We start from the raw sequence: 57,671 nt of genomic DNA, 5'->3' as shown, positions 1-57,671 counted from the left end.
GGCGGCGGCTCCCAGTGCAGTGACGCCAAGGGCGGCCACGAATCCGGCAGCGGCCCACAGTAGCTGCTCGGCCCGGAAGTCGATGGAGGTCTTGCTGATTCCTGCCTGCGCCAGCCGTCGTGCAGTCGCTCCCGGCGACGGATTCAGCCTCCCCAATGCCGCCATGCCGTCACGGAAGACCGGACGCAAAATCCTTTCAAGCGGGCCGAAAGGCGTCAGGTTGGCCTCCCCCAGGCTCAACAGCCGGGATTCAAGGTTTTGGGACTTCAACTGCGGCTCAATGCGTTCTGTCAGGGTAGTGGCGCGCATCAGCGGCGATCTGAAGATGATGAGCCACAGACCCGTCCCCAGGACAATCCCGCAGACGACGGCGGCAGGAGATATGTCGATCACCTGAGCACCCGCTCATCCTGGGGCAGGGCCCCAATCCTCAGCATGATGGAGTAGCAGACCAGCGAAACTACCAGGCCACCAAGCAGGACTGCTGCGCCCATGGCGGTGTTGTATGCCTGCACCGCCTCCGGTCTTGTTGCCAGCAGGAGCATAACGATCCACGGGGCAGCGACCGCAAGGCGTGCGGCGTTGACAGTCCAGGACTGCCTCGCCTCAAGCTCGCTCCGGGTGCGGGCGCTCTCGCGGAGGAACTCAGCCAACGTTCCGAGCAACTTTCCGAGGTCTGAACCGCCAACTTCGCGGGTCAGGCGGAGGGCTTCGACGATGCGGTCGGCAACCGGGTCCGCGAGCCGGCGTTTGAGCTTGTTGAGGGACGCATCGAACTGGCCCCCGGCGCGGTAGTCGGCACCGAACTCCCGGAATACGTGCCGGAGCTCTTCAGGACCCTTTTCCCCGAGCTGGATGAGGGCTTCCGGTAGCGGCAGGCCGGCCCGGATCGCAGAGCGGAGGTGGTCAACGACGTCGGGCCACAGTTGGCGCAACAATGCGCTTCTCTTTCTCGCCCTCCAGCGCAGGATGCTGATGGGAAGCCACGCTGCGAACAGTGCGAAACAGCCGGCGATAGGCCAGGATCGGCTGACGGCGTAAAACACCAATGCCACGAAAAGACCGAGCCCCGCGCACGTGCCGATGAGGCTGCCTGGGGATACCTTGTCGACGCCGGCGGAGGCGAGAAGGTCACCCAGGCGGCTCACCTTCCGCTCCTTGGGACCTTGTACAGGTGTCTCCCAAAAGGACCACCAGATGAGGAAGAGCCCCGTCCCCGTGGTAATCCCCAGCAAAGCCGCCGTCATCGCTGATCCAGCAGCGCCGCGACGTCGTACCCTGCCCGGCTGAATTTTTCTGCGGCCGGCATCGAGTTGGCCCGGGGCTGCAGGGCGCCGTCCGCCATCACGAAGACCGGGGACGACTCGATGATGCCATTCTCTACACGTCGGCCCAGTGAGAGGATTTCGGTTACCTCCCTGCGGCCGTTGGCGTGCCGGCTGCAATGAACCACTAAATCAATGCAGGATGCGACTGTGGGGACGACGAAGGCACTTGAGATGTTCTCGCCTGCGAGCAAGGGCAGGGTACAGATCTTGGTGACGGCGTCGTGGGCAGAATTTGCGTGCACGGTGCACATGCCGGGAAGCCCGCTGTTTAAGGCAATGAGCATATCCAGGCTCTCCGCTTCACGGACCTCCCCCACGACCAGGCGGTCCGGACGCATCCGGAGCGCTTCCTTAACGAGGCGGCGCAGCGGTATTTCGCCTTCGCCTTCAAGGTTTGGCTGGCGGCACTGAAGGCCGACGACGTCGCGCAGGGGAAACTGAAGTTCGAAAATCTCCTCCACGGTGATCACACGCTCCCGGCTGCCGATGCTGGCCGCCAGGCAGTTGAGCATGGTGGTCTTGCCGGCCTGGGTGGCGCCCGAGACCAGGATGTTGAGCCCGCTGGATACGGCTGCGCCAAGGAAGCGGGCTGACTGGGGCGTCAGCGTGCCCAGGCCGACGAGATGCTCGAGGCGGCTGGCCTTGACCACGAACTTCCGGATATTGACGGCCCAATGCCTGCGCGTCACGTCCGGGATGACCACGTGGAGCCTGGACCCGTCGGGAAGGGCAGCGTCCACGAACGGAGAGGACATGTCCAGCCGTCGGCCGGAGCTTTTCAGCATCCGCTCAACCAGATCGCGGACCTGCTGCTCACTGAGGCTCAGCGAAGTCAGCTCGGACTCACCGTTCCGGGCCACAAAAATTTCGTTGGGAGCGTTCAGCCAAATCTCTTCAATGGCTGGATCGTCCAGGAGGGGCTGCAGGACGCCGAACCCGGCGACGGCGTCGAAGAGGAATTTGCGGGCCGCATCCAAAGGACCAATCGGAGGAAGCGGACCCATCAGCGCCCGCTCGTCGTAATCCGTTACCGCCGCCTCCACCAGCCGGCGCACCTCACCGGCCTGATGGAGCGGATCAAGCCCTCGGCGACGGATCAGCTCGCGGACTTCATCTTCGACTATTCCCAGCGCGTCCATGTGTTCCCCAATACAACTGCCGCCCCCGGCGGAGGCAGTGCAACTGGGATAAAGACTAGGTACCAGACAGTAGCCTGCCAAGTCACAAGGATCGTCTGTGGATAACGCAGGATTGCCACAGGATCATCACATGCACCAGGAGCACCTCTGTTTTCACCAGCAACACGGTGCTATGGTGAGCGCGTTAAGTGTCAAATCCCTGTTCGGCTGATTCCTGGGGGAACCATCCGAAGCAGCAACCCAGATGAGGACTCGCAGGAGCTCCTCATTGTTTCCGGAGCCAAAATGAAGCGGAACCTGTCTCAGTCCCGTCGCCCCGTCATGAAGTCCCTCGGGATAGCCCTTCTGACTGCCTCCCTTGTGGCCGGCCCAGGTTTGGCGGGTATCGCGTCCGCCGCTGAGCCCGCTCCAACGCCGACAACGTCGTCACTGACGAGTGCTTCCTCGCCTGCTGTCGCCCCCTCTCCGACGACTCCCTCGGCACCGCCGTCCCCCGAAGAAACAGCCCCCGCGGATGCACCGTCTGTTGAGCCCAGTGCCGAGGCTACGCAGTCAATGGCGGAAGCGGTTGGCGTCGGCGGGGCCGAGATGGGGCAACGGTCCGCTCGCGTCACCGCGTCGGCTCCTTCCAATTCCTTCAAGCGGCTAAGTACGGAGTCGCTGTCTACCGAAGGCACTTGGATGCCAACTTTTGGCATCCAGGGACTGGACGTCAGCGGCCACCAACCGACCGTGGATTGGCAGCAGCAGTGGAACATGGGGTCACGGTTCGCTTACGTGAAGGCCACTGAAGGTAATTACTACAAGAACCCCTCTTACAGCTCCCAATATCAGGGGTCCCGCAACGTTGGGATGATCCGCGGCGCGTACCACTTCGCCATTCCCAATTGGTCTTCAGGCGCAGACCAGGCGCGCTACTTCGTGCAGAACGGCGGAGGTTGGTCCTCAGACGGATACACCATGCCGCCAGTGCTCGACTTCGAGTTCAACCCATACGAGGGCCGGACGATCAACGGCTTCTATTTCGGCAACACCTGCTACAACATGTCCCCCTCCCAGCTCACGTCGTGGGTGCGGGATTTCGGCAACACAATGCAAACGATGACGGGCCGGTTGCCTGTCATCTACACCAACACGAGCTGGTGGAACCAGTGCCTGGGCAACCCTTCTGGTTTTGGTGACTACCCACTCTGGGTTGCGGCCTACCCCAACTCCCCCACTAACAATGCAGGACCGGTTCCGACAGCCAGCTGGAGCACCTACAGCATGTGGCAATACAGCAGCACTGGACCATTCGCTGGTGACTCCAATGTCTGGAACGGGGATTATGCCTCCCTCCAACGGTTCGCCGGCGTCCGGATGCCCGTCGGCAACTTCGACGATCTTGCGGTCAGCCGGGATGGAAGCACTGTCTCGCTTCGGGTACGCGGCTGGTCTGTCGATCTGGCTAACTCGCCGGCGGCGAACGAAGCACATATTTATGTCACCGGGCCCGATGGGCGAACGACAGGTTACCCCTGGAAGGCGAATGCATACCGGCCGGACGTTGACAAGTCGTTCGGCTACGGGTCCTCCCACGGTTTCGACGGCAGCATCGGCATCGCTACTTCGGGGACTTACAAGGTGTGTGCCCACTCCATCGGCGCGTTCGGCAATACTGCGCTCGGCTGCAAGAGCATCACGGCATCCGGGGTGGAAGCTCCCATCGGTTCTTTCGACAACATAGGCCAGGTTAGAACGGCCCAGAACGTCTCGCTTCACCTGAAAGGCTGGGCGATTGATCTAGCCAAACCCGCAGCAAGCACCTATGCAGATACATACGTCACGGGCCCTGACGGAGCCACCACGGGATTCCGCATGACCGCCAATAGTTCCAGGCCTGACGTAAATGAAGTTACCGGTCTGGGCTCGTCACACGGTTTCGACTACCAAGTACCCCTAAAAATGGCTGGAACATACAAAGCCTGCGTTTATGCAATCGGGCAAAACTCAAATGTCCTTCTGTCGTGCAAGACACTTACGGTGGCTCCAAGTCCGCCGCCCATTGGCAGCTACGACGCCCTTGCCCTGAAACAAACTCCTAATGCCGCGTCTCTACAGCTGACGGGCTGGGCGCTTGATCCCACTCTGCCTGCCAGCAGCTCGTCCGTAAGTGTCTACTTGGTGTCCAAAGACGGCTCAGGCGGTGCCAATCCAGGCACCGTTTTCAGCGCAAACCTAAAGAGGCCGGACGTGAACGCTGCGCTGGCAACAGTCGGCGATCATGGTTTCCAGGCCTCGATTGCCATCAGCGCCGCCGGTAGCTACACGGCATGTGCTCAGGCCCTTGGGGCTGCGCCACTTTCCACTGGGCCGACACTATTGGGCTGCAGGGACATCACCGTCAACTCCACACCACCCACAATGGGGCATTTGGACACCGCCGCCGTGCAGGTTTCCAACGGTCAAGCTTCTCTCGTGTCACAGGGCTGGACGTTGGATCCGTCGTTTCCGGGCTCATCCATTCCAGTTCACATTTATGTCAAGTATCCAGACGGAAGCACACGAGGTTACCCGTTTACTGCTAGCGGCAGTCGCCCAGATGTAAACAACGCGCTGCAGACCATTGGAAACCATGGCTTCGTCACTGCTGTGCCTATATCGGCGCGAGGCCAATATAGCGTTTGCGCCTACGGGGTCGCGGTTTCTGTCTTCAGTACCAACAACTCGCAGTTGGGTTGCCGGTCACTGACGTACTAGTCATAGCTGCCAAGGCTGTCGTCAATAATTCCCTCCCATGCGTGCCTTTGTGGCGGCGCCCCTTTGACTTCGTGGTGTCGAAGCCAAAGGGGCTCACCGCACTGTTCGCCGACCACGCCCACGTCGAGATCGAGGCGACCTGGGGCATCTATCAACGGATGATCGCCGCCTACCTGCACGACGACCGACGCAAAGGTCGCGAGCTAATGGTCAAGCTGATCCACTCGATCAGTGGCCGCGTCCCCAAGGCATTGGCCGAGATCACCAAACTAGGCCGGACCCTGGAGAAGCGCGCCGCCGACGTGCTGGCCTACTTCGACTGGCCCGGCACCAGCAACGGACCGACCGAGGCGATCAACGGCCTCCTGGAGCATCTGCGTGGCTCCGCACTCGGGTTCCGCAACCTGACCAACTACATCACCAGATCGCTGCTATACGCCGGCGGATTCAGGCCGCGACTACACCCTCGGCTGCGAAGAGCCACCCACCCTTTGAAACCCTCAGAAGCGCAGAGCCGATCGACGCACGCCAAAATTGCGGAGAACGTCGGCGAGGGCTGCAACGGTGATGAGGAACTCCTCTTCTGGGCGACCCGTACGATCCCGGAATCCGGACCCCTGGAAACCAGGATATGCAGACCACAAACGCACTGGAAATGCGGGAAGGTCAAAGTCGGCGCGGGACCTTCATGGACATGACGAGTTACCCTGAAATCACGGATGGCCGGGAACCAGTACGTGGAATACGCGAAAGGTGTTTGAGGGACGGGGGCAAGATAACCAGCACCAACAGCAGTTCGCTTAGCATGAATCCGGCAGCTACTCCCGTGGCTCCGAACATCTGACCGAGCAGATACATGGCTACAACACCCGACAATGCTCCAACGGCTGTCCCGGCAAGAACGAAACGGGTCTTTAGGGACGGGACCAGTATGTTTCTGATCAGGGGCGTTGACACAGACACGGCAAAGAAGGCACCACCGTAAAACCACATGGTGAGTGAATCAGCTTTGACGGCCTCACCGAACAAAATTTCGGTACCGAATTCACCTAAGAGTCCCAGTCCAAGCATTCCAAATAATCCTAGAACCGAGTGAGCGCCAATTGCTCCCATATGTCGCCGCCTGGGGCTCTCCGCGGCAGGGTCTAGAGTCCATGCTTGCAGAGTATTTCCGAGTGTTGTCACCGTGATAAGCGCGAAGCGGTAAAGCTTGTCAGAAGAGGCGACGCTACCGGCGACTGACGCACTCCCTGTTGCTCCTGCCACTGGAACGGGAGCAGATACGTATACTCCACCAAGGGCGTCGATACCTGCTACACCCAGCCTGGCCCGCAGGCCACGGAGGATTTCGGTAAAACTCCGCCCCACATAAAGCGAGGGCCATTGGAACTTCCGCTGTACCGCAATCGGGCCCACAATGGACGACAATATCCACAGGACAGGGTACGACCAAAGTGATTGGGTGATGAAGATGAGCACAGCCGCCAACAGCGTGGCTACCAAGCGGGGAAACATCTCATAAAGAGCGAGTCCCTTGGGGTCTCCAGCACCAATAAAAAACCAGTTGGGCGTCAAGCCATTGAGGCAGAAAGCAAGCGCCATGGCGACCGTAAAGGGTTTGTAACCCTCCGCACCTAAGGCCCACGAGATAACACCAGCTACCGGGAGAACAACTGTAGAAAGAAGTAACCGCTCGCCCAGCGACTCGGCCCACAGCTTGTGCCTAAAAGCCTCGTCACTTGATTTTGCAACTAGGGCGGGGCCGAGGACATTCCAGCCGTAGGTGATAACAATGCTTCCAAAAGTGCCAACCGCCTGCCCAACAGACAAGCTGTACCATCCGTCTACTCCACCGACGCGCGCAGCAATGGGCAATAGGAGCAAGGGGGCAAGAGTTCCCACCAACGGCACGAATGTGAAGCCTGCGAAACGCTTTAGCAGTAAAGTCCTGCTCATTGGGAGGACCAACCCCTAGGCCCCACGGGTTACCGCTGCCTCAAAATTAGCTGCCGCCTTCGTTGGGCTGTTTTCTCTCATGTCAGACAGACCTCGTGCGGCTAACTTCTCAGCCAGCTGGTGGTCATTGAGAAGGAGCTCAATGTTTTGTTCAAGGCCGGAAGCATCACCCACGGGAGAAAACAGAGCACCGTTTTCCGCATAGGCCCTCACGCCACCAATATCAGTGGAGACCACTGCGCATCCGCTGGACATCGCTTCTGCAGGCGGCAGGTGCCAACCTTCTCCGTCGCTGGCGCAGAGATAAAGTTTGGATGATTGATACGCAGATCGAATCTCCGCTTTAGTCGGATTCTTGATGTACTTCACGGCCGAGTGAAGAGAAATGGGCCTTTCGCCCGTACCGAAAGTTATAGCGCGGACTCCTGATTTGTTGCTGACTTGCGAGTTCAGAACCTGGACCACAAGGTCCGCCCTCTTCCAGGGAACATCGGAAATCATGGCACAGATGTCGTAGGCACGTTCGCTGAGCGGAGGCCCCGCCGGGAATTCCTCGGGGTCGATACCGTTCGGAACGAGATCGCATTCCTCCCCCAATGACCTCATGTGAGCTTGCAGCCAAGGAGCGATAACGATTTTTCTTATGGGGAGCTTCCAGGTCGCATCAATAAATTCAGGTTCAGCCGACCAGTCCTCATAGTGTTGGATGAAGTAGGACGCAGGAATTCCCTGCCGCCGCGCTGCTTTTTCAACAAGCTTCGCCGTCTGAACTTCCGTGGCCACGAGGTAGTCAGTCCTGGGCAGCATTGCGGGCATCAAATAGGGCAGCGTATAGGATCGGATCCTCGTGTCCAAGTCCATCCATTTCGGCTTGCGAAACGGGCGCAGCCCAGAAATGACGGATGAGATAGGTCGCCGGAAGTCTTTGTCCCTGCGCTTGGCGCCCCACAGAAGTAATGCGTGAATCAACGTCACCTCATATCCCCGCCCGGCCAGGAAATTCGCGTAGCCGTAAACCACTTTGTAGCCGCCGATAGGGTACTTACTGAACCCGGGGAGAACAATCGCTATCTTTCCCCGATAGGACGACGTGGCACCCAAATTTGAACCTTGGGACTGCTTCTTATCGTTCGGCACTTCTCTCCGTCGTAGCTTGGTCAACAACACATTCGTCTCAGCTTTCCCAGTTTGGCCTGGGCGGGTCTCCAAGCGTTTGCCACGGTTGATCAACTCCAGTGGCATGCCCGCCAGGAACTCTACGAAACAGGGCACGGCGATATCCCCTCGCTGCAGCCCTGTGACCAGGGTCCTCAACGTCGTTGTCCACCGATGTCCGCTTCGGAAAGGAGCAATGCCTGCTTCAAATCCGTGGACAGGTCGCGTGACCCGCGCAGAGAGGGTGTCCGCCATCACCTTGCGCCACCCGAAGCTCAACCCATGCGCTGTTTTCAGGATCGAAATTGGGCTTGCGCTGCCTTCATATTTTCTGGAAAGAGCAACCAGGTGTTGGAAGGAGGCAAAAATGCTTTTCTGTGCGCCTACCTCGCCTAACACGTTTCCTCCGTGTTGTACGTAGTCTTGGACAACGTCACCCAGCACCGCGACTCCCCCCGAGGATTTCGCACAGACCGCCAGCCAGTGGTCATGAACCTGGGAGACAGTGTTCAGCCGCGGAAAAGGCAGCGCCAAGTCCAGCAAATCAGACCGAAAAAGCGCCAAGCTGCCTGTCACCTGGTTCTGGGCCAGCAGCGCGTCGAGGTCAACATTCTTCCTTTGGGTGGAGGAGGTGATCACTTCATTACCGGGAAGTCTGATCACCCGTGCTTGCCCGGACACGAGGCTTGCGTTCTGCAGGTGCGGAAGCATCACCTCAAGCTTGGATGGATACCAATAGTCGTCCTGGTCAGAAAGCGCCACCCATTCGGCTTTGGAAGGGACATTCCGAAGTGCCCGCTCGAAGTTTCCGAAAAAGCCCAGCCTGTCCTCGAAGCCAATGACCTGGAAGCGCTCGTCGCCAGGCAACTCGTGGTCAACGAAGTCGCGGATTTGCTCTGATCCGCCATCTGCCGAGATGACGCACAGAAAGTTCGAATGAGTCTGTTGCTGAATTGACCGCAACTGGGCAGCGAAGAGCTTCAGGTCAGGCTGATAAGCCGCGAGTGCGACCACGCCGAAAGAATTGGCATCAAAGGGCATGAGGTCTTACCGCTATTCCGCCAGTGCCTGGCCGAGGTACGCTTTCAGGGCATCCCGGGCAGGTCGCGGCTGGAAACCAGTCACCTTAATCTTGCCGAGATCCAGAGCGCTGTTGAGCGGCCGGGGCGCCGCGTCCTTGCCCCGGAAGTATTCCTCCGTACTGACACCTGTAACGGCGTCACGCCCACGCCCCGACAGCTCGAAAACATCACGGGCTACCTGAGCCCACGACTGCGGTTCCCCGTCATTGCTGAGGTTGTACGTTCCGTACTCTGCCTCTGACTCCAGCAGATGTCGGATGCCTGCTGCGATGTCTTCGGTGAAGCTGAGCCGGCCAACCTGGTCGTTGACCACGGACGGCTCTATGCCTCGGCCAGCGAGGGATGCCATGGTCCGCACGAAGTTGTTGCCCTCACCGATAACCCAGCTGGTCCGCACGATGTAGTGGCGGGGAACCACGCTGACCACGGCGTCCCCTGCGGCCTTGGTCTGGCCATACACACCCAGAGGGGTGAAGGGTTCGGTTTCGCCATGGCTCTCCCGGGCACCATCAAAGACGTAGTCGGATGAGACGTGCACAAGGGTGAGGTCATGTTCGACGGCGGCGCGGGCCAGCCGTGCGACGGCGGCAACGTTGACGGACCAGGCGGCAGCCCTGCCCTCCGCCGTTTCCGCAGTGTCGACCGCGGTGTAAGCGGCGGCATTGATGATGGTGGAGTAGTTCTTCCAGTTCCGCTCCAAGAAGGACGCTTCCCTGTCCAGATCGAAGCCGGCGCGCCCGGCAAACTCAACGGTTGCGTCTGCGTCGTACAGTTTGCGCAGCGCCTTACCCAACTGACCGTCTGCACCTACAACGAGGATCTTCTTGGGCGGCATCGGTACAACATCCGAGAGGCGGGGGTGCGCCTTGTCCTTCTCGGACAGTTCTGCTTCCTCCAGCGGCACTGGCCAGCTGATCGCCGCCGTCTCGTCCGCGAGGTTCAGGAAGGTGTATTGGCCCTGGGCATCCGCTGACCAATGGTCGTTGACCAGGTAGGTGTAGGCCGTGTTGTCTTCCAAGGTCTGGAAAGCGTTGCCCACGCCGCGCGGAATGAAGATCGCCTGGCTGGGGTCCAGTTCAGCGGTGAAGACTGCCCCGAACGACGGGCCTTCGCGGAGGTCCACCCATGCGCCGAAGATCCGCCCGGTGGCCACCGAGATGAACTTGTCCCACGGTTCGGCGTGGATGCCGCGCGTGGTACCGGCCTTCTCGTTGAAGGAGACGTTGTTTTGGACGGGGCGGAAGTCCGGCAGGCCAAGGGCCACCATCTTTTCCCGTTGCCAGTTTTCCTTGAACCAACCACGGTTGTCGCCATGCACCGGCAGATCGTAAAGGACGACGCCGGGAATCGGCGTTTCGTGCGCGGTCAGCTTTTTCGAGAAAGCGATCTGCATCGTCTACTGGCCCTGTTCCTTGTACTTGGCTTCGGTCTGGGCCTTCTGCGGGCGCCACCAGTTTTCGTTCTCGCGGTACCAGGCGATGGTGTCCTCGATGCCGGCGTCGAAATTGGAGAACTTCGGTTCCCAGCCGAGCTCGTCGCGGAGCTTGGTGGAGTCGATGGCGTAGCGCAGGTCGTGGCCCGGGCGGTCCACCACATGGTCATACGCGTCCGGGGCCTGGCCCATGTGTTTCAGGATCAGTTCAACAACGTCCTTGTTGTTCTTCTCCCCGTCGGCTCCGATCAGGTAGGTCTCGCCGATTTTTCCCTTAGCGATGATGGCCAGTACGGCCGAGGAGTGGTCGTTGGCGTGGATCCAGTCGCGAACGTTCTCGCCCTTGCCGTAGAGCTTGGGCCGGATTCCGTCGATCACGTTGGTGATCTGGCGCGGGATGAACTTCTCCACATGCTGGTATGGGCCGTAATTGTTGGAGCAGTTGCTGATGGTCGCCTGCAGCCCGAAGGAACGGACCCAGGCGCGGACCAGCAGGTCAGAGCCGGCCTTCGTGGAGGAATACGGGCTGGACGGGTTGTACGGGGTCTGCTCGGTGAACCGCTCCGGGTCATCCAGTTCCAGGTCGCCGTACACCTCATCGGTGGAGATGTGGTGGAAACGCTTGTTGTGCTTCCGCGCGGCCTCGATCAGCGTGTACGTGCCAATGATGTTGGTATCCAGGAACGGGCGGGGATCATGCAGGGAGTTGTCGTTGTGTGACTCCGCCGCGTAGTGGACCACAACGTCTGCCTGCGCAACCAGTCCCTCCACCAGGCCGGCGTCAACGATGTCGCCCTGCACGAACGTGAACCGCTTCTCTGGCAGCCCCCGCAGCGACTCCAGGTTCCCCGCATACGTCAACTTGTCCAATACCGTGACATGGTCGTCGGTATTTTCCAGAACATAGTGGACGAAATTGGAACCAATGAAGCCGGCACCGCCGGTGACAAGGAGATTCTGCATTGTGCCAGCTTACCGGTTGCCGAGTGGGCGTTTGGCGGGATCCCGTCATGCGGTCCAGGGGTGGATTACCGTTTTAGCCGCCGCCTAGCCTCCAGGATCAGCCGCGCGAGCATAACTCGCGCGGCAATGATCCGGCCAAGCGAACGGAATCCGGCGGGGGTTTCATTGCTGTCGTGCAGCCGCCTTAACAAGGTGGATTTTTCCAAGTGCGTAATTGATCTCGAGAGATTGCCGCAGATAGCCAGCCAGAGATCGTGCGACTCGTGCACGTAGGAAGGAATCGGAGTGAAGACGGGCACCATGTCCCGCCGGAATGCCATCCCGCATCCATAGTAGGCGCGGTAACCGATCATCACGCCAAGCAGATTTGCAATGGGTTTCCTGTCCCATGCGGAGAGCAGCCGGGGAATCCATGGCCGCGGACCGCCACCAAGCATTTCAAAGTTCGAGGCAACAACTCGGGCTGACTCCAGGGCTTCGACCATGGCTGCGACCCTTCCCGGGATCCAGACATCGTCCTGGTCTGAAAGGAAGATGTACTCGCCCCGGCTTGCTGCGACCGCCGCTTCGAACGAGCGGACGTACCCACGGTTCTGCGGACTCTCGATGAGCCGGACCCTCGGGTCAGTGATCGAGCGGATGACTTCGATGGTGTTGTCCGGGGATGCATCGTCGACGATGACAACTTCATCGTTCGCGCCAAGCTCCTTGAGTATGGACTGCAGTTGCTCCGCGATGTATGGCGCGCCGCGGTAGCTTGCCATGCAGACGCTGACTCGGATGGCATAAGGCGGTAGAGGCTGATCGCTCGTCATGAACCCGACACTAACGGATTCGGGGATTGAAGCATTACTGGAGGAATTGGGCCGGCACCTTCCGGGCGCTCGGCAGCAAAGCTGCGGACGGGACCGACTCGCTCGTACCGCCATGCTCGCGCTAGGATGCGAGACGCTGGGACGCTGGATCCGTTTAGATGACAGCCCAAGATGCCCGCACTGTCCGCGCGGGGCCCCGGTTCGGGCCCCAATCGCAGCGTTGATATAGTTGGGATAATATGCGCAATTTGGAAAACAACCGTGTGCTTGTCATCATGCCGGCGTGGAACGAGGCTGATTGCGTAGGGGCAACTGTGGCCGAAGTGCTGACCCTCGACGAACCCTACGATGTGCTGGTGGTGAATGACGGCTCCACCGACGAGACCCCTCGTATAGCGGCGTCCGCGGGCGCTACAGTCCTCAATCTCCCCTTTAACCTTGGAGTTGGCGGCGCCATGCGGGCCGGGTTCCGGTACGCCCAGCGCCTTGGATACAGTCAGGTTATTCAAGTTGACGCGGACGGGCAGCACGATCCCAGAAACATCCGAGAAGTACTCAACGGCCTGGAATCAGCGGACATCTCGATTGGTGCCCGTTTCGCCAATCGCGGAGATTACACGGTGAAGGGTCCCCGAAAATGGGCCATGAAACTTCTGGCCTCTGTCCTCTCCAAACTGGCCAAAACGACTCTCACGGACGTCACCTCGGGCTTCCGCGCAGGCAACAGCAGGGCGATTGTCCAGTACCTTGACCACTACCCGGCGGAGTACCTTGGCGACACGATCGACTCCTTGGTGGTAGCCATTCGTTCCGGACTCTCAGTCACGCAAGTGCCGGTAGAAATGCGCCCACGGCAAGGCGGAACTCCCAGTCACCATCCCATTAAGGCGGCGGTGTACCTGGGGCGCTCGTTCTTTGCGCTGGCGTTTGCGCTGACTCGCCGGCGGTCCCACGTGGCATTGCCACTTCAGACAATGGCAGGACAGAAATGATGCCGAACATCGCCGCTTTTCTTCTGGCTCTGGCAATTGTCGGGCTGGTAGCTGAGATGCTCCGCCGGAAGAAACTGCGCGAAAAATACGCAATATGGTGGCTCGTCGTTGGAGTCGCCACGCTTGTTCTGGCTGCGTTTCCCCAGCTTCTGGTGTATATAGCAAGGGTCGTTGGCGTCCAGCTGCCTTCCAACCTTTTGTTTATTCTCAGCATCCTCATGCTTCTCGGTGTTTGCCTGCACCTTTCGTGGGAAATATCCGTGGTGGAGGAGGAAACCCGTGCCTTGGCAGAGGAGGTTGCAATACTCCGCATCCAGGTGGAGCGGCTTACCGGCCTATTGCCGGTCAGTGGGGGTAACGGCAGCCAAGATCCGGAAGGTCAGTAGCAGTGACTGAGACCTCCTTGGATATTTTTGTTCCATACTGGGGCGACCCCGATTACATGAAGCTGACTGTCGACAGTGTCTTGGCGCAGACTGACCCACGTTGGTTCCTCACCATTGTGGACGACGCCTACCCGGATCCGACCATTGAGGAGTATGTGGCCGGAATTGCGGACCCTCGGATCACTTACTTTAAGAAGCATAAAAACGAAGGCATCACTGAGAGTTTCAGGACGTCCATTCAGATGGCGCGGCAAGAACTGGTTGCGGTGGTTGGTTGCGATGACGTCCTCCTGCCCAACTACGTGAAAACCGTTCTGGAAGCACACGACGCCTATCCGGACGCCGACATTATCCAGCCGGGCGTACGCGTCATCGATGCGGCAGGCCAACGCGTGAAGACCCTCGTGGACACTGTCAAACAACGGATCCTCAAACCCCGGTCTACGTCACCGCTCTTGCTTTCGGGCGAGAAGCTGGCCAGCAGTCTCCTGCACGGCGACTGGCTGTATTGGCCCTCGCTCACCTTCAAGACCGACTCGGTGCGAACAGTTGACTTCCGTGACGAATTCCCCATTATTCAAGACCTTGCCCTCATTGTGGACATGATCCTGCAGGGAAGATCTCTGCTGCTGGTGCCGTCGGAAAGCTTCGCATACCGCCGGCACACGGAAAGCGCGTCCTCGCGGCTCATTGTGGATGGGTCTCGCTTTACCGGCGAAAGAGACTATTTCTCTTTGGCCGCGCGCCTTGCCCATGCTCAGGGGTGGCGACGGGCGGAGTTGGCTGCGCGGCTGCGTCTCACTTCCAGACTGCACGCTTTGTCGCTGATACCTGCCCTGCTGAGGTCCCGCGACAGCGGCGCTTTTCGCACCATGCTCCGTCACGGTCTGGGAACATAATGGGCAGGGCTAAAAGTACAGTGACGGCTGCCGTCGTGAGCACCTTCAATCCTCGGCCCAACCTCATTCGAAACTGTCTCGCGCTCCTTGAACAGTGCTCCGAGGTGGTAGTCGTAGATGATGGAAGTACCTCCCCTGACGAAGCTGTCTACGCTCAGCTGGGCGCGCTTGGCTGTGTCGTTCTGCGCCTCGAGAGCAACATGGGCATCGCCGCGGCACTCAACAAGGGCGTTGAAGTGGCCCGCTTGCGTAATGCCGCTCTTGAATTCGTACTGACCATGGATCAGGATTCACTCGTACCGCCGGGCTTCGTTCATGCTCTTGAACACGCTGCTGCCGCTGCTGCCGCTGCTGGACTTTCTGTTGGAATGGTTTCGCCCGGCAAGGTCAGCGGATTGCCAAGCCGGCCACTAACAACACATAAAGGCGTGGTCATCGGTGATGAGCCAGTCCAATCAGGACTACTGATACCCGTTGCTTCCCTGGACAAAGTGGGCCAATTTAACGAGAAGCTGTTTATAGATGGCGTCGACAGTGAGTTCTACTTGCGGGCAAAGGCCAACAAGCTACTTTGCATCATTGCCCCCGGACCCGAACTGGTTCATTCACTGGGAGCCATGGTTCCGGCCAGAATCGGCAGTTGGCATCTGAGGCGGGGCCGCAAACCTCTGATGGTGAGAACAGCAGCGCCTTGGCGCTACTACTTCATCGTCCGTAACCGCGTCCTGCTGGCCAGGAGGTTCGCGCTTCAGGAACCATACTGGAGCATGAGAGGGCTGGTGCTGGACTTACGGCACCTTTTACTGGTGAGCGTTCTGGCACCCGGTAGACGTGAACGGCTCTCCTACGCCCGGCTTGGTCTTCGTGACGGCCTCCTGGGACGCAGCGGTCCACGACCAGAACAGTAGGCCTCGTGCAACTGCCGTTTTGGCACTGGATGCAGAGTGGTGAATGATTGAAGCCATGCGTGGAATTATTCTGGCCGGCGGAACTGGATCGCGGCTGCACCCGATCACCCTTGGCATCAGCAAGCAGCTCGTCCCGGTGTATGACAAGCCAATGATCTACTACCCGCTGTCCACACTCATCCTCGCGGGTATCAGGGATATTCTCATCATTACCACCCCCCATGACGCAGACCAGTTTCAGCGTCTCCTGGGAGACGGGTCGCAGTTCGGCATCAATCTGACCTACGTGCAGCAGCCCTCCCCCGATGGCCTTGCCCAGGCTTTCATTTTGGGTGCGGAACACATCGGGGACGAAACTGTCGCCCTCGTCCTAGGGGACAATATTTTCTATGGCCAAGGGATGGGCACGCAGCTCCGACGCCATGCGGACATAGACGGCGGCGCCGTGTTTGGCTACTGGGTAAAAGATCCCAAGGCCTACGGAGTCGTTGAATTTGCTGATGACGGCAGGGCCCTCTCGCTCGAAGAAAAGCCGGAGAAGCCAAAGAGCCACTACGCGGTGCCCGGGCTGTACTTCTACGACAACAACGTTGTGGACATAGCCAAAAGTCTCAAACCTTCCCCGCGCGGGGAGCTCGAAATTACGGACGTCAACAGGATTTACCTTGAACGAGGCAAGCTTCAGGTTGAGATCCTCCCACGCGGAACCGCGTGGTTGGACACCGGAACATTCAACGACCTCAGCGACGCATCGAATTTCATCCGCACTGTCGAGAACCGTCAAGGTCTTAAGATCGGGGCTCCAGAAGAGATTGCTTGGCGCCAGGGCTTCCTGACCGACGACGAACTCCGCTCCCGGGCAGAACCGCTTGTCAAGAGCGGTTACGGAAGCTACCTCTTGGGCCTTCTGGAGGACTAAGGTCCGCGGCGTGAGCCGCACCTGCCGTCTACCTGCCGTCTTTCCGTGGAGTCTTCATGAGTTGGTTTTCTGTCATTCCCATGGCCGCCGTATGCTTAGCCCTGCTGTTTCTGCCTGGCACGCTACTCATCCTGGCTCTCGGCCTTCGCAACCCTGCCTTTATTGCTGTTGCTCCCCTTCTGACAGTAAGTATTGTGGCCGTCACCGCCATATTGACACCATATTTCGGAGTGGACTGGTCGGTCCTGCCAGTAGCAGTTGCATCACTGTCGCTTGCCGCAGTTTTCCTTGCAGCCCGAAGAATTCCGAAACTACGGCAGCCGCACCAGCCATGGCGGACCGCCATCGGAACTTCCAGACGGATGCTGATTCTCGCAACAGTGGGCTTTGCTCTCGGCGCTGTCTCGATAGGGCTGCAGTTGCGCGCGGCGTTTGGCCGGCCTGAGAACATCTCCCAGACCTTCGACAATGTCTTCCACCTGAATGCCATCCGTTACGTCCTGGAGACTGGAAACGCCTCTTCGATGACGATTACGGGGATGACGAACGGCGACAATCCTCCATACTTTTATCCCGCTGCTTGGCATGGCTTGGCATCGCTTCTTATACAAGTGACGGGCCTTCCCTTGCCAGTCGCGGTCAACGTACTCAACCTTTGTGTCGCTACAACCGTCTGGACCCTGGGCTGCATGCTCCTGGTGAGGTCGATAATGGGCTCAAACGCCTATGCCATCGGCGCGGCAGGCGTTCTGGCAGCCGGCTTTGGATCCTTTCCCATCCTGTTGCTGGACTTTGGGGTCTTGTACCCGAACTTCCTGTCTGTAAGCATGCTTCCGGGAGCACTGGCCTGCGTAAACGTGTTTTTCGGAACAAGTATCTTTGCGAACGTTGGCCCGCTTGCAAGGTACTCACTGGCCCCACTTTCAGCCCTCGGCGTTGCCGTCGCTCACCCTAACGGTGTGATGTCTTTGGCAGCCATGTCTGTTCCAATCCTTCTCGCTGCCTTCACAACCTTCGCGATAAGGCAGCGTAGGGCGGGTAGGCCAGCAGGCGTAACGGTCCTCGCGGGCGCGGGACTGCTGATAATTCTCGCCATTATTGCTGTCCTTTGGATGTACGTTCGTCCACCGGCCGCGGCTGCAACGTGGCTGCCCGTACAGACTCCCGGACAGGCAGTCGGGGAGATACTGACTAATTCCGCCATGCAGCGGCCCCCGGCTTGGCTTGTCAGCGTCCTCGTCATCGCAGGCCTAATTTATGTATTGAAGCGTCCTTCCTCTGCATGGCTCTCCGCTTCCTTCGCGGTCATTGCGGCACTCTTTGTCATGGTTTCCGCTGGCCCTGCAGGGACGCTTCGCGACACTCTGACCGGGGTCTGGTACAACGACAGCTACCGCCTAGCCGCACTGCTCCCGGTGGCCGGGGTGGCCCTGGGAGCTATCGGTGCGGCGTGGGCCATTCAATCACTGCAGAACCGCGTCACATCGATTTCCCAACAGACTGCCTTCACTTCCACACTGCGAGCACCGGTTGCTATGTACACTGTTGGACCCCTTGCCTTCTTGGCTGTGCTGGGAATCCTCCAGGCACCACCAATGCTTACGCCGGTCCGGTCCGCACAAGCGAATTACTCAACATCGCCTGACTCCCCCTTGGTCAGTTCCGATGAAATGGCTCTGATCGAAGAACTCGATCAGCATGTACCGCCGGAAGCCACTATCGCGGTCAATCCCTGGACCGGAGGTGCGATGGCGTTTGCCATGGCCGACCGCAACACAACATCCAAGCACACACTCACAACGTATACAAAGGCCACCGAACTGTTGAACGACAAATTTCGGGAAGCAGCAAACGACCCGGCCGTCTGCCCTGCTGCGCGCGTCAACAACGTTCGCTACGTACTGGACTTCGGGACCCGGGAGGTCCATGGGGGAAACCACGGTTTCCAAGGGCTGCAGATTCCCGATGCGACACCGGGGTTCGAGCTTCTGGCCCGGCATGGCGAGGCCAAGTTGTTTGAGGTTACCGCCTGCGACTGACGCCGACGTCTTGCGGCCGGTTCCTGGGCCTGCCTCACCGTCCTCTTGTGAACCCCGTGCCGGAATATAGCGCACGAACCGGACAGGCTTCAACCCGGGCATCCCTTTGGATACGTGCGGACAACTCCACTCTCGACTCCATCAAGACCGGGCCTCCGCCAATCCATTCACTGATGAATCCAACGTTGCAAGTCGGGGCCACGAGTAACAGTCACAAGCCACTGGGCCATCTTTGCGCAATAAGCACGCGCTTGAGGGACCCAGGGCGCACAGAACCAAGGTAATGCTGCAGGGCTACAGCGCGTTCGCACCCATGGACTGAGGTTCTTTGCTCCTGCGGCCGGGATCAGGACCGCAGAAGAGCAACTGCTTCATGAATGGAACCATCAAACTTGACGTTGCCGTGCTCCAACAGAATTCCACGCTCACAAATCCGGGACACAAGATCGAGGTCGTGGCTTACCACGACGAGGGTCTTCCCGTCGCGGGCCAGTTCCTGAATCTTGTCTATGCACTTCCGTTGGAACGGCTCGTCGCCGACAGCAAGGATTTCGTCAATCAGGAATACTTCAGGATCGGTGTGGACAGCTACCGAGAACGCCAGCCGAAGGTACATCCCCGAGGAGTAGAACTTCACCTCAGTATCGATGAACTGACCAATTTCCGAGAACTCGACAATGTCATCGAACCGGTCCTTGACCTGCTGTTCGGTCATTCCCAGAATGGCCCCGTTCAGGAAGACATTGTCCCGGCCGGAGAGGTCCGGGTGGAAGCCTGCCCCGACCTCAATGAGGCCGGCTACTCTCCCCCTCGTCCTCACCGATCCCGTATCCGGCAGCATGACACCCGAGATGTGTTTCAGCAATGTAGACTTCCCGGATCCATTCAACCCCAGGAGTGCCACAGTTTCACCGGTCTTGATCTCGACAGTGACGTTCTTCAGGGCATGGAACTTCTCCGAAAGGTCGCCCTTGCGGCCTTTCACCAGCCACACCACTGCTTCCTTAATGGAGCGGGTGTGGCGCAGCACGAATTGCTTGCTGATATCCGTGACTTCGATTGCGTTGACCACTTACAGCTCCTGCGCGAAACGGCCCTCGAGGCGCCGAAAGGTGAATTGGCCCAACGTAACTACTGCCAGTGCGACCGCGAGGCCAACTGGCAGCCACAGGCTAAAGAGATCAGGGGGCATCGCAGCCGTGCCGTCCGTCGTGGGGAACCAGAAGGCGTAGTGGAACAATTCGACCCCGATGGTGATCGGATTGGCTTGGTAAACGGCGAACCATCCTGGGCCCAACTTCTCGTGCACCATGGTCCAGGCGTACATAACGGGCGAGGCCCAGGTAGCCACCATCAACAACATGTCCACGAGGTTTTCAGAGTCGCGGAAGTAGACGTTGGCGGCTCCGAAGAGCAGCCCCAAGCCCGTAGCGAGCAGCCCTACGATGAGAAATCCGGCCACAGCAGCAAGCAACTGAACGAAGTTGGGTTTCCATCCGGCGATGACGCAGCCGGCTACGAGCACCACCAACTGCGGGAAAAAGTGGACTGCCGACACCCATACGGAAGCCACAGGAAAGAGTTCCCGCGGCAGGTAGATCTTCTTGATCAGGTTCCCGTTGTTGACGATCGACCGGGCAGCGTTACCCAGAGCTTCAGAGAAGAAATTGATCAGAACTATGCCGGAGAAAAGGTAAACGGCGTAGTTGGCCAGCCCGTCGGGATTTCTTGGGCTGCGCTCCAGCCCTAGAAAAACGCCCAGGGCCACGTAGAAAACGACGAATTGCACTCCAGGCTTGACGTACGACCACAACAGCCCGAGAACGGAGCCGCGGTAGCGGACCTTGAGTTCCTTGCGCACCAACAGCTTAAGAAGGAAGCTCGACTGCTTTATGTCGCGCAGACCGCTCCCCAGCCCAGGCGTGGTCAGTTCGCTTGGAGAAATTGCGCTCACTTGATCTCGTTCTGGGTGTGCTGCTCGAACGTCTTCCTCCAGGACTCAATGGAGGTGAGGTCGTGCAGGGCAGCCTTGTATTTCTTGCTGAGTGCGGGCCACTCCTTGAGGAGGGTAGCGTGAACCCGAGCGCTTTCCGCCAACATTTTCCGGAGCTGCTGTGGATCGCGCCGGTACCAGGACGCACCGGTTCCTTCGGCGTTCGAGACGACGGCACTGTCGTACTGTGCCATGCGCCACCAACGGTTGTCCTGGTGGGCAACCGTGGTTTGGGGCCGTTCGGCAGTGCTGCCTTTGACAGGGCTTGCCAACTGCCGGACAACGGTCTTGGCTGCCCACGGCAACAACGTGATCTTTGACGGCTGCGAAGGTCCATGACCGCGGCGGGGCGGCTTGTCCATCTTTGGCGAGGGAAAGTCCTCCGGATCCGGACGGAAGACAGAGTCCGAGTGTCCTGACATCATCTCGCGGATCTTGGGCAGTTTTGTGTCAAGCAGGTCCGGCAGCGCCGACGGGCCCTTAAGGACGTCTTCCAGCGCCCATTGACGTCCCTCTGCTGTTGCGTATTGCATCGACACCAGATGCTTTACGTCGGCGTACTGGGATTCCTTGATCACACGGCCGCCAAATTCGTAGGGGCTGTGCAGGAGAGCCGCCACCACCCGGTTCCTGGCGTGGAAGTACGCCTGCCATCCGACAAGGTCGTCCTTGTCAATCCAGGAAACATGCCATACGGCGGAGCCGGGAAGCGAAACAGTCGGATAACCGTGGGCCTTGGCCCGCAGGCCGTATTCAGAGTCGTCCCATTTGATGAACAGCGGAAGCGAAAGTCCTATCTCCCGGATCACCTGGGTGGGGATCAGGCACATCCACCAGCCGTTGTAATCTACATCGCAGCGGCGGTGCAGCCAGGACGTTTGACGCAAATTCGAGGACATGAAGTCGTGACCCAGAATCATGTCCTCGCTGGGCAGGGACGGCTGGAACCTATACGGGTTCACAATCTCGCCGAAGGTGTGCAGCACAGTTCGGTTGTACAGGTCAAACATGTGGCCGCCCACGAGGGTGGGCGTCTTGCAGCGATCGGCGAAGGTCAGGAGTCGAATGATGCTTTCAGGTTCGACGACGACGTCATCGTCCATGAGCAGGACGTAGTCGCTGCCGTTTTCCACCGCTTCAAACATGCCCCGGGCGAACCCGCCGGACCCGCCGAGGTTGGTCTGGTTGATAATGCGCAGTTTCCCGTTCAGCGACTTTTTGACGTCGTCGAAGCCTTCTGCCTCGGAAAGCTTCTGGGTGCCTTGATCGACGATGAGGATCTCTTGAACATGCTCGAGCGCTTCCTCGGCCTCGGCAAGCAGGCGGAGATTGTTGAGGCAAAAGTCAGTCTTGTTAAGAGTGGTGATCTGAAGAGTGACAGATCCTGGTTTGCTCTCCGCAGCGGGCCCCTGCCACTCGGCGTCGAGCATAATGAGCGGCTCCGTGCCGGCGAGAAGGTCAAACCAGTACCAGCCGCCGTCACCGAAGGGCGCGAGGGAAAGCTCGAAGTGGTTGTCTGCAATCCCCTCGACACGGCGCGTGTCCACGCGCTGCAGAGAGCCCCGGGCATTGGACTTATACACGATGACTGAACCCGTGCCTTGAGTCCGGACCTGGAGTCGAATCTTGTCCACGGTCGTCCAGCGCCGCCAGTAGCTGGCGGGGAATGCATTGAAGTAGCTGCCAAACGATACCCGCTCGCCTGCACGCACGGACGTCGAATGCCGGGAAAGGAAGTCCTCAACGTGGGCTTCCTTTGTCGGGCTGCTAATAGTCCGGGCACTCGCAGGCTTACCGTCCCGGTCACCCACGGTGGGCAGTTGAATGCCGGTGGCAGTCCCCATATCCATGTAGAGGGGGACCGTGTCCATCTGGCTTGCACTCGGGAGTATCACCCGCTGCAGTGTGTCCCATCGTTCAGAGGCAACCCTGTCCGCAGCAGCCGTCGTGTTCTTTGGGCTTTTGGTTGAGACACTCATGCGTCCACGCCTCCGCTTTCGAGCTCTGCGCCGCTTTCATAATGCGGCCGGATCTTGTTGTCGAACATGCTTAGCGCCGATCCGATGGCCATGTGCATGTCCAGGTACTTGTAGGTGCCAAGCCGGCCGCCAAACAGGACGTCTTTCTCTGCGGCAGCGAGGTCGCGGTACTTGAGTAGGCGCTCCCTGTCGGCGGAGGTGTTGACTGGGTAGTACGGCTCGTCGCCCTTTTCGGCGAAGCGTGAGAACTCACGCATGATGACGGTCTTTTCCGTCTGGTAGTCGCGCTCCGGGTGGAAGTGGCGGGGCTCGATAACCCGGGTGTAGGGGACGTCGTCGTCGTTGTAATTCACCACTGACGTGCCCTGGAAGTCCTCGATATCGAGGACTTCCTCCTCGAAGTCAATGGTGCGCCACGAGAGGTCGCCCTCGGCGTAGTCGAAGTAGCGGTCAACCGGCCCGGTGTACACGACGGGGATGTTGCCGACAACCTTGTTCTTGCTGTACTCGTGCGACTCGTCGAAGAAATCGGTATTCAGCCGCACGTCGATGTTCGGGTGTTCTGCCATCTTTTCGATCCAGGCCGTGTAGCCGTTCGTGGGGAGGCCCTCGTACTTGTCGTTAAAGTACCGGTTGTCGTAGTTGTAACGCACAGGCAGCCGGGAGATGATGCCGGCGGGCAGGTCCTTGGGATCCGTCTGCCACTGCTTGCCGGTGTAATGCTTGATGAACGCTTCATACAAAGGCCGCCCGATGAGCTGGATTCCCTTGTCGTTGAGGTTCTGGGGATCAGTTCCAGCAAGTTCGCCGGCTTGTTCCTGAATGAGCTCCCTCGCCTGGCCGGGGGTGAGGTTGGCGCGGAAGAACTGATTAATGGTGGCCAGGTTGATTGGCAGGGAGTAGACCTCGCCCTTGTGCACGCCGTACACCTTGTGGACGTAGTTCGTAAAGGTGGTGAACCGGTTGACGTACTCCCACACGCGCTCGTTGGACGTGTGGAACAAGTGCGCACCGTACCGGTGCACCTCGATGCCGGTCTGCTCTTCCTTCTCGCTGTATGCATTGCCGCCGATGTGGTGGCGGCGGTCGATGACGACGACCTTCAGGCCGAGCTCGGTAGCGGCCTGTTCTGCGATTGTCAGGCCAAAAAAGCCGGACCCTACAATGACGAGGTCAGCGGTCACAAAATCTCCTGGTTTGAATGCGGGCAGCGCAATGGTGCGCATTGTCTGCTGCTCTAGCCTACCCGAGTGATTGTGGCGCCCGTCGAATCGGGCTGCTGTCACCCCTCGTCTCACTGGGCAGTGCTGGGGGTCCCGGCTGAGCACTGGGGCGGTCCACAACATGTCTGCCAGCGCACCCGGGGAGCTTATCCACATAGGACATAACGGAGCGGCGCGCATTCAGCGCCTCTGGCTAGCGTGAGTGCAAAGGCACCAAAGGATCTGCACCCATGACGCTTCACTGCACCCTGGTCCGAGGCCCGCAGTCGCCGCAGGCCGGACTACCCCTGGAACTCACTGTCACGGCTCCTCCCGGCACGTCCGGTGAGGCAATCCACGCTGAGCTCGTCAGGACGTTCGGCACGGGAGCTGTCTTTGTTGGCGGGGAGGACCTGTGCTCCCTGAGCCTCGGAACGGCGCCCCTGGTCCCGGGCGCCGTGCTGGTTGACGGCGGAAGCCAGCCCGCTGGCCGGAGATCCCGGCGGCGGCCCGACTCCGATCCCGCCGCCCCCATCGCTTTGGCTGTTCACAGCGGCGCCGGAGCCGGCACCCTGATCCCCCTGCAGCGCGGCACGTACACCATCGGCAGAAGCAATACGGGCATAGTGATCCCGGACCCTGAACTTTCCCGGGAACATGCCCGCCTGGTAGTCACCGAAAAGGACATCATGATCGTCGATCTGGGCAGTGCCAACGGCACGTACATCGACGGCGAACGGGTCCGCCATGCACTGATCTCGACGGTTTCCTCCATCCGCTGCGGCAGTTCGATGATGTCCCTGGTCTTTCTGGATGCCCCGGACAAAGCACTTGCCGACGCCGGCACTTCAGTCCAGGATCCCCTCACCGTTGCGGGGCGTCCAGAGTCCGGCAACCGTGGCATCCTTTTGCTTACTGCCGTGCTCCCCCTGGCCGTCGGCATCGGACTCGCAGTCCTCACAGGCATGTGGATGTTCCTTGCTTTCGCTGCGGTTTCGGCGGTATCCGTGCTTATCCCGCTGACCTCCGGGCGCCGCCAGCGGCGGGAATTCACGAAAAGGATCAGCGCCGCGGTCAAGGATGACCAGAAGCGGCGGAACCGCGCCGGTCCGTCACTGGCGCTGCTGGTGCTTGCTGCGACCCACGCCCAGGTTGCGCCTTCTACAGCACGCGCGGAGGCCAGGGTGTGGCTGCGGCTGGGACTGGCTCCCCAAACGGCCAACCTGAAGATTGAATCAGGGAGCGCTCAGCACGCCATTCCGTCTGTCGGGGAAGTGCCCGTGATGTTGAACCCGGCGCATAGCCCCACCACCTTGCGGGGATCGCGCACCATGCTGGACGGAATGCTGCGATCACTCGTCATGCAACTGGCCGGGTATCCAGGAGGCTGCAGGACACGCATGGTGATCTGCGGCCGTCCAGTAAGCCTTCCCCTGCCTGCCCGTTTTCTCCATAGTGTGACTTTCGCCGTGTCCCGGCAGGCGTGCCTGCGCGCGATCACCGACGGTTTTACTCGTGACTTTGACCATGGCATCCTCCTGCTCACGGCCTCCCTGGGCAAGGATGCGGCAGGGCTGCGCGAAACGGCGGCTCAGCAGAACTGGCAAGTGCTTGAGTTTTCTGCGGCTGACTGCCCACCCGGCGTCTCCGACATAAAACTGACCGAGGGGCAATCACGCCTGCGGGAACCGGGCAGGGAGGTTACGTTCGTCCCGGACCTGGCACCTGATGACGTGTTCAGCAGCTACTGCAGACAACTGGCAGCTTTTCCAGGACTGCTCAACCGCGTGGAGAACTCAGTTCCCCCCGCCTGCAGCCTTGACGACCTGCTGCCGCCTTCCCCCGCCCACACTGCTGCCCGCTGGAACTCGACTGCCCGCGCAGGAACCCTGGCAGTCCCCCTGGGCATGCAGGCAGCGGGCCCCCTGGTCCTGGACCTGCAAACCGACGGTCCGCACCTGCTGGTTGCAGGGACAACGGGCTCAGGCAAATCGGAGCTGCTCCGCACTCTGGTGCTGGCACTGGCGCTCACCCATCCGCCCGACCGGATCAATTTCCTCTTTGTGGATTTCAAAGGCGGTGCAGGTCTCGGCCCTCTGGCCGGACTGGTCCACTGCGTCGGCGTCCTGACCGACTTGTCGGCCCATGAGCTCGAACGGACGCTTACCTCGCTCAAGGCTGAAATCAGGCTCCGTGAGCAAGCCCTCGCCGCGGCACAGGTTCCGGACCTTGCCTCCTACCGGGAAACACCAGCATCCCGGGACCTTCCACTTCCCCACTTGGTCATCGTCATCGACGAGTTCCGCATGCTCGTGGACGACGCACCCGAAGCGCTCCGCGAACTGATGCGCATCGCCTCCATCGGCCGCTCGCTTGGCCTGCACCTGGTCATGGCCACCCAGCGGCCCCAGGGAGCACTGACCGCCGATATCCGGGCAAACGTCACCTCCAGCATCGCGCTCCGCGTCCAATCCGACGTGGAGTCCCACGACATCCTCACCACAAAGGCCGCTGCCGGAATAAGCCTCAGCACGCCGGGCCGCGCCTTCATTGCCCGCGGCACGGAACCGCCTCTGGAGTTTCAATCTGCGTCCACCGGGATACCCACCCCGGACAGTGGCGTAAATGAAGTCAAGGTTCAGCTCACCACCGATTTCCTCTCGGCCCGCGACCAAGACAACCCTGCCGGAACAGACGCCCCGGGCCGGACCCCAGCAGAGGCAGCAGCCCCTCTCGTTGCGATGGTTCGGGATCTTTGGGCGTCGCAGGCAGGATCTGCACCCCGGCTTCCGGTAGCCCCTCCGCTGCCGCTCAAGGCCGCCCGGCCCGAAACAGGTCCGGCCGGGGCGCTCCCGGAACTTGGCGGGACACGAGGGAAGGCCGGTGCTTTGGGCCTGCTCGATGTGCCCCACCAGCAGGAAATCAGATCGCTGGTCTGGAACCCGTCAAAAGACGGCCATCTTGCCTTGATAGGAAGTCCGGCGTCAGGAGCATGCGAAGCCCTCGAGCTGGCAGTCCACGACGTGGCAGAACATGCCGACGAAACACACTGCTACTTCCTGGACGCTTCCGCGGTCTTCAACGGGCTGGCAGTGCACCCTCGGACCGGAGCCCACACCGGGCTGCATGAGCTGCGGCGCGGCGTCCGCGTCCTGGAACGGCTGGGCCGGGAAATGGCTGCCCGACTGAGCCGGACTGACCACGGGGGCGTTCCGCTGCTTCTCGCCATCTCCGGATGGGGTTCCTGGGTCTCGGCTTTTCGGGCCGGCCCGTTGGCCTGGGCCGAGGAACTGGTGCAGGATCTTGTCCGCGACGGCGCCAGGGCGGGTATCACGGTCATCATTTCCGGGGAGCGGGAACTCGTCACCGCCAGGTTCTGCGGGTCCCTGCCCAACCGCATCTATTTCCCCACCGGTTCAAATGAGGAGAGCAGGACAGCCTGGCCAAGGATGCCGTCCACTGCCGCGGTCAAGGGCCGGGGAGTAGCTTTTGGTTCCATCGCCTGCGGCACCGCGTCTGTGTGCCAACTTTACGAACCCGCTCCTGACGTTTCCGGGCCCGACGGCGCCGGATGGAAGGCGACGCAGCAATCCGGGAAGCGGCCGTTCCGCATTGAACCGCTGCCCGCCCTGGTAACAGCCGCGGAGGTCAGGGCGGCAGTGGAACGAATGGAGGATCCGGGACTGGAAGCGGACCCGGGACAGTCTTCGTCCAGGAATGCAGTCACGCATGAAGCGGGGACCGGGACAGCCGACGCCGGGGATGCCGGGGAGGCCGGGGAGGCCGGGACGAATATTCCGGAAGGCTTATCGGCTCCCGGCGTGGTTCGGGTCCCACAGCGCCGGGAGAGCTGTCCTTCAACGACGTGGAACGTGCTTTTCGGCGTCGGTGGCGACGAACTTGACCCCGTCTTTGTGCACGTCCCGTCCGGGGGCACCTTCGCCGTCCTGGGGGGACAAGGGTCCGGGAAAACGAACTTCCTGCAGACCCTGCAGACGCTGAATCCCGATGCGGACCGCTGGATTCACCCAGGCCGGATGAGTGACCCCGCCGAGTTATGGAAGGAAACCTTGAAAAAGGCGAGGGAGGGAAGACTGCCTGGAAAAGCAGTGCTGTTGGTGGACGACATCGACCTCCTGGCTGCGGGGCCCCAGCGGGACATCTCTGACTTGCACGCGTTGGGCCATGCAGTAATCTTCACGGCCAACTACAGTCCTTTGCTGATCCAGCGCGTCCCGCTGGCCATGGACGCGCGCGCCGCCGGGACTGGACTCCTGCTGTCCCCGCGGTCAACGTCGGAGGGAGACCTCTACGGAATCCGCTTCGAGATAGAACCCAATCCGCCCGCAGGCAGGGGTGTGCTGATTGCCCGAGGCAAGTCCTCGGCGGTTCAGGTGGCCTGGACAGGCACGTAGTGACACGACGTGGCAGCCGGTCACAGCGCCGGGGTGGATCGCCCGGTGCGGGAAGCGTAGCTGATCACTGTGCTGTGGAAAAGGAGCACGATCGCGGCGACCGCAGGAAGCAGCATTGCGAGGCCGACGAGCACGAGGCCACCGCTAAGGGTTGGCAACCCGATGGTCAGAACGAACAGCTGCGCGACAAGGGCAGCGGCACGGGTCCAGCGGTAGCCCCGGTAAAGATAGACGCCCACCGCGTACAGCCACGCCGAAAAAGCCAGCAGTAACCCCAACGTGAAAACCGCTCCCCAGAAGGACAGGACCGGGCTTCCGATGGCCAGCTGGTACCCGTACCAGCAAGCAGCGAGCAGAAGGGCCGTGGCTTCCACGGCAACCACCAAAGTCACGACAATCACCGCCGGCGGCCGGGGACCCTGGGCACCCCCATCAGGCCTCTGCGGCCCCTGGCCGGATTCTTCGGAAGAGGAAGGCGGGTTCGCTGGGTTTATTGGGGGTCTTGACACACTGGCACCCTACCGGACATAGTCGGACAGTGGTTGGGGCCATCACCGCCAGTGTGACGCATCGCTCAGCTTTCCGCGGATATCAAGCGTTATTACCTCTTGTTTACACGCCGTTAACATGACAGGCTTGATCCAGATGACCAAGGGGGCCCTGCCGGGCCCTTTTCCTTTGTAGCCACTAGTGAATAATTTCACAAGGGCTCTTCCCAGAAATGGAGCAACTGATCAGCATGGATTGGCGTAACCGCGCAGCGTGCCTTGAAAAGGACCCCGAACTCTTCTTCCCCGTCGGGAACACTGGGCCAGCCCTTCTGCAGATCGAAGAAGCAAAAAGCGTCTGCCGCCGCTGCCCCGTCGTGGACACGTGCCTGCAGTGGGCTTTGGAGTCGGGCCAGGACGCAGGCGTCTGGGGCGGTATGAGCGAAGACGAGCGCCGGGCGCTGAAGCGCCGCGCTGCCCGCGCCCGCCGCGCCTCCTAGGAACACCTCACCCACAAAACAACAGCCCCGGCCGCAACCTCAATGGTTGTTGCCGGGGCTGTTGTTGTTCGGCGAACCAACGTGAACGTCGGGGCCAGCCAGAGCTTCCTGGGCCTGAACCTATTTGCCAGCCAGGCTGATCCGGATCTCCACTGCGGTGCCGCCGCCTTCGCGCGGCCGCCACTGGATAGTCCCGCCGAGCTCGCTGGTCACCAAGGTCCGTACGATTTGAAGCCCCAGCCCCTCAACGTGAGGCGTATCCGGAAGTCCCACGCCGTCGTCGGCAATGGTGACGGTGAGTTCCTCACCGTCATCCCCCTCGGAGCGGTCAGCGATGAGCCAGACAGTCCCGGCCCTGCCCTCGAGCCCGTGCTCCACAGCGTTGGTCACCAGTTCGTTGATGACCAGGGCCAGCGGGGTGGCAAGATCGCTCGGCAGCTCTCCGAAAGTGCCGGATCGTTCCGTCCGGACCTGCTGCGAGGGTGAGGCGACTTCGGCCGACAGCCGGAACTGGCGCCCGATCAGCTCGTCGAAATCAACGCTCTGCGTGAGCCCCTGGGACAGTGTCTCGTGGACGAGCGCAATGGTGGCCACCCGGCGCATGGCCTGCTCCAGCCCTTGCTTTGCTTCGTCGCTGACCATGCGGCGGGACTGCATGCGCAGCAGCGCCGCGACAGTCTGCAGGTTGTTCTTGACCCGGTGGTGGATCTCGCGGATTGTGGCGTCTTTGGTCACCAGCTCCATTTCACGCCGGCGAAGCTCCGACACATCACGGCACAGGACCAGTGCACCGAACCGTTGCTGCTCGTCCCGCAGCGGAATGGCGCGCAGTGACAGGCTCACGCCACGGGATTCAATTTCGCTGCGCCAAGGCATCCGCCCGGTAACCACCAAGGGCAACGTCTCATCAACCATGCGGCGGTCCTTCAGCAGGCTGGCGGTCACCTCGGCCAGTGAGCGGCCCTCCAAGGACTCCCCGTCACCGAGCCGCCTGAACGCAGAGACTCCGTTGGGGCTCGCGTACTGCACGATTCCCTCCGCATCCAGCCGGATAAGTCCGTCCCCAACCCGGGGTGCGCCGCGGCGGGAACCTGTGGGCGAGGCGAAGTCCGGCCACAGCCCCAGCGTGCCCATCCGGAGGAGGTCGTATGCACACTGCCGGTAGGTCAGTTCAAGGCGCGAAGGCATCCGCGAGCTGGAGAGGTCCATGTGGGTGGTGACCACCGCCAGGGTGCGCCCGTTGCGGACCATGGGAACGGCCTCCACGCGGAGGGCCATATCGCTGCTCCAGTTGGTTTCACTGGAGCGCTCGATGGAACGGCTGTTCCAGGCCTTGTCCACAAGGGGCTGCAGGTCCGAGCGGATGCCCTCCCCCACGAAGTCCCCGTGGAACACGGTGTGCGTGGTGGAGGGCCGCACGTGGGCGAGCGCCACGTAGCCAAGCTCAGGGTGGGGAAACCACAGGGCAAGGTCCGCGAAAGCAAGGTCCGCAACCATCTGCCAGTCCCCCACCAGGAGGTGCAGCCACTCGGCATCGCCCGGCCCAAAATCAGCGTGTTCCCTGATAGGGTCCGTAAAGATTGCCACTGCACCTCCATTTTCGACGCCGGACTTGCTAGCGTCGGACGATTGACCTCAAGAGCCTCAATGCTACCGACAGTGACGCCATATCGTCCGCCTCGAGCGAATTCACCTCGTCAAACATGCTCTTCGCCCTGGTGAGCTGCTCTGCATTCCGGGCCTCCCAGTCCTTCAGCCGCGCCTCCGGCGAGTCAGCGGCGGCAGTGGCGTCCAGCACCGCCGTCGTCATGTCCGAGATGGTGGAGTACAGGTCATCCCGCAAGGCTGCCCTGGCCAGCGCCTGCCACCTGTCCTGCCGGGGGAGGCTGCTGATCCGTTCCAGCAGTGAATCTGCATGGAACCGGTTGAAGACGGTGTAGTAGACGGCGGCGATCTCTTCCACCGGGTCCTTGCGCACGCGGGCAATCTTGGCGATGTCCAGCAGCACGAAGCTTTCGAAAAGCTCTGCCCAGCGCAAGGCCAGACCTTCCGGCAGCTCCCACTCGCCTGCGTTCTCCAGCCAGCTGGCAACCCGTTTCCGGTCATCGCCGCGCAGGTACTCCAGCAGGCGCGCGCGCATCGGTTCCATCACCGGTTTGAACTCCGAGACCACGTCTGCGATGGGCCGCGACAGCGTTCCCTGTCCCAGGAGCCAGCGGACGGCCCGGTCCAGCAGCCGCCGGATGTCCAAGTGGACAGTGCTCCAGTGCTCCGTGGGGAAGGACGCCGGGAGGTTGTTCAGTTCCCCCACCATGGTGTCCAGATCGTAGACCTCCCTCAGCGCAACAAACGCCTTGGCCACGGCCACTTCGCTGGCGGACGTTTCCTCCATCACCCGGAAGGCGAACGTAATGCCGCCGAGGTTGATGATGTCGTTGGCAACCACCGTGGCAATGATTTCGCGGCGGAGCGGATGGGTGTCCAGTTCGGCGTCGAAGCGTTCGCGCAGCTGCGCGGGGAAATAGGCGCGCAGCGTCTGCCTGAACCAGGGGTCATCGGCCAGGTCGCTTTCCCGCAGCGCCGTCGCCAGCTCGATCTTCGCGTAAGCGGCCAGCACCGAAAGTTCCGGTGATGTCAGTCCCTGCCCCTGCTGCAGCCTCTCGTGCAGGGTCTCCGTGGTGGGAAGCGCCTCAAGGTCCCTCTTCAGGTCGGCCTTCTTCTCCAGCCAGTCCATCAGCCGTTCATAGCTGGGGCTCCACTCGGCCACCCTGGTCCGGTCATTCAGCAGCAGGATGTTCTGGTCGATGTTGTCTTCGAGCACCAGCCGGCCCACTTCGTCCGTCATCGACGCCAGGAAGCCTGCACGTTCCTCGGGCGACAGCTTTCCGGCCGCCACCATCCGGTCCACGAAAATCTTGATGTTCACTTCATGGTCGGAGCAGTCCACGCCGGCGGAGTTATCGATGGCGTCCGTGTTGAGGATGACGCCCTGCAGCGCCGCTTCAATGCGCCCGCGCTGCGTCATGCCGAGGTTTCCGCCTTCGCCCACCACCTTGACGCGCAGGTCCCGGCCGTCGACGCGGATCGCATCGTTGGCCTTGTCCCCGACCATCGCGTTTGTTTCGGTGCTCGCCTTGACGTATGTACCGATGCCGCCGTTGTAGAGCAGGTCCGCGGGGGCCAGGAGGATCGCGCGGAGGAGTTCCGGCGGGCTGAGTTCGGTTGTATCGGCCGGCAGGCCCAGCGCGGCACGAACCTCGGTCGATACCGGAATGGACTTGGCCTGTCGGGCAAAAACGCCGCCGCCCTCACTGATCAGCGATTTGTCGTAGTCATCCCACGAGGACCTGGGCAGCTCAAACAAACGCTGCCGTTCCACGAACGAGGCTTCCTCGTCGGGGTTGGGGTCGAGGAAGATGTGCCGGTGGTCGAAGGCGGCGAGGAGGCGGATGTGGCGGGAGAGCAGCATGCCGTTACCGAACACGTCGCCGGACATGTCACCCACGCCGACCACGGTGAACGGCTGGGTCTGCGTATCAAGGTCGAGCTCGCTGAAGTGCCGCTTCACCGACTCCCAGGCGCCTCGGGCGGTGATGCCCATAGCTTTGTGGTCGTACCCCACGGAGCCGCCGGACGCGAACGCGTCCCCAAGCCAGAATCCGTACTCCGCAGACAGGCCGTTGGCAATGTCCGAGAAGGTCGCAGTGCCCTTGTCGGCAGCCACCACGAGGTAGGAATCGGCGTCGTCATGCCTGACAACGTCCGACGGCGGCACAAGCTTTTCGCTGTCACCCTCGGTGACCAGGTTGTCGGTGATGTCCAGCAGGCCCCTGATAAAGGTTTTGTAGCTTTCGATTCCTTCCGCCATCCACGCGGCACGGTCTGCAGTGGGGTCCGGCAGTTGCTTGGCGAAGAACCCGCCTTTGGCCCCAGTGGGCACGATGACCGCATTCTTTACCGTCTGGGCCTTCACCAGCCCGAGGATCTCGGTGCGGAAATCCTCGCGGCGGTCGGACCAGCGCAGCCCGCCGCGGGCCACCTTGCCAAAGCGGAGGTGGACACCCTCGACGCGCGGCGAGTAGACCCAGATCTCGAACATCGGGCGCGGGAACGGCAGGCCCTCGATCTGTGATGGATCGAGTTTGAAGCTCAGGTGCGTCCTGTCCTGGTAGTAATTCGTCCGCAGCGTAGCCTCGATCAGGTTCACGAACGTTCGCAGGACCCTGTCGGCGTCGAGCGTTGCCACCTTCTCGATGGACACGTCCAGATCCTTGCGGACGGAGGCTTGGGCCTCGGCCCGCTCGTCGTCGCTTAGGGACGGGTCGAAGCGCGCCGCGAACAGGGCGTTAAGCCCCTTGGTCACCCGTGGGTTAGCCAAAAGGGTGTCTGCCATGAACCCAAATGAGTTGGTGTTGCCCATCTGGCGCATGTACCGCGCGTAGGCCCGCAGCACGGTGACCTGCCGCCAGTGCAGCCCCTCCCTCAGGACCAGCCGGTCGAAGCTGTCCGACTCGGATGCGCCCGTAACGGCAGCGCCGAAGGAATCGGCCAGCAGTTGCCCGGTTGAGAGCGGATCCACCTTGGCCGGGTACTTCAGGCCCAGGTCATACAGGAAGAAGTCGCGGCTGTCCGCGGTTTCAATTTCGAAGGGCCGCTCGTCCAGGACTTCCAGGCCAAGGTTGTGGAAGTACGGGAGGATCTGGCTGAGGCTCTTGGGTTCCAGCATGTAGAGCTTGACGCGTGCGTCCTCCTCCAGCGTTGCACCCGCCCCTTCCGGAAGGTAGACGTGGACGCCGGGCCGCTCCTGGACAGCACCTTCGGCCCGTTCCGCGGCGGCGCCGTACTTCTCGAAGCGCGCAATGTCTTCGAGGGCGTCCTCCACTTCGTAATCCACGCGGTAGCTGGCCGGGAATGCCTCGGACCAGATGGCGGCAAGCTCCTTCGCGTCGGCAACGTCCCGGCTCTCGCGCAGCACCTCTGCGATGCCTTCGCTCCACGAACGGGCGGCACGGACAAGGCGCTTCTCGAGTTCCACGGTATTTACGCCACTGAAGTCGGCATTCTTGGGCAGCCGGATGCGGAAGAACAGCCGCGCGAGGGCCGACTCCGTCATGCGGGCCTCGTAGTCGATGGAAACAGCCTGGAACGTTTCGCGGAGTTCCTGCTCGATGCGGAGCCTGACGTTGGTGGTGTACCTGTCCCTGGGAAGGTAGACCACGGCGGACATGAACCTGCCGTAGATGTCCGGCCTGAGGAAGAGCCTGGTGCGGCGGCGCTCCTGCAGCTTCTGGATCCCGAGGGCCGTTGCGGCCAAATCCTGGATCTCGATCTGGAACAACTCATCCCGGGGGTACGTTTCCAGGATCCCCAGCAGGTCCTTCCCGGAGTGGGAGTCCGGCGGGAAGCCGGCGCTCTGGAGCACCGCATCGACCTTTTCACGCACGATGGGAATGGCCCGGACGGAGCCGGTGTAGGCGCTGGTGGCAAAGAGCCCAATGAAGCGGCGCTCCCCATTGACGTTGCCCTCGGCGTCGAAGCTCTTGACCCCGATGTAGTCCAGGTAGGCCGAACGATGCACGGTTGACCTGGAGTTTGCCTTAGTGATGACCAGTGCACGCTTTTCCCGCGCTTTTTTCCGGCCAGTATCCGTGAGGTGCTGGATGTGGGGCGAGTCTTCGGAATCCCGAAGCAGCCCCAGGCCGCTATTGTCGCGCAGCTCCAGGACGTCTTCGCCGTCGACGTTCACCAGGTCATACTCCCGGTAGCCAAGGAACGTGAAGTTCCCATCGTCGAGCCAGCGCAGCAGGTCCTTCGCCTGCCGGAGCTCCGCGATCTGTGCAGGATTTGCGATCTGGTCCAGGCTTTCGGCGATCTGGACGGCCCTCTGGCGCATCTTTGGCCAGTCCTCGACGGCGGCGCGCACATCCTTGAGGACACGTTCGAGTCCCTCGAGGAGGGCTGCCTTTGCCTCCTGTGAGACACGGTTAATCTCGACGGCGATCCAGGACTCCATGTGGGAGGCATTCCCGCCCTGGGCAATCAGGTGCGAAAGGTTGGGCATGGCAGCCGTGTCGCCGCTGGATATCCCGAGGTGCGCAGGGACCCTGTTGACCTTGGCGAGCTCGCCGCTCTCCCGGTTACGCGTCGCCACGAACAATGGGTGGAGTACCAGCTTGATGGCGGCATGCTGCCGGACAAGCTCGGCATTCACGGAATCGACCAGGAACGGCATGTCATCGGTAACAACGAAGACGACGCTGCTGTCTTCCTCGTCCATGATGGCAATTTTCGCCTGGCCCTTTTGCCGGACCGAGGCAACGTCCCGGTGGTGGTCCGCCCGCGCCACCAGCACGTCCCGCGGGTAGGCCCGGGCGTCCTCTTCGGCTAGGTGCTGGTAGTAGTCCCCAATGAAACCCTCATCGCCTTCAATGGAAAGGGGCTGATCCTCCACGCTGGATCCAGACGACATCGACAAACGCCTCCATCACGAAATATTTGCTGCACCATTGCAGCCCTTATGGCGAGCCTAGTCCTTCGCCCGGCGCCTTGCTGTGGAAGAAAAGACAGAGGATTTTCGCTTTTGTTGGGCGGGTGCACAAACGAGTTCGCGGATGGCATGGCGGAGCGGGGAATCGGGGGCGGCTTCAAGCAGCAGTGAGCCTCCCAGGAGGGCAGCGTCTGCCGCGGCAGGGTCATGGGGCAGGAACCCTTTCAGTTCGGATGCCGGGCCGTATCGTTCCCACGCGTCCCTCAACTGGCGTTCCGGCCCCCTGCCGACGGACGAAGCACGCACCCGGTTCATGACGACAATGGGCGAAACGCCGGGAACAGCCTCTTCCAGCTCGGTGAGACCGCGCACCAGCCGTGGGACCCCGACAGGATCGGCGGCGCCGACCGCGTAAACCGTATCGGCCAGTTCAAGGGACCGTAGCGTTGCCGCATTCCGGCGAGGCGCCATCGTGTCGAAGCTGAGCTCCTCATCCGCTTCAAGGCAAAACCCGGCATCCACCACCACCACGTCAGCTAACTCCCGCGCGCGGTCGAGGACGAGCGCGAGGGCTGAGGCGCGAAGCTCCGTCCAGCGGTCTGCACGCGTGATGCCCGTGAGCACTCTGAAAGTACCTGACTTTGTTACCACTGGAGCTGCAATTTTTCCCAGTGCCTCCCGGTCCAACAGGCCCTGGTCTGCGAGGCGGCACGCCTGCGCCAGGCCAGCGGACTCATCGAGGAGCCCGAGCACGGCTGCAATGCTGGCGCCGTAGCTGTCAGCGTCGACAAGGATCACTCCTTTTCCATCCACCGCCAGTTCGCCTGCGATGTTCGCAGCCAGGGTGGTCCGGCCGGGCGCTCCAGCCGGACCCCAGACGGCAATGATCCTCCCCTGCCCAGGTTCCTCCGGGCCTGGAGACGGCTCCACCGGGACCGGCTTCAGAGCATCGCCGGGATCAGCCGGGCTGCTCCTGGGGGCAGCGCGCAGTCCCGATCCCGACAGCTGGGACACGGCCTCGGCAATCCGGTCCGACAGTGCAGCGGACTCCACGCCGGTCAGCGCGGAATCTACCCCTATCGCCCGCAGCCTGGCCGCTTCATCGGCGTTGTCCGTCAAGGCAACAATGGCCACCCCAACAGCTGAAAGCCGGTCCACCAGCGAGGACGTCAGCCCCTCGGACCCCTCCGCTACGACCGCCGCCCGCGCCAGCCCGCTTTGGCATGCAGCAAGAAGCTCGGGAAGTTCCGTACATCTCCGGACCACAGTGACAGGACCGTGCAACCGTTCCAGCCCACCGACCAGATCTTCCCGGCTCTGGCCAACGGTGACCACCGGTATGCTCATTTGGCGCCGCCGCCCGGGTTCCAGACCACCGAGATCTTTGCCCCGTTTGCTTGGGCTCCCAGCAGCGCAGGCATGTGACTGTCCTCCACCAGCACCATGAGGACGGTTTTCCTCGATGATCCCAATGCCGTGGAGCCGGCTGTTACCTCGGCGATCTCAGCACCGGACAGGAGGAGCTTCGGCTCGCTGAAGCCGTTTCGGGCGTCCGCCTGGGCAACCCAGACATCCACCCTGGCTCCGGCTACTGCCTGCGCCGGGAGCGCTTCATCGATGGAAAGCGCCACCGGCTTCCGGTCGAGTTCGTCCACCGCGCCAAGGCTGGCGCGGGGAACCAGCTGGTTCTTTCCAATGCGCTGAACCGCCACGACGCCCTCCGGGAGCCCCGACTCTGCCGTGATGTACTGGCTCTCGGTGTCTCCCAGGCGCACTTTGGCACGCACCACGTTGTCCCGGGTCAGGCGCTCCCCTACTGCGATACCGTCACGTGCCGCGAAAACTTCGGTTGTCCGGTCCGCGCTGCCGGTGAGGAAGACGACACCGGCCACGGAAACCAGGACCAGGAGGATCCCCGCCAGCAGCCGGGGATCCTTCCAGGACGGCCGCTTCAGCCGTGCCGCTGTGGCAGATACTTCAGGCACCATCTCGTCTTCTCCCCCTGTAAGCCGGCCCTGCTCGCCGTTTCACCCTCATTGTTACCGCCGGGACGCCGGAACAAAAGTCATAACTGCAAACAAGGCCAATCTGTGGATAACAACAGCACCTGCGGCCATTCGATGGCAAAATGGAAGCATGCCCAGGTTCCTTACGCTCGCAGATGTTGCCGAGCAGCTCCAGATCAATTCTCCGGCCGCGTACGCGCTGGTCCGCAGCGGTGAACTGAAAGCAATCCAGGTTGGCGGACGGGGTCAGTGGCGAGTGGAAGAGAAGATGCTGGAGCAGTACATCGAGGAGCGCTACGCCGAGGCAAGCCGGATGATCCAGGAGTCGAAGTCGAAGTCCGTCTGACACCCGCGTGGATCATTCACTGGCCCAGTGGACGAGGCCATTAGAGTTCGCCGGACCGCCGGGACCTGATGGCAGCCAGGGATGCCAAGGGGATGACCGATACCTGGTTGACCTGACTGCTGCGTCGCGACTCCCCGGGACTGTAGACGGCCAGGTCCAGGCGGTCCTTCCCCACCCTGTCGATCACTCCCGTGAGCCTGACAGGTCCAGAACCCTGCCCCCTTAATGTCACGGACAGTTCCGCGCGGTCCCTTGCGAGACCGCGCAGTGCGTGGGCAAGTCCAATACCCCTGCGCACCTGTGACGGCTCTGCCACAGCTATCCGGCCCAGCCCTTCGTACCACATCACCGATGCGTACGGAATAAGAACCTGGTGCTGCTCCTCGTCCATTACAAGGGCATCCGCGCCTGCATGGCTCAGTGCGCCCCGGACCACTTCCCCACAGTCGAGATGCGCGGCGAGCCGGCAGCCAAGCACTCCCCGCAACCGATCCGCAAGCTCCATAGCCACCATCTCAGCCCTGGTGCGTTCATTGATTTCGGCGTCAAGCGCCAACCGCTCTGACTCGGCAAATTGGCTTTCCATGTCGTTGAAAAGGGAATCCCAGCGCATTGCGTCAGCGTAGGACCCAGCGGGAGACCGGTCAACCCAAAGAAACTTCTCTCCAGCGTATGGACAAATCTTAACCATCGACTCCAAAATGAGTTTATGCGAACCAAACTGCATCAAACTGCATCAAATGAAGTAAATAGCGCCAAGGCTGGGGCTGCCGGACAGCCCGGTGACCTCCTGACAGCGCTGGGGGTGCTGCTCCTGGGCCTTCTTCTTTGCTTCATCGGGTCAGGCCTCCTTGGCCAACTGGGGGACGCTTCCGCCCGGAAACAGGAAACGGGTGTCGAGGAACTCCTCGGGTTGGGCGCAGCTGCTGCCGGCGCAGGCATTGTGGCGTGGTGGATCCTGTCACTCGCATGTGCTGCCGTCACGGCCATTCTGGAGCGGAAGGGCCGTCCAAATGCAGCGGCAGCCACCCGAAGACTTTCACCCGCGTTCATGCAGAGACTGGTACTGGGCGCACTGTCCGTCCATCTTCTGGCGGGACCGGCAGCCCATGCCGCAGTTACCGGGCCGGGGCCTGAATGGGCTCCGACGCAAAGACAATCCTCCTCGGCTCCTGCCGTCCCTGCCACCGAAGGAGCCACAAGAGGGGAATCGGGTACACCCGGCGCAGCCCCTACTCAGGGCCATACCCCGCGGGCCAGCGGTGAGCCGCTGACCGCCGCACCGGAACTGGCCACCGTACCGGAAAGCGCTACTGAACGGGAGCCGTCCACGGCACCGGAACACGCCTCTGTACCGGAACTGGCCGGAGCGCCGGAAGCAACTCCCCCGTCAACCTTCCACCCCGGCTGGCAGCCTGCCACGCCTGTCCCAGACCCGGGAATGCTCGCGGCTCCGTACCACCGTGCCGTTGAAGGGAAACACGGTCAGCAGGACGAGGATGTCACCGTCCACGCCGGAGACACCCTGTGGGACATAGCGGCCCGTCATTTGGGACCCGGCGTATCCGACCTGGACATCGCACTTCACTGGCCCCGCTGGTACGAGGCCAACCGAAAAGTCATCGGACAGGATCCCGATGTGCTGCTCCCAGGGCAGATTCTTCAGCCACCGCTGGCTGGACAGAAATAGCCCAGCCCGGACCAGTCGCCAACAAAGTAAGGGGAAGACCAATGACTGCAGCAACACCGCTACACGCCGTTCGGGACAGGACTGCTCCCGGAGCAGCCGAGCCCGACCAGCAACCTCACGCGCAGTCTACAACTGCGCCCGTGGTGCCTTTCCGCGACGGAGGTCCGGCACCTCTGCGCCCGGTGGACCCCATGGCGGACGTCCGCGCGATCACCCGCGGCACAGTCCAGGCGGCAATGGAAGTCCTCGCCGGCATCAGGCCGATCCATCAGCTCGCACGACGACTAGACCCCCGCTGCCTTGCCGCACTGCAGCACCGAGCCGCGTTGATCAGGAGGGAAATCACCCGGACCGGCAATCCGGCGCTCGCCCGGCTCCACCGCAACTCCACGGTCCGCTCCGTCCGCGTCTGCGAAGTCCGCGATGGTGTCTACGAAGCCAGTGCGGTGGTGGTGGACGACGTGCGCGCACGCGCAGTAGCCGTCCGGCTGGAGCGGAGCAAACAGGTGTGGCGGGTGACTGAACTTGTCATCGGCTGAAAGGCAACAGAACGCGGCAGGGCCGGGAACACTGTTCCCGGCCCTGCCCTCACTATCTTGACCCAAGCCGCGACTGGCGGCTCACACCACCGTCAGCGGCGCTTCTTCTTCGCCGGACGTTTGGCCGCGTCCTGTGCTGCCGCCTTGGCCGGATTTCCTGACCTGCCCGAGGAGCGCGTCTCCACCCGGGTCTGCGTTCCACCGCTTTCGCTGGGGGCGGTGTACTGCAGCTGGGCCGGCTTCTCGGGCGCTTCAAGCCCTGCAGCGTGAACCTGCGGCTGCACATGCTCGGTGTGTTCGCCGGCGTCGTCCGCGACCACCACGTCCTGGGCGGGCGTGACCTCAACCTCAAGGTTGAACAGGAATCCGACGCTCTCTTCCCGGATGGCTTCCATCATGCCCTGGAAGAGAATGAAGCCCTCACGCTGGTATTCCACCAGCGGATCACGCTGGGCCATGGCGCGCAGCCCGATTCCTTCCTTGAGGTAGTCCATCTCATACAGGTGTTCCTGCCACTTCCGGCCAATGACGGAGAGGACCACGCGGCGTTCAAGTTCACGCATGCTTTCCGAACCCAGGGCTTCCTCCCGCGCCTGGTACACCAGCCGCGCGTCGGAGAGCAGTTCCTCCTTCAGGAACTCCACCGTAAGCCTGGACTTGCCGCCGGCCTCCTCGATGATCTCTTCCGGCGTGACGCTCACGGGATAGAGGGTCTTGAGATTGGTCCAGAGCTGGTTGAAGTCCCAGTCGTCGCCGTTGCCTTCTGCCGTTGCCGCATCGATGAGCGCGGTGACGGTGTCTTCGACGAAGAACTGGACTTTCTCGTGCAGGTCGTCGCCTTCGAGGATCCGCCGCCGGTCACTGTAGATTGCCTCACGCTGGCGGTTGAGGACGTCGTCGTACTTCAGGACGTTCTTGCGCTGTTCGGCGTTGCGGCCCTCCACCTGGCCCTGCGCTGACGCGATCGCCCGGGACACGAGCTTTGATTCCAGGGCGACGTCGTCGGGCACGGAACTGTTCATGAGCCGTTCCGCGGCGCCCGAATTGAAGAGCCTCATGAGGTCATCGGTCAACGACAGGTAGAAGCGCGACTCGCCAGGGTCACCCTGGCGGCCGGAACGTCCGCGAAGCTGGTTGTCGATGCGGCGTGATTCGTGGCGCTCGGTTCCAAGGACGTAGAGTCCGCCGAGGTTCAGGACTTCCTCGTGCTCGTCCTTGACTGACTGCTTAGCGGCTTCGAGTGCTGCCGGCCAGGCGGACTCGTACTCCTCGGAGTTCTCCTCGGGATCCAGCCCGCGCTTGGCCAGCTCGGCCACGGCGGTGAATTCAGCGTTGCCGCCGAGCATAATGTCCGTACCGCGGCCGGCCATGTTGGTTGCCACCGTGACGGCGCCCTTGCGTCCGGCCTGGGCGACGATGGCAGCTTCGCGTGCGTGGTTTTTCGCGTTGAGGACCTCGTGCCGGATGCCTTCCTTGGCAAGGAGGCGGGACAGGTATTCACTCTTCTCGACGCTGGTGGTGCCCACCAGGACCGGCTGGCCCTTTTCATGGCGTTCGGCGATGTCCCGCACCACGGCGTCGAACTTCACCGTTTCGTTCTTGAAGACCAGGTCCGGCTGGTCGATGCGCTGCATGTCGCGGTTGGTGGGAATGGCCACCACGCCCAGCTTGTAGGTGCTCATGAATTCCGCTGCCTCGGTTTCGGCAGTACCGGTCATGCCTGAAAGCTTCTGGTACATACGGAAGTAGTTCTGCAGCGTCACTGTGGCCAGGGTCTGGTTCTCGGCCTTGATCTCGACGCCTTCCTTGGCCTCGATCGCCTGGTGCATGCCCTCGTTGTAGCGCCGGCCGGCGAGGATGCGGCCGGTGTGCTCGTCGACGATCAGGACTTCCCCGTCCAGGATGACGTAGTCCTTGTCCCGCTTGAAAAGTTCCTTGGCCTTGATGGCGTTGTTGAGGAACCCGATGAGCGGCGTGTTGGCGGACTCGTACAGGTTTTGGATACCGAGGTAGTCCTCCACCTTCTCGATCCCGCTCTCCAGGACGCCGACGGTGCGCTTCTTTTCGTCGACCTCGTAGTCCTTGTCAGGCTGGAGCCGGAGGACCACCTTGGCGAATTCGCTGTACCAGCGGTTGGTGTCCCCCTGCGCCGGCCCGGAGATGATGAGCGGTGTGCGGGCCTCGTCAATGAGGATGGAGTCCACTTCGTCAACAATGGCGAAGTGGTGTCCGCGCTGGACCAGCTCGTTCTTGTCCCAGGCCATGTTGTCGCGGAGGTAGTCGAACCCGAACTCGTTGTTGGTGCCGTAGGTAATGTCAGCGGCGTACTGCTGGCGACGGACCGCGGGATCCTGGTTCGAGAGGATGCACCCGCTGCTCAGGCCCAGGAAACGGTAGACACGTCCCATCAGGTCCGACTGGTACTCAGCGAGGTAGTCGTTCACGGTGATCACGTGGACGCCCTTGCCGGTGAGCGCGTTCAGGTAGGCGGGAGCGGTCGCCACCAGGGTCTTGCCTTCACCGGTCTTCATTTCCGCGATGTTGCCCAGGTGCAGGGCGGCGCCGCCCATCATCTGGACATCGAAGTGGCGCATCCCCAGGGTCCGCGAGGAGGCTTCCCTGACGGCGGCAAACGCTTCCGGAAGCAGGTCGTCGAGCTTTTCACCGTCCTGGTGCCGTTCCCTCAACCGGTCGGTTTCCTCCCGGAGTTCGGCGTCCGTAAACGTCTTGAACGAATCTTCCAGGGCATTGATGGAGTCGGCATAGTTCCGCAGTTGCCGGAGGGTTTTTTTATCACCGGTGCGGAGAAGTTTTTCGATAAGTGATGCCACGTGAAGATGCTCCCAGTCTTTGCCGCCGAATTCTGGCGTTTTTAGTCTACGGGAGAGACACCGCCGAGGTGCCCGCTTGTTCCCTCAGAGCGGATAGTCCACTTCGGTGCGTACGGCACGGGCGAGGCCGCCGGCCAGGTCGCCAACGGGGAAAACTTCAACGTCGGGCAGGCCCAGCCAGTCGGCCATGAGGCGGAGCTCTGCAGCAAGTTCGACGGCGGTGTCAGGCGGCGCGCCAGGTTCGGCAAAGGAAGACCTCACCAGCAGTTTCCCTGCCTTTCGGTCAGCCTTGAGGTCCACCCGCGCCACGATCCTGTCCCGGAGGAGGAAGGGAAGGACGTAGTAGCCGTACCGCCTTTTGTGCTCAGGAGTATAGATTTCGATCCGGTAGTGAAAGTCGAACAGTTCCTGAAGCCGCCGGCGTTCGAAGACCAGTGAATCGAAGGGGCTCAGCAGCGCACGGCCCGTGGCCCGCCGGGGTAAAGTTGCGTCCGCATGGCGGAAGACGGCACGGTCCCAGCCCGGCACAGTCACCGGTTCCAGCCTTCCCCGCTGCACAAGGTGCGCGACGGCGTCCGCTGCAGCTTTGACGGGCGTGCGGAAGTAGTCTGCGAAGCACCGTACGGTTCCGATGCCGTGGGCCTGCGCGGCGGCATCGATCAGGCGGTGCATCGCCTCGGCCGGGGCGTCGGCGTCTGTTTCACCGACGGAAAGCTGCGGCAGCACTTTGGCAGCCAGCGTGTACCTGCGCTCGAACTGTTCCGTCCGAGATGCAGCGCAGACCGTGCCGTCCTCAAACAGGTGTTCCAGGACCCTCTTCACGGCATTCCAGTTCCACCCCCAGTTCGCCGTCTGCGTTTCCTCGACGTGGCCTATCCGGGCGGTCAACTCAGCAGCGGTCAGGGGGCGGGACCGTGCGAGGGTGTCGAGGATACGCCCGGTGATGTCAGCACGAAGCCCGGGGTCCATGCGGGACGCACCCACCCAGGTCCGTTTCTGCCACAACAGGAGGTCCGCATAGTGTTCCGGCCGGATGTAGCTTGCCTCGTGCGCCCAGTACTCCACCATGCGCCGCGGATGGACGGCGGACATCCGCTGGAGGATCGTGCGGTCGTAGTTGCCGAGCCGGGAAAAGAACGGAAGGAAGTGGCTCCGGGAAACGACATTGACGGAATCGATCTGGACGAGCTGGATCCGGGCAAAGGTGCGGCCCACCGTCCGTGATGTCACGGGGCCGGCGGGCCGTCCTTTGTCGAGTCCCTGCGCTGCCAAAGCGATCCGCCGTGCCTGGTCCAGGCTCAGCGTCGCCGGCACATCAGTCCTCTCTGTTGATGGTTTTCACCAGCCTAGGCGTTGGCCGGGGTGTCGTCCGAGCGGTACGCCAGGACTTTTTCCTCCACCACGGTGTCTCCGGGTTCGCACTCGTGGTCGAGGGTGATCACCCCGTAGGTCCAACCGCGGCGGCGGTACACGACGGATGGCGTGTTGGTGGCCTTATCCACGAAAAGGTAGAAATCATGGCCCACAAGTTCCATGTTGTCCACGGCGTCGTCGAGGGAGAGCGAAGCGGCGGGGAAGACCTTGCGACGGATCAGGACCGGGGAATTTCCGGCCGGGATGTCGTTGTCGACATCGTAGGGAGACTTGTCTTCGGGGGCGGCCACGGCCTCGTTCCGGTGGCTTGCCTCGACGTAGAGGGGCTCGTTCGGGCTGGCGGGTTCGAGAGAGGCGGTAGCTTCGCGGACAGCCTTGGGTGTGTGCCGTCCATGGTGGACCTTCTTGCGGTCCTTGGCGCGCCGGAGCCGTTCCAGCAGTTTGTTGTAGGCGAGGTCGAATGCTGCGAACTTGTCAGCGGCGCTGGCCTCAGCGCGGATCACGGGCCCCCTGCCCAGGACTGTCACCTCAACGGTCAGCTGATCGCCGGTCTGCCGGGCATTGGTCTCCTTGGAGACTTTCGCATCGACCCGCTGGACCTTGTCCCCAAGCGATTCGATTTTCGAGATCTTTTCCCCGGCGTATTCGCGGAACCGGTCTGAAACTGTCAGATTTCGTCCGCTGATCATAAACTCCATGGTGCCCTCCAAATGACTTCGGTGACACGACGGCGGCGCTTCCCTGGGCCGATCTGCCTGACAGTCGAGCCCCTCTCCGAGCCGCCATCGAAAGGTACATTCTGTTCTTGGTACCCACCACCGACGTTAGTTCATAGGCACCCGTTATTCATCCTTTCCCGGTTTATTTTTTTCTAAGTCATGGCAGGACCCGCGGGCCTGCGCGGGTGCGGCGGTGCCGGCATCGGCATCCGGCGGGCGTGTCGCCGCGAGCACGACGGCGCCCGCCACCTGTGCCCCCGCCGCATGGAGTGCCCGGGCTGCTTCAGCCAGCGTGGCTCCGGTGGTCAGCACGTCGTCGACGATGATGCAGGGGTGTCCGGCGACGATGCTCCGGACCCGCCGGCGGACCCGCATGGACCCGCGTACGCGCTGTGCCCGGGCACCCCGGCCGAGGCCTTTTTGCCCGCCGGGCAGCTGCAGCCCTGCCCCGCGTGCTTTCGTGAGGACGTCTGCAACATCCAGGCCGGGCAGCCGTCCTGCCGCGCCGCGCAGGAGCAAATGGACGGGGCTGAAGCCACGGTTCAGATACGCCCTGGTGCTGGTGGGGACAGGGACCAGGAGGAACTCTCCTGAACCTTCCGTAGCCGCACGGACCGCTCCGCCCAGAGCTCGTCCGAGGCTTCTCTTGAGCTGGTGCTGCCCATGCCTTTTGAAGGAGAGCAGCGCCTGGGCCAGCTCTTCGCGGTACACGCCGGCTGCGACCACTGGAAGCAGCACCGTCCCCGCCACGTCCATCAGCGCGGGGGCTCCGCTTTCCGCACGGAACGGCGCCGCGGTGAGCCGCCGGATGTGGCGGTCGCACCGGATGCAGAGCGCCCGGTCTTCGGCGCCGCAGCACACGCAGTCCACGGGAACTGCCAGGGACAGCAGGTCCGCCGCCGCCCCCGTGAGCTGATCCAGGACGCGAAAGACTGTGCTGCCGTGGTCTCCGCGGTGCCTGGCGCTGAACGCGGGAGGCGGGGTGAGGTCGGGGTCCAGACGGACAGGTGCTGTTGCCCTGTCACGCGATCCTGTTCTGGTGGCCACTCCCCGACTATCCACCCTGCGGCGCCGCCATCACAGCACCCGGCTGCCATATGTGGACAAAGCCCTGACTGCAGGACCCAGCCTCCGGGAGAGGGTCTCTTAGCCTGGAAACGAGGGGTCGGTGGGGCCTTTGATCTGTGGAGACCACCCGTTGCCGAGGCGTTGGAAGATGCCTTCCGCCGACTGGGCATAAATGTCCTCGGGCCCGTTCCCGGCGCTCAAGGCGACGAGGCCAGGCCAGGGCGCCAGCTGCTGCGGCTGCCCGGAGGCGAGTGACAGCAGCTCCGGCGTGACGTTCGACGCCGCTGAGCCCTTCATGACAGCGATGGTCGTATCGGTGACCCACGCGCCCTGGTCGGGGTCACTGCCGGTTGCCAGGGTGATGGGCGGCGTCAGTTCCCGGGGTGTCCCGTCACCGCCGCGAATAATGCCTGTCACCTGGACCCGGGTTTTACCGTTCTGCTCCGAAATCACCAGCGCACGGACCCCTTCCCTCGAAATCCGGAACTCTTTGACAGTCCGGCCGGCCAGCCAGGCCGGCGTCAGGGTGACCGAGGGTACGGTGGCCCCCTCGGCGATACCGGCCGGGCGGTAAGCCACCACTTCGGTGTCCCCCGAGCCTCCCGGGCCGGCCGACCAGACCCATTCATTGAGGCCGAAGGATGGACGGCTCAGGGTACTCCTGGTGGTGAGTGCCCTCGCCGGCTGGCCGGGACTGATGCTGTACAGCGTGGTCCGGCTGTCATTGAGGAAGGCAGCCGTCTGCGACACGGGAGATTCTGCGGGAAGCCTGGGGTTGAGGGAGGACACGGGCTGCATATCGGGCAGCGGCGAAACCCTGTTGTTTTCGTAGCGCACCAGGTCGTTGCCGCTGATGGCGATCTGGTGGGACGGCACGTTCTTGTCCTGCACCGGCGGAAGCACGGACCCGTCGTCTTCCACCCGCACCAGGTCCTGGTTGGCGCGCAGCTCGACGTTGACGACGTCGGGCTGGCTGCGGAACGTCAACGTCAGCTGCATCTGCATCCGCAGCCGGTCCTCCGGAGACGTCTCCATGAGTTCCTTGGCCGTGAGGTCCACCTGCGCGGCACCGGAAACCACCGGGACCGACTCGCGGGCCAGCTTGATGCCGGAGGGAAAGGCGCTTGCGACGGCGCCGCGGAGGTAGGGTGCCGGTCCGGCCAGCAGGGCACTGGTCATCGCCTTGACCGTCTTGTTCTTGATGAACCAGCGCACATCCGGGACCGCGAACGTAAAAGAGGGATCGTAGAAGTAGATGGGGAACGCGCCGTAGATGACCTTGAAGGTTTCCTCCGCGATGGCGGTGCCGTCCGGAATGGCGGAGATCCTCCACTCACCGTCCACCTGGGTGACGGTCACAGGGATGTTTTCAATCGTTCCCTCCGGGGACTGCGTGGCGATCCCGTCAGCATCCACGGTGTAGGCGACGTCCAGCTCATAGTTGTAGACGTTTTCGGTGCCGGTTGCCACCACCCGCGCTTCCCGGTAGACGATGGCACGCTGGTCCGGTTTCCAGGAGACGGAAGAGGCCTGCGTCAGGTACTGTCGCGCCACCGCGTAGTCGTCTTCGTAGCCGCTGCCTGCCCGGTAGAAGTAATCGATGATGGTCTCAGGTGAGGCGCCCGGCTGTGGCGCGGCCGGCAGGAACACCGGCGCGCTGAGGTTCCCTGCGCTGCCCTCGCTGCTTTTGCCCACCGGCCCGGACGTGGGGATTCTGGCGCAGCCGGCCAGCAGGACGAGCAGGAGGACCAGCAGGGAAGCGGACAGTTTCGCCTGTCGGCGGGCATGGCCCGTCATGTTCTCTCCTCCTGGGCAGGTCCCGTTCCTGCCGGTGCGCCTGTTCCCAGGACCAGCATGTTGCTGGTCCCCGGCTCTCCGGGCATCACGATGTCCTCCGGCTCGAGCTGGACCGGCGATTTGTCGATTTCTTCCCCCTGGCGCAGGGGCAGCGTCAGCCGGAAGTTGGCCCCGCTGCCTTTCTTGCCCCATGCCTGGAGCCAGCCGTTGTGCAGCTTGGTGTCCTCCATGGCGATGGACAGGCCAAGGCCGCTGCCGCCGGTAGTGCGGGCGCGGGCGGGGTCGGCCCGCCAGAAACGGTCGAAGACGCGCGCTGCCTCTGCCGGCGCCATTCCGATTCCGTGGTCCCGGACGGCAATTCCAACGGCGGTCTGGCTGGCTGCGACCGTGACGGTGACCGGCTGTCCTTCGCCGTGCTCCACCGCGTTGAGGATCAGGTTCCGCAGGATCCGGTCGATGCGCCGTGCGTCCATCTCCACGATGATGGCATCTTCGGGCGCCCTGAGGACAATCTCCGAACCGTATTCCGCAGCCACGGGGGCAGCGCCTTCAATGGCGTGTGCGACCACCTGCAGGATGTCTTCGGCTTCGGCGTCGAGCACTGCCACACCGGCATCAAAGCGGGAGATTTCAAGCAGGTCCGACAGCAGTGACTGGAAGCGCTCAACCTGGTTGTAGAGCAGCTCGGCGGAGCGCTTGTTGATGGGGTCGAAGTCGTGGCGCGCGTCGTACAGGACTTCCGCCGCCATCCGGACTGTGGTCAGCGGTGTGCGCAGTTCGTGGGAGACGTCGGAGACGAACCGCTGCTGCATCTGCGAAAGGGTTGCCAGCTGGGTGATCTGCTCCTGGAGGCTGGCTGCCATGTGGTTGAAGGATGCGCCAAGGCGCGCAACTTCGTCTTCCCCCCGGACAACCATCCGTTCCTGCAGCTGGCCGGCAGCGAGTTTCTCCGACACCATGGCGGCATGGCTGACCGGACTGACCACGTTGCGGGTGACGTACCAGGCGACGGCGCCGATCAGCAGGACCAGCACGGCGCCGCCGGCCCAGAGGACACTTTGGATCTCGTCCAGGGTCTGCTGCGCGGTGTTCAGGTCGTAGATCAGGTACAGCTCGTAGACGGTGCCGTTAAATGTCACCTTGTTACCCACCGCAATGCCGGGGCGGTCTTCGGTGCCCACCGGAATGACGGTGGAGGCCCAATACTGGTCCTTCCCCGACTCCTGCACGGCCTTGCGCAGTTCGGGCGGGATGACGCTGACCGTCAGCTGGTCCGAGGCCCGGGATTCGACCCAGCGGTTCCTGGGCTTCGTCTGTTCCGGCATGGCCTCAAAGACGTACCTGCGCTGGATGACCGAACCGCGGCCTTCCACCGCGTTGAGGGTGTCGTACACCAGGGTGATGACGCTGGCCTGGTCGGTGACCTGCGCGCCGTCGAACGTGTCCTGCACCTGCTTGACGTGGTAGCTGGTTTCGGACTCGGCCTGCGCCAGCCGCTCCTGGAAAAGGTTGTTGGCGATCTGGTTGGACAGGTAGGCGCCCACAACCGCGAACGAGGTGACGGCCAGGAGGAGTGTGGTGAGGACGGTGCGGAACTGCAGCGACCGGCGCCACCGCCGGTGAAGGGACCGGCCGATGAAGCGCAGCGCCGGCAGGAACCGCCGGAATCCGGTCCTCACAAGCCGTGCAACGCGCAGGCTGACGATCAGGGCGCGCCGCTGCCAGAGATGGGCGCGGAACATCAGGTCCCGGAGACGGGCACTGGCGGCGTCGGTGTGTTCGGGGCCAGGGGGCAGGCCGGCCCCGCTGGGATGTCCGGCGGCGGGATTGCCCGCGGGAGCGGGCGCGCCCTCACCGGGCGCACCGTCCTGTGCCGCGGGTTCAGGCCCCTGCTTTGTAGCCGACACCACGCACCGTCAACACGACTTCCGGGGCTTCCGGATCCTGCTCGATCTTGGACCGGAGCCGCTGGACATGGACGTTCACGAGGCGCGTGTCAGCAGCATGACGGTAGCCCCAGACCTGCTCGAGCAGCAGTTCCCGGGTGAACACCTGCCATGGTTTCCGTGCCAGGGCCACCAGGAGGTCGAACTCCAGGGGCGTCAGCGAAATCCGGTCGCTGCCCCGGCTGACCGTGTGTCCGGCGACGTCGATGGTGATGTCCGCGATGCGGAGGGTTTCCGGCGCCTTCTGGTCGCCGGGGCGGAGCCGGGCGCGGACGCGTGCCACCAGTTCCGCGGGTTTGAAGGGCTTGGGCACGTAGTCGTCGGCGCCGGACTCAAGTCCGCGGACGACGTCGGACGTGTCCGACTTGGCGGTGAGCATGACGATGGGCACATCCGACTCTCCCCGGATCTGCCGGCAGACCTCGATGCCGTCCACGCCCGGAAGCATGAGGTCCAGCAAAACCAGGTCCGGCCGCGATGACCGGAAAATGTCGAGCGCCTGGGCGCCGTCCGCGCAAAAGACCGGCTCGAAGCCGTCATTGCGGAGGACAATTCCAATCATTTCGGCGAGCGCTTCGTCATCGTCTACCACCAGAATGCGTGCCTTCATAGTTATATATTCCCTTATCAGGATGGCTTTGTCCTGTTCAGCGCCCTCCGGCATGGCGGGGCGCTAGGATGCCCGACGCCGGAACTATAGGCTGGTGCCACGCCGGACGTTTCGAGCGCCACGCCGGAATTGCGAAGCCGGCGCCAGGCTGACGGCGGACTGGATGGGGGAAGGAACATCGTGTCACCAAAGGATTACGACGCGGAGGAGCCCGGAGGCCCGGGCCGGCCTGCCTGGGGGCAAACTCCGGAGCAGCACCAGCCTTCGGGAGGGCACCACCCGGCGCAGCAGCCGCCAGGCTGGCCGCCGCCGGCGGATCAGCAGCGTCCTTGGGGTGCGCCGGCGTGGCAGCAGCCATGGGGCCAGCCGGGTGCGCCATATCCGGGCTCCCCGGGCCCGCAATCCCCCAGCCTCGGGTATCCCTCCCAGGGCCACCCGTACGGCCAGCCACGGTATGTTGCTCCGCCCAAACCGGGCATCGTCCCGTTGCGCCCCCTGATGTTCGGGGAGATCATGGACGGTTCGTTCCAGACCATCAGGCGGAATGCCAAAGCCATGCTGGGCGCTTCGCTGCTGGCGCAGTCCCTCGCCGCCATCCTGACGGCTGTCCTTACAGCAGCCACGGCCACGTCGATGGGCTCCATCGAAGCCTGGGCGGAGAGCGCCAGCCCCGCCGACCTCACGTCACTCGGCCTGGGCTTCGTTGCCGCCATTGTGCTGGTTGCCGTCCTGACCATCTTCATCGCCTCCGTCCTGCAGGGAGCCATGGTGGTGCCGGTGGCGCGGTCCATCCTTAACCGTCCTACCGGTTTCAAGCAGATGTGGGTCCTTGCGAGGCCGCGGGTCGGGGCACTGATGCGGCTGGCGGCGCTACTGATGGTTGCCGGGCTGATTGCCATCCTCGTCCCGGCAGCGGCCGCCGTCGCGTTGATCGCCAGCATGGAACGGATGGGCGTCCTGTTGCTCATTCCCATGTTCCTGGGCTTTGTTGCCTTGTTCGTGTGGATCTACATCAAACTGCTGGTGGCCCCGGCCGCCGTCGTGGTTGAGGAACTGGGTGCGCTGGACGCCCTGCGCCGGTCTTGGGACCTGACCCGGGCCAACTGGTGGCGGATCCTTGGAATCACCGTGGTGGTGGGGATCATGGTGGGCGTCATCAGCCAGGTGGTCATGATCCCGGTGAGCCTTGTAGCCCCGCTGATGGCAGGCTTCCTTTCGCCCCACGGGGGCGCCGGGCAGGACGTGTCCATCGCCGTCGCCGTCGGCATCATCACCGCCGTCCTCGGTGCAGTGGCAGGAGCGCTGGGCTATGCTTTCCAGACGTCCGTCATGGCGCTGATCTACATGGACCTCCGGATGCGCAAGGACGGACTGGATATCTCGCTGCTCCGCATGATGGAGTCCGGAGCGGATCCGGACGGCATCCCGGGCCGCGGCCAGGCGGCGGCCCGCCCCGGAGGTTACCCCGGTGGCTGGAACTCCGGCACGGGGCCTGCGCCGGGGGCCTGGCCGGATGGCCGCTGAACCCCCGGTGCTGCCCGGGGCGGAGGAAGCCCGCCGCTGGGCAGCAGAGGAGCTTTCACAACCTGAATACCGCGACGCTGCCCCGGGATGGGTCGAGACGCTGTGGGAGAACTTCCTGGACTGGCTTTCGACCCTGGACGGATCCGCGGATGCAGGCAGCACCGTGCCAAGCCCCGTCATTGGACTCGTGCTCGCCGTGATCATCGCTGCCGCGGTGATCATCGCCAAGCCCCGGCTGAACCCCAAAGCGCGGCAGGTCAAGGAGGTGTTCGAACCCGAGGGCGAGCTGGCGGCCGGCGAGTACCGTCAGCGTGCGGAGACCTCCGCAGCGGCTGGAAGATGGGGTGACGCCGTCGTAGACCGTTTCCGGGCTCTGGTCCGTTCTGCCGAGGACCGCACCATCCTGGACCCCCAGCCCGGGCGGACAGCCGATGAGGTGGCCCGGGACCTGGCGCTCCCCTTCAGCACCGAAGGGCAGCGCCTGGACAGGGCGGCGGGCATGTTCGATGCGATCCGCTACGGGAACAGGACGGCCGACGCGGGCGACTACCGGGCCATGGCCACCCTGGATGACGCGCTCGAAGCCCTCAAGCCCGCCCGCCGGCCGGGCAATCGGGACGAGGGCCACCCGGACTATGAGGCACCGCGCCCGGCGGTCCTGCCATGACCGGGGCGGCTCCGGCTTCCGCGGTGCAGGGAGGCACCGATGCGGACCAGGCATCCGTCCGCAGGACAGGGTGGCTCCGGCGGCACCGTGCCTTGGTGGCTTGGGCCGCCGTGGTGGCTGCCGCGCTGGTCCTGGTTCTCTGGACGCAACTCAGTCCCAAGGGGGACGCCGTTCCGATGTCGGTCCACAACACCGGCCCCGATGGCGCCCGCGCGGTGGCGCAGATCCTGGGCCGGCACGGAGTAGCTGTCCACGATGCAGGAAACTACGGGGCAGCCATTGCAGCACTGGAGGCCGGTTCTTCGCCCACGCTGCTGCTGTACGACAGGAACGGCTTCCTGGACGGTCCCCGGCTCCGCACCCTGGCGGCCTCCGCCCAGCGGGTGGTGGTGGTATCGCCCCGGCTGCAGACCCTGGACACACTCGACGCCGGCATCCGGCAGGCAGGGGTTGTGCCGGACGCGTCTGCAGTGCTGGAGCCCGGCTGCAGCCTGCCTGACCCGGAGGCCGCAGGTACCGTTTCCGGAGAGTCCGGCTTCCTGTACGACGGCGGGACGACCTGCTACCGGCCGGACGGCTCCAGCGCAGGGCTCCTTGCCGTCAGCAGCGATGCCCAGCTCACCGTGGTGGGCAGCACCGCCGTCTTCAGCAACGGACAGCTGGACAGCCTGGGGCATGCCGCACTGGCCATCCGGACCCTCGGGCCGTCTCCTGACCTTGTGTGGTACATCCCTACCCTTGAGGACCTGGACACCGGGGGCAGCCCCGCCAGCCTCGACGAACTGGCCCCCGGCTGGGCGCGTTTCCTGGGCCCGTGGCTCGCTCTGGTGGCCCTGGCGGCAATAGCCTGGCGCGGCAGGCGCCTGGGCCCGCTGGTGTTTGAGCCCTTGCCGGTTGTGGTGAAGGCAGCGGAGACTGCAGAGGGCCGGGCGAGGCTCTATCAGGACTCCCGCGCCGTGGACCAGGCGCGGGACAACCTTCGGGCCGGCACACTGGTACGGCTTTCCGGGCATCTGCGGACCGGGCCAGGGGCTACCGCCGACCAGGTTATCGACGCAGCTGCCGGACTCCTCGGCAAGCCGGCCCGGGAGCTCCGCGAACTTATCAACGAACGTCCCGGCACCGAGGCGAGGCTTGTGGCCTGGTCCCGGGAGCTGGACACCCTAGAGAAAGAAGTCAAAAGCCGATGAGCGAGCAAGGCAGCAGCCCCCGGGTCCTGGACCACATGGATCATGATTCCGCCCGGCAGGCCCTGCTGGACGTGCGGCACGAGGTGGCCAAGGCCGTCGTGGGGCAGGACGCCACCGTCACGGGAATGCTGATTGCCCTCCTTTCCCAGGGCCACGTGCTTCTGGAGGGGGTCCCGGGCGTCGCCAAAACGCTGCTGGTGCGTGCCCTGTCGGCGGCCCTGAGCCTGGACACGAAGCGCGTGCAGTTCACCCCGGACCTCATGCCCGGAGATGTCACGGGATCCCTGGTCTACGACTCGCACACCTCCGAATTCACGTTCCGTGAAGGGCCGGTGTTCACCAACATCCTGCTGGCAGACGAAATCAACCGGACGCCGCCCAAAACGCAGGCGTCCCTGCTCGAGGCCATGGAGGAACGGCAGGTTTCCGTGGACGGAGTGTCCCGGCCGCTGCCAGCACCGTTCCTGGTTGCTGCCACGCAGAACCCTGTTGAGTATGAAGGAACCTATCCCCTGCCCGAAGCGCAGCTGGACCGGTTCCTGCTCAAGCTGACCATGCCGCTGCCCGGGCGCCAGGACGAAATGGAGGTCATCCGGCGCCATGCTGCTGGCTTTGACCCGCGCGACCTCACGGCTGCGGGGGTCCGGGCAGTAGCCGGTGCGGCAGACCTGTCGAAAGCCCGGCAGGCCGTGGCGTCGGTGGCGGTGGACCCTGAAATCATCGGCTACATCGTGGATCTGGTGCGCGCCACCCGCTCGGCCCCGTCATTCCTGCTGGGAGTCTCTCCCCGCGGGGCCACGGCACTGCTGAACACGTCCCGGTCCTGGGCCTGGCTGTCAGGCCGGAGCTTCGTGACCCCGGACGACGTCAAGGCCCTCGCACTCCCCTGCCTGCGGCACCGCGTGGCGCTTCAGCCGGAAGCCCAGATGGACGGGGTCCGGGTGGATGACGTGCTGGGCAGCATCCTGGCCTCCGTTCCCGTTCCCCGCTGATGGCCATCTCCGGGCGTTTCGTGCTGCTGGTGCTGCTGGGGGTGGTGCCGGTCCTCCTGCTGCCCGGCTGGGAAACGGTACTGCTGGTGTCCGGGGTGCTGACGGCCCTTGCCGCCGTCGACCTTCTGGCAGCGGCCCCGCTGCGGACGGTCAGCCTGCTGCGCACACAGCCCGGAAACGTCACCCTGCACGCGGCGGTGGATGCCGTGCTCATGGTCCGGAACGACGGCGGGCGCCGGCTCCGCGGCGTCCTGCGCGACGCCTGGCAGCCCTCGGCGGGAGCGCAGAACGCCGTACAGGACATTGAGGTTCCGGCCGGTGAGAGCAGGCGCGTCACGGTACGGCTGCGTCCCGTCCGGCGGGGAGACCTCCGGGCACCGCACGCCACCCTCCGCTCGTTTGGCCCCCTGCTGCTGGCAGCGCGCCAGAAGACAATTCACAGCCCCGGCTCGCTGCGGGTGCTGCCGCCTTTCCACTCCCGCAGGCACCTGCCGTCCAAGCTGCGGAAACTGCGCGAGCTCGACGGCAAGGCCGCGGTGCAGATCCGCGGCGCGGGCACCGAGTTCGATTCCCTCCGGGACTATGTCCGGGGCGACGACGTCCGGTCGATTGACTGGCGGGCCACCGCACGCCGGTCCGCGGTGGTGGTACGCACCTGGCGGCCCGAACGGGACCGCCGTGTGGTCATGGTCCTCGATACCTCCAGGACGTCGGCGGCAAGGATCGACGACGAAACGCGCCTGGACACGGGCATGGAAGCGGCCCTCCTGCTGGGTGTCCTCGCGGAGCGGGGCGGGGACCGGGTGGACTTCCTCGCCTTTGACCGCCGGACCCGCGCCAGGGCAGGGTCCGCCGGGCAGGGGAACCTCCTGAGCCAGCTGGTCCAGGCCATGGCACCGCTTGAGGCCGAACTCATTGAGATGGACTGGCCAGCCGTCCCGGCGCAGGTCCGCGCCGTTTCCGCGCACCGGTCACTCGTTGTGCTGCTCACGTCGCTGGACGGCGGTGCGCCCGAGGAAGGCCTGATTCCCGTCGCGGCCCAACTGGCCCGGCAGCACGTGGTGGTGGTTGCGGCGGTCCGGGACCCGCAGCTGGGAACCATGCTGGGAGAACGCGGCGACGCCACGGGTGTCTACCGGGCCGCGGCGGCGGAGCGGGCTCTCCTGCAGCGTGCGGCGATCAGCGCAGAGCTCCACCAGCACGGTGTGTCAGTGGTGGACGCCGAACCCCACCAGCTGCCGCCGCGGCTCGCTGACATGTACATCAGGCTCAAGGCTGCCGGTACATTGTGAGGTCACAGCACCTTGTTCCAGCCGCTTTCCCAGCAGGAGGTCCCCCATGAACGTTCCCATCTACCAGCAGGCCCTCGGCGCGGACTTTTCGCGCCTGCAGCCCGAGCTGCAGGAGTACTTCTCGCTGGTGCCGGGCTCGGGCCGCTACGGCGTGGGTGAAGGAACGTTCGACGTCGTGGGCTGCCGTCAGGAATGGCTCCGGCCCTTGCTGCGGCTCACCAGCGGCGAGGAAGCCTTCTTCCCCGAGTACGGCGAAAACATTCCGTTCCGCATCGAGAACCACGCCCACCAGGACCCGTTTGGCCGCTCCAGCCTCACGGCCCGCCGTGAGATCCGGTTCCCGGGACGCACCCGCATCTTCCAGGACACCACAAGCGCCACCCGCCGGAACGGTGCACCCCAGCTGGTGGATTACGTGGGCCGGTACCGGCGGCTGGTCACCGACCTGAACCTGAGTGTCACGGCAGAGGGCCGGCTCCGGGGCGTATCGGAAGCCTCACGGCTCCTCCTGGGCCCCTTCCGGATCCCCCTTCCTGCCGCTTTGGACGCCAAAGCCTACGCAGAACAATGGTGGGACCCGGCAGAAGGTCCCGCCGGTAAGCACCGGATCCAGGTGAAGGTTATCCAGCCGCAGATCGGCCTGGTTCTGGTCTACGCCGGCAGCTTCGACTACCGGCTGCGCTCCTACACCGGCGGCAGCTCGGCCCACAGCTTCCTGCCGCGGTACGCGCAGCCGGACCGCTGGGAAAACCGGGTCTGACGCCGCCGCCGGCCGAAGCCGCGCCGGCTAGCCCTGGGCGAGCTGGTTCAGCCCGTCCGCAAGCTGGGTAAGCCTGCCGAGCACCGCTGTGGCCTGCGACGGCGAGCCGCCGGCGAGCCCGGCCGATGGTGTCACCCGGATGGAGGCCAGGGCGTCTGCCGGAAGGCCCAGCTGCCGCCAGGGCCGCCACACGGCCTCCACCGATTCAGCGACCTTGGGCAGCGCCCCGCCGGCTGCCTCCACGACGCCTAGCCACAGGCTTGAGCCTGATTCCACCGCTCCAGCCAGCTGCTCCCACTGCCGGGACGTCAAAGCCTTCAGGGGAACAGCTATGCCGTCCGCGCCGGCAGCCAGGATCTGTTCGAAGGGCGCTTCCACCTCGGGAACGGAGATCACCGCTTCGGCGGCGCCCGCGGCCCGCAGGGCGTCAAGGACCAGCCGCCACGATTCGCGTGCTTCAGACGCCGGCACCGCCCGGAGGGTGCGGTAGCCGCTGGAGGTGGG

44 protein-coding genes and 1 pseudogene (2 of these 45 cut by a window edge) are annotated in these 57,671 nt (G+C 63.0%); 19 read left to right on the top strand and 26 right to left on the bottom strand.

Annotated features, from left to right (window positions below):
* The 3 genes in view from IEX33_RS03885 to IEX33_RS03875 are tightly spaced (each overlapping or abutting the next) and all read right to left on the bottom strand, a layout consistent with a single transcriptional unit that may run on beyond the window.
* On the bottom strand, window positions 1-393 hold the 5' portion of the coding sequence (locus tag IEX33_RS03885) for a type II secretion system F family protein (RefSeq protein WP_188727793.1). 549 nt of this gene lie to the left of the window's left edge; 393 of the gene's 942 nt are visible here — the first part of the coding sequence; the start codon lies at window positions 391-393; its stop codon lies off the left edge, out of view.
* Window positions 390-1,247 carry a type II secretion system F family protein gene (locus IEX33_RS03880; RefSeq protein WP_188727791.1) on the bottom strand — a complete coding sequence of 286 codons (858 nt, stop codon included), beginning with the start codon at window positions 1,245-1,247 and terminating at the stop codon, window positions 390-392. Before IEX33_RS03880 ends, IEX33_RS03885 begins: the two co-directional genes overlap by 4 nt.
* Window positions 1,244-2,467 (bottom strand): CpaF family protein, encoded by a 1,224-nt coding sequence (locus IEX33_RS03875; protein ID WP_188727789.1) that lies wholly within the window; start codon window positions 2,465-2,467, stop codon window positions 1,244-1,246. The genes IEX33_RS03880 and IEX33_RS03875 overlap by 4 nt, the downstream gene beginning before the upstream one ends.
* Before the next feature lie 681 nt (window positions 2,468-3,148).
* Here IEX33_RS03875 and IEX33_RS03870 point away from each other — a divergent pair.
* Window positions 3,149-5,206, top strand: coding sequence for a lysozyme (locus IEX33_RS03870; protein WP_188727787.1), 2,058 nt, complete (start codon window positions 3,149-3,151; stop codon window positions 5,204-5,206).
* 92 nt (window positions 5,207-5,298) lie between these two features.
* Window positions 5,299-5,676: pseudogene (locus IEX33_RS03865) on the top strand (transposase); the annotation flags it as partial.
* A 232-nt stretch (window positions 5,677-5,908) separates the two neighbouring features.
* On the opposite strand, the gene IEX33_RS03860 reads toward IEX33_RS03865, so the two are convergent.
* From IEX33_RS03860 to IEX33_RS03840, 5 genes are all read right to left on the bottom strand, one after another.
* Window positions 5,909-7,162: an oligosaccharide flippase family protein gene (locus tag IEX33_RS03860; protein ID WP_188727786.1), complete on the bottom strand. Its 1,254-nt coding sequence runs from the start codon at window positions 7,160-7,162 to the stop codon at window positions 5,909-5,911.
* A 15-nt stretch (window positions 7,163-7,177) separates the two neighbouring features.
* Entirely contained in the window at window positions 7,178-9,358 is a 2,181-nt protein-coding gene (locus tag IEX33_RS03855) for a glycosyltransferase (protein ID WP_188727784.1), read from the bottom strand.
* A 12-nt stretch (window positions 9,359-9,370) separates the two neighbouring features.
* Window positions 9,371-10,792, bottom strand: a complete 1,422-nt coding sequence (locus tag IEX33_RS03850) for a sugar nucleotide-binding protein (RefSeq protein WP_188727782.1) — start codon at window positions 10,790-10,792, stop codon at window positions 9,371-9,373.
* A 3-nt stretch (window positions 10,793-10,795) separates the two neighbouring features.
* Window positions 10,796-11,794 (bottom strand): dTDP-glucose 4,6-dehydratase, encoded by a 999-nt coding sequence (gene rfbB, locus IEX33_RS03845; protein ID WP_188727780.1) that lies wholly within the window; start codon window positions 11,792-11,794, stop codon window positions 10,796-10,798.
* Between the two features lie 65 nt (window positions 11,795-11,859).
* Window positions 11,860-12,609: a glycosyltransferase gene (locus IEX33_RS03840; protein ID WP_188727778.1), complete on the bottom strand. Its 750-nt coding sequence runs from the start codon at window positions 12,607-12,609 to the stop codon at window positions 11,860-11,862.
* A gap of 239 nt (window positions 12,610-12,848) precedes the next feature.
* Between IEX33_RS03840 and IEX33_RS03835 the strand changes: the two genes are divergently transcribed.
* From IEX33_RS03835 to IEX33_RS03810, 6 genes are read left to right on the top strand one after another with little or no spacing between them, the layout of a single operon-like run.
* The gene (locus IEX33_RS03835) at window positions 12,849-13,601 is read left to right on the top strand and encodes a glycosyltransferase family 2 protein (RefSeq protein ID WP_188727776.1); all 753 of its coding nucleotides are present in this window, start codon (window positions 12,849-12,851) and stop codon (window positions 13,599-13,601) included.
* A complete protein-coding gene (locus IEX33_RS03830; RefSeq protein WP_188728216.1) occupies window positions 13,601-13,987 on the top strand; it encodes a DUF2304 domain-containing protein in 387 nt (128 codons plus the stop codon). The genes IEX33_RS03835 and IEX33_RS03830 overlap by 1 nt, the downstream gene beginning before the upstream one ends.
* Before the next feature lie 2 nt (window positions 13,988-13,989).
* Window positions 13,990-14,886, top strand: a complete 897-nt coding sequence (locus tag IEX33_RS03825; RefSeq protein ID WP_188727774.1) for a glycosyltransferase — start codon at window positions 13,990-13,992, stop codon at window positions 14,884-14,886.
* 35 nt (window positions 14,887-14,921) lie between these two features.
* Window positions 14,922-15,794, top strand: a complete 873-nt coding sequence (locus tag IEX33_RS03820) for a glycosyltransferase (protein WP_229675213.1) — start codon at window positions 14,922-14,924, stop codon at window positions 15,792-15,794.
* Between the two features lie 55 nt (window positions 15,795-15,849).
* Window positions 15,850-16,713: a glucose-1-phosphate thymidylyltransferase RfbA gene (gene rfbA, locus IEX33_RS03815; protein ID WP_188728212.1), complete on the top strand. Its 864-nt coding sequence runs from the start codon at window positions 15,850-15,852 to the stop codon at window positions 16,711-16,713.
* Between the two features lie 56 nt (window positions 16,714-16,769).
* Window positions 16,770-18,752: a DUF6541 family protein gene (locus IEX33_RS03810; protein WP_188727772.1), complete on the top strand. Its 1,983-nt coding sequence runs from the start codon at window positions 16,770-16,772 to the stop codon at window positions 18,750-18,752.
* Between the two features lie 346 nt (window positions 18,753-19,098).
* Here the strand turns inward: IEX33_RS03810 and IEX33_RS03805 are convergent, their stop codons facing one another.
* The 4 genes from IEX33_RS03805 to glf are packed head-to-tail and all read right to left on the bottom strand — an operon-like array spanning window position 19,099 to window position 23,908.
* Window positions 19,099-19,824 (bottom strand): ABC transporter ATP-binding protein, encoded by a 726-nt coding sequence (locus IEX33_RS03805; protein ID WP_188727770.1) that lies wholly within the window; start codon window positions 19,822-19,824, stop codon window positions 19,099-19,101.
* Window positions 19,825-20,706, bottom strand: coding sequence for an ABC transporter permease (locus IEX33_RS03800; protein WP_188727767.1), 882 nt, complete (start codon window positions 20,704-20,706; stop codon window positions 19,825-19,827).
* Entirely contained in the window at window positions 20,703-22,724 is a 2,022-nt protein-coding gene (locus IEX33_RS03795; protein ID WP_188727765.1) for a glycosyltransferase, read from the bottom strand. Before IEX33_RS03795 ends, IEX33_RS03800 begins: the two co-directional genes overlap by 4 nt.
* Complete coding sequence (gene glf / locus IEX33_RS03790) at window positions 22,721-23,908, bottom strand: UDP-galactopyranose mutase (protein WP_188727763.1); 1,188 nt, start codon at window positions 23,906-23,908, stop codon at window positions 22,721-22,723. The genes IEX33_RS03795 and glf overlap by 4 nt, the downstream gene beginning before the upstream one ends.
* A 269-nt stretch (window positions 23,909-24,177) precedes the next feature.
* Between glf and IEX33_RS03785 the strand changes: the two genes are divergently transcribed.
* Entirely contained in the window at window positions 24,178-28,341 is a 4,164-nt protein-coding gene (locus IEX33_RS03785; protein WP_188727760.1) for an FtsK/SpoIIIE domain-containing protein, read from the top strand.
* 20 nt (window positions 28,342-28,361) lie between these two features.
* On the opposite strand, the gene IEX33_RS03780 is transcribed toward IEX33_RS03785, so the two are convergent.
* Window positions 28,362-28,733 (bottom strand): hypothetical protein, encoded by a 372-nt coding sequence (locus tag IEX33_RS03780; protein WP_229675212.1) that lies wholly within the window; start codon window positions 28,731-28,733, stop codon window positions 28,362-28,364.
* A gap of 347 nt (window positions 28,734-29,080) precedes the next feature.
* On the opposite strand from IEX33_RS03780, the gene IEX33_RS03775 reads away from it, so the two are divergent.
* Window positions 29,081-29,329, top strand: a complete 249-nt coding sequence (locus IEX33_RS03775; protein WP_015937605.1) for a WhiB family transcriptional regulator — start codon at window positions 29,081-29,083, stop codon at window positions 29,327-29,329.
* Window positions 29,330-29,449: 120 nt separating this feature from the next.
* Here the strand turns inward: IEX33_RS03775 and IEX33_RS03770 are convergent, their stop codons facing one another.
* From IEX33_RS03770 to IEX33_RS03755, 4 genes are read right to left on the bottom strand one after another with little or no spacing between them, the layout of a single operon-like run.
* Window positions 29,450-30,916: a sensor histidine kinase gene (locus IEX33_RS03770; RefSeq protein ID WP_104184989.1), complete on the bottom strand. Its 1,467-nt coding sequence runs from the start codon at window positions 30,914-30,916 to the stop codon at window positions 29,450-29,452.
* Between the two features lie 28 nt (window positions 30,917-30,944).
* Complete coding sequence (locus tag IEX33_RS03765) at window positions 30,945-35,798, bottom strand: NAD-glutamate dehydrogenase (protein WP_188727757.1); 4,854 nt, start codon at window positions 35,796-35,798, stop codon at window positions 30,945-30,947.
* A gap of 57 nt (window positions 35,799-35,855) precedes the next feature.
* Entirely contained in the window at window positions 35,856-37,163 is a 1,308-nt protein-coding gene (locus IEX33_RS03760) for an AAA family ATPase (RefSeq protein ID WP_188727755.1), read from the bottom strand.
* The gene (locus IEX33_RS03755; RefSeq protein WP_188727753.1) at window positions 37,160-37,804 is read right to left on the bottom strand and encodes a hypothetical protein; all 645 of its coding nucleotides are present in this window, start codon (window positions 37,802-37,804) and stop codon (window positions 37,160-37,162) included. The genes IEX33_RS03760 and IEX33_RS03755 overlap by 4 nt, the downstream gene beginning before the upstream one ends.
* Before the next feature lie 148 nt (window positions 37,805-37,952).
* Here IEX33_RS03755 and IEX33_RS03750 point away from each other — a divergent pair, with 148 nt between their 5' ends.
* Window positions 37,953-38,168, top strand: coding sequence for a helix-turn-helix domain-containing protein (locus IEX33_RS03750; RefSeq protein WP_045729765.1), 216 nt, complete (start codon window positions 37,953-37,955; stop codon window positions 38,166-38,168).
* Window positions 38,169-38,208: 40 nt separating this feature from the next.
* Here IEX33_RS03750 and IEX33_RS03745 read toward each other — a convergent pair whose 3' ends face one another.
* The gene (locus IEX33_RS03745; protein ID WP_188727751.1) at window positions 38,209-38,781 is read right to left on the bottom strand and encodes a hypothetical protein; all 573 of its coding nucleotides are present in this window, start codon (window positions 38,779-38,781) and stop codon (window positions 38,209-38,211) included.
* A gap of 96 nt (window positions 38,782-38,877) precedes the next feature.
* On the opposite strand from IEX33_RS03745, the gene IEX33_RS03740 reads away from it, so the two are divergent.
* Both IEX33_RS03740 and IEX33_RS03735 read left to right on the top strand, forming a co-directional pair.
* Complete coding sequence (locus tag IEX33_RS03740) at window positions 38,878-39,858, top strand: LysM peptidoglycan-binding domain-containing protein (protein WP_188727749.1); 981 nt, start codon at window positions 38,878-38,880, stop codon at window positions 39,856-39,858.
* Between the two features lie 41 nt (window positions 39,859-39,899).
* On the top strand, window positions 39,900-40,397 hold the full coding sequence (locus tag IEX33_RS03735) for an Rv3235 family protein (RefSeq protein WP_188727747.1): 498 nt from the start codon (window positions 39,900-39,902) through the stop codon (window positions 40,395-40,397).
* A 92-nt stretch (window positions 40,398-40,489) separates the two neighbouring features.
* Here IEX33_RS03735 and secA read toward each other — a convergent pair whose 3' ends face one another.
* From secA to mtrA, 7 genes are all read right to left on the bottom strand, one after another.
* Entirely contained in the window at window positions 40,490-43,228 is a 2,739-nt protein-coding gene (secA, locus tag IEX33_RS03730; protein WP_188727745.1) for a preprotein translocase subunit SecA, read from the bottom strand.
* 84 nt (window positions 43,229-43,312) lie between these two features.
* Window positions 43,313-44,542, bottom strand: a complete 1,230-nt coding sequence (locus IEX33_RS03725) for a winged helix-turn-helix domain-containing protein (protein WP_188727744.1) — start codon at window positions 44,540-44,542, stop codon at window positions 43,313-43,315.
* 32 nt (window positions 44,543-44,574) lie between these two features.
* Window positions 44,575-45,300, bottom strand: a complete 726-nt coding sequence (hpf, locus tag IEX33_RS03720; protein ID WP_104184996.1) for a ribosome hibernation-promoting factor, HPF/YfiA family — start codon at window positions 45,298-45,300, stop codon at window positions 44,575-44,577.
* A gap of 144 nt (window positions 45,301-45,444) precedes the next feature.
* On the bottom strand, window positions 45,445-46,368 hold the full coding sequence (locus IEX33_RS03715; protein WP_188727742.1) for a ComF family protein: 924 nt from the start codon (window positions 46,366-46,368) through the stop codon (window positions 45,445-45,447).
* A 99-nt stretch (window positions 46,369-46,467) separates the two neighbouring features.
* Entirely contained in the window at window positions 46,468-48,186 is a 1,719-nt protein-coding gene (locus IEX33_RS03710; RefSeq protein ID WP_188727740.1) for an LpqB family beta-propeller domain-containing protein, read from the bottom strand.
* Window positions 48,183-49,928: an MtrAB system histidine kinase MtrB gene (gene mtrB, locus IEX33_RS03705; protein WP_229675239.1), complete on the bottom strand. Its 1,746-nt coding sequence runs from the start codon at window positions 49,926-49,928 to the stop codon at window positions 48,183-48,185. The genes IEX33_RS03710 and mtrB overlap by 4 nt, the downstream gene beginning before the upstream one ends.
* Before the next feature lie 139 nt (window positions 49,929-50,067).
* Window positions 50,068-50,742, bottom strand: coding sequence for an MtrAB system response regulator MtrA (mtrA, locus tag IEX33_RS03700; RefSeq protein WP_104184998.1), 675 nt, complete (start codon window positions 50,740-50,742; stop codon window positions 50,068-50,070).
* Between the two features lie 180 nt (window positions 50,743-50,922).
* On the opposite strand from mtrA, the gene IEX33_RS03695 reads away from it, so the two are divergent.
* The 6 genes from IEX33_RS03695 to IEX33_RS03670 are packed head-to-tail and all read left to right on the top strand — an operon-like array spanning window position 50,923 to window position 57,167.
* Window positions 50,923-52,266, top strand: a complete 1,344-nt coding sequence (locus tag IEX33_RS03695) for a DUF7847 domain-containing protein (protein ID WP_229675211.1) — start codon at window positions 50,923-50,925, stop codon at window positions 52,264-52,266.
* Window positions 52,256-52,933 carry a DUF4129 domain-containing protein gene (locus IEX33_RS03690; protein ID WP_188727735.1) on the top strand — a complete coding sequence of 226 codons (678 nt, stop codon included), beginning with the start codon at window positions 52,256-52,258 and terminating at the stop codon, window positions 52,931-52,933. Before IEX33_RS03695 ends, IEX33_RS03690 begins: the two co-directional genes overlap by 11 nt.
* Window positions 52,930-54,123 (top strand): DUF4350 domain-containing protein, encoded by a 1,194-nt coding sequence (locus IEX33_RS03685; RefSeq protein WP_188727733.1) that lies wholly within the window; start codon window positions 52,930-52,932, stop codon window positions 54,121-54,123. The genes IEX33_RS03690 and IEX33_RS03685 overlap by 4 nt, the downstream gene beginning before the upstream one ends.
* Window positions 54,120-55,115, top strand: coding sequence for an AAA family ATPase (locus IEX33_RS03680; RefSeq protein WP_188727731.1), 996 nt, complete (start codon window positions 54,120-54,122; stop codon window positions 55,113-55,115). The genes IEX33_RS03685 and IEX33_RS03680 overlap by 4 nt, the downstream gene beginning before the upstream one ends.
* Window positions 55,115-56,407: a DUF58 domain-containing protein gene (locus IEX33_RS03675; RefSeq protein ID WP_188727729.1), complete on the top strand. Its 1,293-nt coding sequence runs from the start codon at window positions 55,115-55,117 to the stop codon at window positions 56,405-56,407. Before IEX33_RS03680 ends, IEX33_RS03675 begins: the two co-directional genes overlap by 1 nt.
* 46 nt (window positions 56,408-56,453) lie before the next feature.
* Window positions 56,454-57,167 (top strand): DUF4166 domain-containing protein, encoded by a 714-nt coding sequence (locus IEX33_RS03670; protein WP_188727726.1) that lies wholly within the window; start codon window positions 56,454-56,456, stop codon window positions 57,165-57,167.
* Between the two features lie 27 nt (window positions 57,168-57,194).
* Here IEX33_RS03670 and IEX33_RS03665 read toward each other — a convergent pair whose 3' ends face one another.
* Window positions 57,195-57,671 carry the 3' portion of a uroporphyrinogen decarboxylase/cobalamine-independent methonine synthase family protein gene (locus tag IEX33_RS03665; RefSeq protein WP_188728210.1) on the bottom strand. The gene runs 591 nt beyond the window's last position, so only the last 477 of its 1,068 coding nucleotides appear in the window; its start codon lies off the right edge, out of view — the gene reads right to left on this strand; its stop codon occupies window positions 57,195-57,197.

It is taken from the genome of Pseudarthrobacter scleromae (genome assembly GCF_014644515.1).
Taxonomy (GTDB): domain Bacteria; phylum Actinomycetota; class Actinomycetes; order Actinomycetales; family Micrococcaceae; genus Arthrobacter; species Arthrobacter scleromae.
The sequence above is the reverse complement of the archived record's forward strand: the minus strand, read 5'-3'. Positions and strand labels throughout refer to the sequence as shown.

What these genes read in the sequence shown, in the direction of transcription:
- IEX33_RS03760 (WP_188727755.1), bottom strand. Translation starts at nt 37,163, where the DNA reads ATGAGCATACCGGTGGTCACCGTTGGCCAGAGCCGGGAAGATCTGGTC.
- IEX33_RS03840 (WP_188727778.1), bottom strand. Translation starts at nt 12,609, where the DNA reads ATGACGAGCGATCAGCCTCTACCGCCTTATGCCATCCGAGTCAGCGTC.
- IEX33_RS03830 (WP_188728216.1), top strand. Translation starts at nt 13,601, where the DNA reads ATGCCGAACATCGCCGCTTTTCTTCTGGCTCTGGCAATTGTCGGGCTG.
- IEX33_RS03710 (WP_188727740.1), bottom strand. Translation starts at nt 48,186, where the DNA reads ATGACGGGCCATGCCCGCCGACAGGCGAAACTGTCCGCTTCCCTGCTG.
- IEX33_RS03855 (WP_188727784.1), bottom strand. Translation starts at nt 9,358, where the DNA reads ATGCCCTTTGATGCCAATTCTTTCGGCGTGGTCGCACTCGCGGCTTAT.
- IEX33_RS03775 (WP_015937605.1), top strand. Translation starts at nt 29,081, where the DNA reads ATGGATTGGCGTAACCGCGCAGCGTGCCTTGAAAAGGACCCCGAACTC.
- IEX33_RS03685 (WP_188727733.1), top strand. Translation starts at nt 52,930, where the DNA reads ATGACCGGGGCGGCTCCGGCTTCCGCGGTGCAGGGAGGCACCGATGCG.
- IEX33_RS03860 (WP_188727786.1), bottom strand. Translation starts at nt 7,162, where the DNA reads ATGAGCAGGACTTTACTGCTAAAGCGTTTCGCAGGCTTCACATTCGTG.
- IEX33_RS03765 (WP_188727757.1), bottom strand. Translation starts at nt 35,798, where the DNA reads ATGTCGTCTGGATCCAGCGTGGAGGATCAGCCCCTTTCCATTGAAGGC.
- IEX33_RS03750 (WP_045729765.1), top strand. Translation starts at nt 37,953, where the DNA reads ATGCCCAGGTTCCTTACGCTCGCAGATGTTGCCGAGCAGCTCCAGATC.
- rfbB (WP_188727780.1), bottom strand. Translation starts at nt 11,794, where the DNA reads ATGCAGAATCTCCTTGTCACCGGCGGTGCCGGCTTCATTGGTTCCAAT.
- IEX33_RS03850 (WP_188727782.1), bottom strand. Translation starts at nt 10,792, where the DNA reads ATGCAGATCGCTTTCTCGAAAAAGCTGACCGCGCACGAAACGCCGATT.
- IEX33_RS03755 (WP_188727753.1), bottom strand. Translation starts at nt 37,804, where the DNA reads ATGGTGCCTGAAGTATCTGCCACAGCGGCACGGCTGAAGCGGCCGTCC.
- IEX33_RS03675 (WP_188727729.1), top strand. Translation starts at nt 55,115, where the DNA reads ATGGCCATCTCCGGGCGTTTCGTGCTGCTGGTGCTGCTGGGGGTGGTG.
- hpf (WP_104184996.1), bottom strand. Translation starts at nt 45,300, where the DNA reads ATGGAGTTTATGATCAGCGGACGAAATCTGACAGTTTCAGACCGGTTC.
- mtrB (WP_229675239.1), bottom strand. Translation starts at nt 49,928, where the DNA reads ATGTTCCGCGCCCATCTCTGGCAGCGGCGCGCCCTGATCGTCAGCCTG.
- IEX33_RS03875 (WP_188727789.1), bottom strand. Translation starts at nt 2,467, where the DNA reads ATGGACGCGCTGGGAATAGTCGAAGATGAAGTCCGCGAGCTGATCCGT.
- IEX33_RS03810 (WP_188727772.1), top strand. Translation starts at nt 16,770, where the DNA reads ATGAGTTGGTTTTCTGTCATTCCCATGGCCGCCGTATGCTTAGCCCTG.
- IEX33_RS03785 (WP_188727760.1), top strand. Translation starts at nt 24,178, where the DNA reads ATGACGCTTCACTGCACCCTGGTCCGAGGCCCGCAGTCGCCGCAGGCC.
- mtrA (WP_104184998.1), bottom strand. Translation starts at nt 50,742, where the DNA reads ATGAAGGCACGCATTCTGGTGGTAGACGATGACGAAGCGCTCGCCGAA.
- IEX33_RS03745 (WP_188727751.1), bottom strand. Translation starts at nt 38,781, where the DNA reads ATGCGCTGGGATTCCCTTTTCAACGACATGGAAAGCCAATTTGCCGAG.
- IEX33_RS03740 (WP_188727749.1), top strand. Translation starts at nt 38,878, where the DNA reads ATGCGAACCAAACTGCATCAAACTGCATCAAATGAAGTAAATAGCGCC.
- IEX33_RS03880 (WP_188727791.1), bottom strand. Translation starts at nt 1,247, where the DNA reads ATGACGGCGGCTTTGCTGGGGATTACCACGGGGACGGGGCTCTTCCTC.
- IEX33_RS03795 (WP_188727765.1), bottom strand. Translation starts at nt 22,724, where the DNA reads ATGAGTGTCTCAACCAAAAGCCCAAAGAACACGACGGCTGCTGCGGAC.
- IEX33_RS03670 (WP_188727726.1), top strand. Translation starts at nt 56,454, where the DNA reads ATGAACGTTCCCATCTACCAGCAGGCCCTCGGCGCGGACTTTTCGCGC.
- IEX33_RS03835 (WP_188727776.1), top strand. Translation starts at nt 12,849, where the DNA reads ATGCGCAATTTGGAAAACAACCGTGTGCTTGTCATCATGCCGGCGTGG.
- IEX33_RS03735 (WP_188727747.1), top strand. Translation starts at nt 39,900, where the DNA reads ATGACTGCAGCAACACCGCTACACGCCGTTCGGGACAGGACTGCTCCC.
- IEX33_RS03690 (WP_188727735.1), top strand. Translation starts at nt 52,256, where the DNA reads ATGGCCGCTGAACCCCCGGTGCTGCCCGGGGCGGAGGAAGCCCGCCGC.
- IEX33_RS03680 (WP_188727731.1), top strand. Translation starts at nt 54,120, where the DNA reads ATGAGCGAGCAAGGCAGCAGCCCCCGGGTCCTGGACCACATGGATCAT.
- IEX33_RS03870 (WP_188727787.1), top strand. Translation starts at nt 3,149, where the DNA reads ATGCCAACTTTTGGCATCCAGGGACTGGACGTCAGCGGCCACCAACCG.
- rfbA (WP_188728212.1), top strand. Translation starts at nt 15,850, where the DNA reads ATGCGTGGAATTATTCTGGCCGGCGGAACTGGATCGCGGCTGCACCCG.